The 56,854-nt window shown below is 70.5% G+C and carries 49 protein-coding genes, 1 tRNA gene and 3 pseudogenes (1 of these 53 cut by a window edge); 43 read left to right on the plus strand and 10 right to left on the minus strand.

Translation table 11 applies throughout. The annotated features are described in order from the left end of the window. The 5 genes and pseudogenes from ACWEBX_RS15835 to ACWEBX_RS15855 form a co-directional block, all read left to right on the plus strand. Window positions 1–531 (plus strand): annotated as a pseudogene (locus ACWEBX_RS15835) (IS481 family transposase); the annotation flags it as partial. A 184-nt stretch (window positions 532–715) separates the two neighbouring features. Continuing rightward, window positions 716–1,516 (plus strand): helix-turn-helix domain-containing protein, encoded by an 801-nt coding sequence (locus ACWEBX_RS15840; protein ID WP_451885426.1) that lies wholly within the window; start codon window positions 716–718, stop codon window positions 1,514–1,516. Window positions 1,517–1,608: 92 nt separating this feature from the next. Continuing rightward, window positions 1,609–2,007: an ATP-binding protein gene (locus tag ACWEBX_RS15845; RefSeq protein WP_451885427.1), complete on the plus strand. Its 399-nt coding sequence runs from the start codon at window positions 1,609–1,611 to the stop codon at window positions 2,005–2,007. Window positions 2,008–2,182: 175 nt separating this feature from the next. Beyond that, entirely contained in the window at window positions 2,183–3,034 is an 852-nt protein-coding gene (locus tag ACWEBX_RS15850) for a sigma factor-like helix-turn-helix DNA-binding protein (protein WP_451885428.1), read from the plus strand. After that, window positions 3,031–3,852, plus strand: a complete 822-nt coding sequence (locus ACWEBX_RS15855; protein ID WP_451885429.1) for an integrase — start codon at window positions 3,031–3,033, stop codon at window positions 3,850–3,852. The genes ACWEBX_RS15850 and ACWEBX_RS15855 overlap by 4 nt, the downstream gene beginning before the upstream one ends. Window positions 3,853–3,890: 38 nt before the next feature. Here ACWEBX_RS15855 and ACWEBX_RS15860 read toward each other — a convergent pair whose 3' ends face one another. Then, a complete protein-coding gene (locus tag ACWEBX_RS15860; protein ID WP_451885430.1) occupies window positions 3,891–4,385 on the minus strand; it encodes a hypothetical protein in 495 nt (164 codons plus the stop codon). A 476-nt stretch (window positions 4,386–4,861) separates the two neighbouring features. Here ACWEBX_RS15860 and ACWEBX_RS15865 point away from each other — a divergent pair, with 476 nt between their 5' ends. From ACWEBX_RS15865 to ACWEBX_RS15915, 11 genes and pseudogenes are all read left to right on the plus strand, one after another. Then, entirely contained in the window at window positions 4,862–5,437 is a 576-nt protein-coding gene (locus ACWEBX_RS15865) for a TetR/AcrR family transcriptional regulator (RefSeq protein ID WP_451885431.1), read from the plus strand. Between the two features lie 34 nt (window positions 5,438–5,471). Continuing rightward, window positions 5,472–6,440 carry an alpha/beta hydrolase gene (locus ACWEBX_RS15870; RefSeq protein WP_451885432.1) on the plus strand — a complete coding sequence of 323 codons (969 nt, stop codon included), beginning with the start codon at window positions 5,472–5,474 and terminating at the stop codon, window positions 6,438–6,440. Window positions 6,441–7,029: 589 nt separating this feature from the next. Then, window positions 7,030–7,377 (plus strand): SCO3933 family regulatory protein, encoded by a 348-nt coding sequence (locus ACWEBX_RS15875; protein ID WP_451885433.1) that lies wholly within the window; start codon window positions 7,030–7,032, stop codon window positions 7,375–7,377. 5 nt (window positions 7,378–7,382) lie between these two features. Beyond that, window positions 7,383–8,756, plus strand: coding sequence for an FtsK/SpoIIIE domain-containing protein (locus ACWEBX_RS15880; RefSeq protein WP_451885434.1), 1,374 nt, complete (start codon window positions 7,383–7,385; stop codon window positions 8,754–8,756). 85 nt (window positions 8,757–8,841) lie between these two features. After that, window positions 8,842–9,536, plus strand: a pseudogene (locus ACWEBX_RS15885) (DUF2637 domain-containing protein). Between the two features lie 17 nt (window positions 9,537–9,553). Continuing rightward, window positions 9,554–9,733 (plus strand): mobile element transfer protein, encoded by a 180-nt coding sequence (locus ACWEBX_RS15890; RefSeq protein ID WP_451885435.1) that lies wholly within the window; start codon window positions 9,554–9,556, stop codon window positions 9,731–9,733. A 15-nt stretch (window positions 9,734–9,748) separates the two neighbouring features. Next, window positions 9,749–9,904 carry a hypothetical protein gene (locus tag ACWEBX_RS15895; protein WP_451885436.1) on the plus strand — a complete coding sequence of 52 codons (156 nt, stop codon included), beginning with the start codon at window positions 9,749–9,751 and terminating at the stop codon, window positions 9,902–9,904. Window positions 9,905–9,932: 28 nt separating this feature from the next. Beyond that, a complete protein-coding gene (locus ACWEBX_RS15900) occupies window positions 9,933–10,229 on the plus strand; it encodes a SpdD protein (RefSeq protein ID WP_451885437.1) in 297 nt (98 codons plus the stop codon). A 97-nt stretch (window positions 10,230–10,326) separates the two neighbouring features. After that, window positions 10,327–11,666: pseudogene (locus ACWEBX_RS15905) on the plus strand (replication initiator). Then, entirely contained in the window at window positions 11,663–11,875 is a 213-nt protein-coding gene (locus tag ACWEBX_RS15910) for an excisionase family DNA-binding protein (protein ID WP_451885438.1), read from the plus strand. Before ACWEBX_RS15905 ends, ACWEBX_RS15910 begins: the two are co-directional and overlap by 4 nt. Then, entirely contained in the window at window positions 11,875–13,074 is a 1,200-nt protein-coding gene (locus ACWEBX_RS15915; RefSeq protein WP_451885439.1) for a tyrosine-type recombinase/integrase, read from the plus strand. Before ACWEBX_RS15910 ends, ACWEBX_RS15915 begins: the two co-directional genes overlap by 1 nt. A gap of 49 nt (window positions 13,075–13,123) precedes the next feature. Here the strand turns inward: ACWEBX_RS15915 and ACWEBX_RS15920 are convergent. Next, a tRNA-Gly gene (locus ACWEBX_RS15920) sits at window positions 13,124–13,197 on the minus strand. Window positions 13,198–13,709: 512 nt separating this feature from the next. Here ACWEBX_RS15920 and dcd point away from each other — a divergent pair. After that, the gene (dcd, locus tag ACWEBX_RS15925) at window positions 13,710–14,285 is read left to right on the plus strand and encodes a dCTP deaminase (protein ID WP_451885440.1); all 576 of its coding nucleotides are present in this window, start codon (window positions 13,710–13,712) and stop codon (window positions 14,283–14,285) included. A 10-nt stretch (window positions 14,286–14,295) separates the two neighbouring features. After that, complete coding sequence (locus tag ACWEBX_RS15930; protein WP_451885477.1) at window positions 14,296–14,793, plus strand: phosphoribosyltransferase; 498 nt, start codon at window positions 14,296–14,298, stop codon at window positions 14,791–14,793. Between the two features lie 96 nt (window positions 14,794–14,889). Here ACWEBX_RS15930 and ACWEBX_RS15935 read toward each other — a convergent pair whose 3' ends face one another. From ACWEBX_RS15935 to ACWEBX_RS15945, 3 genes are all read right to left on the minus strand, one after another. Next, entirely contained in the window at window positions 14,890–15,954 is a 1,065-nt protein-coding gene (locus ACWEBX_RS15935) for a Yip1 family protein (RefSeq protein WP_451885441.1), read from the minus strand. A 96-nt stretch (window positions 15,955–16,050) separates the two neighbouring features. Beyond that, window positions 16,051–17,553 carry an FG-GAP and VCBS repeat-containing protein gene (locus tag ACWEBX_RS15940; protein WP_451885442.1) on the minus strand — a complete coding sequence of 501 codons (1,503 nt, stop codon included), beginning with the start codon at window positions 17,551–17,553 and terminating at the stop codon, window positions 16,051–16,053. 339 nt (window positions 17,554–17,892) lie between these two features. Then, the gene (locus ACWEBX_RS15945; RefSeq protein WP_451885443.1) at window positions 17,893–20,169 is read right to left on the minus strand and encodes a heterodisulfide reductase-related iron-sulfur binding cluster; all 2,277 of its coding nucleotides are present in this window, start codon (window positions 20,167–20,169) and stop codon (window positions 17,893–17,895) included. A gap of 265 nt (window positions 20,170–20,434) precedes the next feature. Between ACWEBX_RS15945 and ACWEBX_RS15950 the strand changes: the two genes are divergently transcribed. From ACWEBX_RS15950 to ACWEBX_RS15970, 5 genes are all read left to right on the plus strand, one after another. After that, on the plus strand, window positions 20,435–21,550 hold the full coding sequence (locus tag ACWEBX_RS15950; RefSeq protein WP_451885444.1) for an MraY family glycosyltransferase: 1,116 nt from the start codon (window positions 20,435–20,437) through the stop codon (window positions 21,548–21,550). Window positions 21,551–21,697: 147 nt separating this feature from the next. Then, window positions 21,698–23,542 carry a molecular chaperone DnaK gene (dnaK, locus tag ACWEBX_RS15955; protein WP_451885445.1) on the plus strand — a complete coding sequence of 615 codons (1,845 nt, stop codon included), beginning with the start codon at window positions 21,698–21,700 and terminating at the stop codon, window positions 23,540–23,542. Beyond that, a complete protein-coding gene (gene grpE, locus ACWEBX_RS15960; RefSeq protein WP_451885446.1) occupies window positions 23,539–24,198 on the plus strand; it encodes a nucleotide exchange factor GrpE in 660 nt (219 codons plus the stop codon). The genes dnaK and grpE overlap by 4 nt, the downstream gene beginning before the upstream one ends. 33 nt (window positions 24,199–24,231) lie before the next feature. Further along, window positions 24,232–25,416 carry a molecular chaperone DnaJ gene (gene dnaJ, locus ACWEBX_RS15965; protein WP_451885447.1) on the plus strand — a complete coding sequence of 395 codons (1,185 nt, stop codon included), beginning with the start codon at window positions 24,232–24,234 and terminating at the stop codon, window positions 25,414–25,416. Between the two features lie 7 nt (window positions 25,417–25,423). Continuing rightward, entirely contained in the window at window positions 25,424–25,876 is a 453-nt protein-coding gene (locus tag ACWEBX_RS15970; protein WP_355762803.1) for a heat shock protein transcriptional repressor HspR, read from the plus strand. A 71-nt stretch (window positions 25,877–25,947) separates the two neighbouring features. Here the strand turns inward: ACWEBX_RS15970 and ACWEBX_RS15975 are convergent, their stop codons facing one another. Beyond that, the gene (locus ACWEBX_RS15975; RefSeq protein WP_451885448.1) at window positions 25,948–27,618 is read right to left on the minus strand and encodes a fibronectin type III domain-containing protein; all 1,671 of its coding nucleotides are present in this window, start codon (window positions 27,616–27,618) and stop codon (window positions 25,948–25,950) included. Window positions 27,619–27,940: 322 nt separating this feature from the next. Between ACWEBX_RS15975 and ACWEBX_RS15980 the strand changes: the two genes are divergently transcribed. Further along, entirely contained in the window at window positions 27,941–29,023 is a 1,083-nt protein-coding gene (locus ACWEBX_RS15980) for a sugar ABC transporter substrate-binding protein (RefSeq protein ID WP_451885449.1), read from the plus strand. 749 nt (window positions 29,024–29,772) lie between these two features. After that, window positions 29,773–30,837 carry a LuxR C-terminal-related transcriptional regulator gene (locus tag ACWEBX_RS15985; RefSeq protein WP_451885450.1) on the plus strand — a complete coding sequence of 355 codons (1,065 nt, stop codon included), beginning with the start codon at window positions 29,773–29,775 and terminating at the stop codon, window positions 30,835–30,837. Between the two features lie 68 nt (window positions 30,838–30,905). Here ACWEBX_RS15985 and ACWEBX_RS15990 read toward each other — a convergent pair whose 3' ends face one another. Further along, window positions 30,906–31,898 (minus strand): helix-turn-helix transcriptional regulator, encoded by a 993-nt coding sequence (locus tag ACWEBX_RS15990; RefSeq protein WP_451885451.1) that lies wholly within the window; start codon window positions 31,896–31,898, stop codon window positions 30,906–30,908. Window positions 31,899–32,164: 266 nt separating this feature from the next. Between ACWEBX_RS15990 and ACWEBX_RS15995 the strand changes: the two genes are divergently transcribed. Both ACWEBX_RS15995 and ACWEBX_RS16000 read left to right on the plus strand, forming a co-directional pair. Then, entirely contained in the window at window positions 32,165–32,377 is a 213-nt protein-coding gene (locus ACWEBX_RS15995) for a hypothetical protein (protein WP_451885452.1), read from the plus strand. After that, a complete protein-coding gene (locus ACWEBX_RS16000; RefSeq protein WP_451885453.1) occupies window positions 32,374–32,709 on the plus strand; it encodes a hypothetical protein in 336 nt (111 codons plus the stop codon). Before ACWEBX_RS15995 ends, ACWEBX_RS16000 begins: the two co-directional genes overlap by 4 nt. A gap of 206 nt (window positions 32,710–32,915) precedes the next feature. On the opposite strand, the gene ACWEBX_RS16005 is transcribed toward ACWEBX_RS16000, so the two are convergent. Beyond that, window positions 32,916–33,329 (minus strand): pyridoxamine 5'-phosphate oxidase family protein, encoded by a 414-nt coding sequence (locus ACWEBX_RS16005; RefSeq protein WP_451885454.1) that lies wholly within the window; start codon window positions 33,327–33,329, stop codon window positions 32,916–32,918. Window positions 33,330–33,458: 129 nt separating this feature from the next. Here ACWEBX_RS16005 and clpB point away from each other — a divergent pair, with 129 nt between their 5' ends. Beyond that, window positions 33,459–36,071, plus strand: coding sequence for an ATP-dependent chaperone ClpB (gene clpB / locus ACWEBX_RS16010; protein ID WP_451885455.1), 2,613 nt, complete (start codon window positions 33,459–33,461; stop codon window positions 36,069–36,071). Window positions 36,072–36,255: 184 nt separating this feature from the next. Then, the gene (locus ACWEBX_RS16015) at window positions 36,256–36,789 is read left to right on the plus strand and encodes a YbjN domain-containing protein (RefSeq protein WP_451885456.1); all 534 of its coding nucleotides are present in this window, start codon (window positions 36,256–36,258) and stop codon (window positions 36,787–36,789) included. A gap of 76 nt (window positions 36,790–36,865) precedes the next feature. On the opposite strand, the gene ACWEBX_RS16020 is transcribed toward ACWEBX_RS16015, so the two are convergent. After that, window positions 36,866–38,092, minus strand: a complete 1,227-nt coding sequence (locus ACWEBX_RS16020; protein WP_451885457.1) for a hypothetical protein — start codon at window positions 38,090–38,092, stop codon at window positions 36,866–36,868. Between the two features lie 410 nt (window positions 38,093–38,502). On the opposite strand from ACWEBX_RS16020, the gene ACWEBX_RS16025 reads away from it, so the two are divergent. Both ACWEBX_RS16025 and ACWEBX_RS16030 read left to right on the plus strand, forming a co-directional pair. Then, window positions 38,503–40,437 carry a hypothetical protein gene (locus ACWEBX_RS16025; protein WP_451885458.1) on the plus strand — a complete coding sequence of 645 codons (1,935 nt, stop codon included), beginning with the start codon at window positions 38,503–38,505 and terminating at the stop codon, window positions 40,435–40,437. A 339-nt stretch (window positions 40,438–40,776) separates the two neighbouring features. Beyond that, complete coding sequence (locus tag ACWEBX_RS16030) at window positions 40,777–41,676, plus strand: hypothetical protein (RefSeq protein ID WP_451885459.1); 900 nt, start codon at window positions 40,777–40,779, stop codon at window positions 41,674–41,676. Between the two features lie 130 nt (window positions 41,677–41,806). Here ACWEBX_RS16030 and ACWEBX_RS16035 read toward each other — a convergent pair whose 3' ends face one another. Continuing rightward, complete coding sequence (locus ACWEBX_RS16035; RefSeq protein ID WP_451885460.1) at window positions 41,807–43,027, minus strand: pyridoxal phosphate-dependent aminotransferase; 1,221 nt, start codon at window positions 43,025–43,027, stop codon at window positions 41,807–41,809. A 228-nt stretch (window positions 43,028–43,255) separates the two neighbouring features. Between ACWEBX_RS16035 and ACWEBX_RS16040 the strand changes: the two genes are divergently transcribed. From ACWEBX_RS16040 to ACWEBX_RS16095, 12 genes are all read left to right on the plus strand, one after another. Beyond that, window positions 43,256–43,765 carry a hypothetical protein gene (locus tag ACWEBX_RS16040; protein WP_451885461.1) on the plus strand — a complete coding sequence of 170 codons (510 nt, stop codon included), beginning with the start codon at window positions 43,256–43,258 and terminating at the stop codon, window positions 43,763–43,765. A gap of 989 nt (window positions 43,766–44,754) precedes the next feature. Continuing rightward, on the plus strand, window positions 44,755–45,285 hold the full coding sequence (locus tag ACWEBX_RS16045; protein WP_451885462.1) for a DUF2617 family protein: 531 nt from the start codon (window positions 44,755–44,757) through the stop codon (window positions 45,283–45,285). A 287-nt stretch (window positions 45,286–45,572) separates the two neighbouring features. Further along, window positions 45,573–47,177: a polyamine aminopropyltransferase gene (locus tag ACWEBX_RS16050; RefSeq protein WP_451885463.1), complete on the plus strand. Its 1,605-nt coding sequence runs from the start codon at window positions 45,573–45,575 to the stop codon at window positions 47,175–47,177. Between the two features lie 67 nt (window positions 47,178–47,244). Then, window positions 47,245–48,396, plus strand: a complete 1,152-nt coding sequence (locus ACWEBX_RS16055) for a carbon monoxide dehydrogenase (RefSeq protein ID WP_451885464.1) — start codon at window positions 47,245–47,247, stop codon at window positions 48,394–48,396. Between the two features lie 95 nt (window positions 48,397–48,491). Then, entirely contained in the window at window positions 48,492–49,286 is a 795-nt protein-coding gene (locus ACWEBX_RS16060) for an aldose epimerase family protein (RefSeq protein WP_451885465.1), read from the plus strand. 10 nt (window positions 49,287–49,296) lie between these two features. Further along, on the plus strand, window positions 49,297–49,845 hold the full coding sequence (pyrE, locus tag ACWEBX_RS16065) for an orotate phosphoribosyltransferase (protein WP_451885466.1): 549 nt from the start codon (window positions 49,297–49,299) through the stop codon (window positions 49,843–49,845). Between the two features lie 185 nt (window positions 49,846–50,030). Further along, entirely contained in the window at window positions 50,031–51,053 is a 1,023-nt protein-coding gene (fbaA, locus tag ACWEBX_RS16070; RefSeq protein WP_451885467.1) for a class II fructose-bisphosphate aldolase, read from the plus strand. A gap of 103 nt (window positions 51,054–51,156) precedes the next feature. Further along, a complete protein-coding gene (locus tag ACWEBX_RS16075; protein ID WP_451885468.1) occupies window positions 51,157–52,776 on the plus strand; it encodes an MFS transporter in 1,620 nt (539 codons plus the stop codon). Window positions 52,777–52,954: 178 nt separating this feature from the next. After that, on the plus strand, window positions 52,955–53,368 hold the full coding sequence (locus tag ACWEBX_RS16080) for a DUF3151 domain-containing protein (protein ID WP_451885469.1): 414 nt from the start codon (window positions 52,955–52,957) through the stop codon (window positions 53,366–53,368). Between the two features lie 178 nt (window positions 53,369–53,546). Continuing rightward, window positions 53,547–54,392: a tryptophan 2,3-dioxygenase family protein gene (locus ACWEBX_RS16085; RefSeq protein WP_451885470.1), complete on the plus strand. Its 846-nt coding sequence runs from the start codon at window positions 53,547–53,549 to the stop codon at window positions 54,390–54,392. Then, window positions 54,385–55,575: a kynureninase gene (gene kynU / locus ACWEBX_RS16090; RefSeq protein WP_451885471.1), complete on the plus strand. Its 1,191-nt coding sequence runs from the start codon at window positions 54,385–54,387 to the stop codon at window positions 55,573–55,575. Before ACWEBX_RS16085 ends, kynU begins: the two co-directional genes overlap by 8 nt. Window positions 55,576–55,883: 308 nt before the next feature. Continuing rightward, on the plus strand, window positions 55,884–56,854 hold the 5' portion of the coding sequence (locus ACWEBX_RS16095; protein WP_451885472.1) for an alpha/beta hydrolase family protein. It continues 19 nt past the right edge of the window; the window shows 971 of its 990 coding nt (coding positions 1–971); its start codon is at window positions 55,884–55,886; the stop codon falls past the right edge of the window.

Consider the following 56,854-nt stretch of genomic DNA (forward strand, 5'->3'; position numbering starts at 1 on the left):
GCCCGGCCCGCCGGACCCTGGGCGGGGGAACCCGGACCGGACAGGGACACGAACGGCGTGGTGGAGGTGGACCGCACCGTGAATGCGGTCGGCTATGTCGGCCTGGGCGGAGACAAGGTCCTGATCGGCTGGCCGTTCGCCGGACAACGGGTCACCCTCAGGCTCGACGGCCGGGTCCTGCAGGTCCTCGACGAGCAGCGTGTCCTGCAGGCCACCCTGCCCAGCCCGCTGCCGGCCTCGGCCTGCGGACACCTGCAAGGAAGCCGCCCGGCCGGACCGCCCCCGCAGCTGCCACCGCCCGCCGAACAGATTGCCGAGCGGACCGTCAGCAGCGTCGGCGGCTTCATGGTCGCCGGACAACGCATCCAGCTCGGCCGCGGCTATGCCCACCAGGTCATCACCGCCCACCTGGCCGAAGACGTCATCCGCGTCTTCCACGGCACCGAGCTGATCACCACCGTCCCGCGCGTGACCAGGAAGGAGGTCGTCGTCCGCAAGTCCGGCGAACACCATCGCCGGAAGATCGTCTAGGGCAGACGTCAAGCATCACCCGACGCCAACCCGTCAACCATCAACTGAGACTCGACACGTCCTCAGGGGGCCGCTGTGATCGTTGCGCTGGGTGCTCGCCAGGCGTTGGTGTAGAACGCTGGGTATGGGGAGTGAGCGGCAAGAACGAATGCGGGCGCTGGGGGCGCATCTTCGGGCTCTGCGCGTGGATGCCGGCCTGACGGGTGCCGTGTTGGCGCAGCGGGCTGGGGTGGGTCAGCCGACGGTTTCCAAGGTGGAGAACGGGCGGATGGTTCCCAGCCGTGACGTCCTCGATCGCCTGTCCGGAGCTCTCGGCCTGGACGCTTCTGCTGTAGCGGAGTTGCGGGTGGCTCTCGCCGAAGTTGAGTCGACTCCTTCCGCGGGCGCAGACGAGAACCTGTCGGGCTCGAGCAATTCCGCGGATGCCGTTGTCGACCTGGCGGTGCGCGGGGCCCGGCTGGTTCGGTCCTTCCAGTGCGTGGTTCTGCCGGCCACGCTTCAGAGTGCGGAGTACGCGCGGCACGTCTTTGGGAGCATGCCCGGTGCGGATGCGGCCGAGGTGGGCAAGGCTGTTGCGGCTCGGGTGGAGCGACAGAGTGTCTTGTACGAACCCGGACGGGAATCCGTCTTCGTGGTGACTGAGGGCGTGCTCCGGACGTGGCCCGGCAGTCCGGCCCTGATGCTTGCTCAGCTCGATCGGCTGCTCGCGGTGGAGAGCCTGACCACCGTGCGGTTCGGGGTCCTCCCCTGGGACCGGCCGGTGCCGGTCATGCCGCGACACGGCTTCACCTTGTGCGACCAGGAGACGGTTGTGGTGGAGACCTTCCGGGACGAGCGGGCGGAGAAGGACCCGGACGTGTTCGCGTCGTACGAGGAGACATTCGCCCAGTTCGAGCGTGCGGCTGTCTTCGGTGATGAGGCGCGGGAACTGCTGATGCGGATCATGGGCGATCTGCGAGTCCTGCCTGAGGACGTCACTCCATAGAGGAATAATTCCTCTGAATGCCTAGAAGCTTGGCGCGTCTAGGAATACTCTGCCTGCGTGTTGTCTAGCCCTCTAGACGAGGAGTGTTCCTCTTGCTTGCGAAGTGGTGCCGTCCGTTCCCTGGCCTGCCGCAACAGGTCGCTGAAGCCCGATACTTCGTCGCCGCCCTGATGGAGGCCGAGGGTCCCCGCATGGTGGAGAACGCCGTCCTCATCGTCAGTGAACTGGCGTCCAATGCCGTCCGGCACTCCCGGAGCGGCCGTAAGGGCGGCTGGTTCCTCGTGATCGTCGTCTTCGACGACGATCGGGTGCGCATCGAGGTGATCGACGAGGGAGGCGACGGTAGACCGCAACTGCTCGCCGCCAATGACTGGGAGGAGGAGGGTGGGCGCGGGCTGCTGCTGATGGCGACCTGCGCCAAGGGCTGGGGTGTGAAAGAGCGGGTGCACGGCCGGTCCCTCTGGGCCGAGCTCGCGCGAGCCGGCGCATGATCCCCGTCGGCTTGGCCGACCGCGCGGCGTTCTCTGTGGGTGGCGGGGCGTGAGCCCTCGTGGCGTCCCTGGCTATCGGTCCGGCTTCTATGTGGTTGATTTTCGTACGGGACGGCGTCTCCCGCCCGATCCGTCTAGGGCCCTAGACTCCTGGGGGCGTCTAGGAGGTGTGGGCATGTCGAACGAGTTGCAGCGGATCGCGGCCATCGATGATCCGTATTTGCTGTTGCGCGAGGTCACGACCAGGTTGGCCGACGCGCAGCAGGAAGTTACGGAACTCGCCCGGCTGCGCCGGCGTGTGGTTCAGGACCTGCATGCGCAGGGGCTGTCGTACGCGCAGATTGCCGAAAAGGCCGGCCTGAGCCGCGGGCGGATTCACCAGATCCGGCACACCGGGCCTGCACCGGAGGGTGCCTTCCTTGGTGCGGGCGCCGTCACCGTCATCACCCCGCTGCGGTGGGACGGCGAGAAGAAGCGGCCTGTCGTCGCCATGGCTGACATGAATTCCGGGAAGCGGCTCGAAGAGCTGGCCAAGTCGTACGGGCTCGACGTCAGTTCCGGGCACGTGCAGGTGGGCGGTGAGGTCGACCTCAACCGTGACGGTCTGGTCGTCGTCTGCGGGCCGGGCATGTCTCAGGCAATGAGCGCCCTGTACGCCCAGGATCCCGTTCTTGCCTGGGAGCACCCTGACGGTGAGCCATGGGCTCTGGTGGACCGACGTACCGGTACGTCGTACGGCGCGGGAGCGGACACCGAGCCGTACCGCCCGCATGACGTCGGATATCTCGGCCGACTGCCACGCCCGGACGGGAACGGCTCAGTGCTTGCCATCGCTGGCATTCACACCGCAGGTTCCCTCGGCGTCGTTCATCTGCTTGCCTCCGACCTGAATGGGCTCTGGGGGCAGGTGGGCGAGCGTCACTTCTCGACGCTGGTGGGTGTCGAATATGACCCCGAGACCGACGAACCTAGGTCCGTCGAGCTGCTCTGTCCCCTCTACCTGCACGACGAGGTGACGGAGGCGTGAATGTCGCCCTCGGCTCGAAACCGGCCGAACCGTCGCGGGAGAACGAGGACTTCGCCGCCGCCGCTCCCGGTGCGGCCGTCCTCCTCGACGGGGCTGGCGTGGCCGGGGCGGAGACCGGATGTGTGCACGGCATCGCATGGTTCTCCGCGACCCTGGGCGGCCTGCTGCTGAGCGCTATCACCACGCAACCCGCCCGGCCCCTCGTCGAGTGCCTGGCCGACTCGATTCGGACTGTCCGCTTCCTGCATGAGGACACCTGCGACCTGACCCATCGAGCCAGCCCGACCAGTACGGTCGTCGCCGTCAGGGTAGGCGCGGGATTTCTGGAGTACCTCGTACTCGGTGACTCGACGCTCCTCCTTGCCGACCTGGACGGGAAGACGACCGCCGTCACAGACCAACGCTTGGACGAGGTGGGTAAGCGGCTTCGCGCACCGGTCGACGTGCTGCCCACCGGTTCACCTGAACACGTGGTCGCCTTGGCGGACTACCGCGATGCCCTGACGGGACTGCGGAATCAGCCAGGCGGTTTCTGGATCGTCGGGCCTGACCCGCTGGCGGCCGAGCATGCCTTCACCGGGTCCGTGCCGGTGGAGTCGCTCACCTCGGTGACGCTGTTGAGCGACGGCGCGACGCGACTCGTTGACCTCTTCGAACTCGCCACCTGGCAAGAGACGTTGGCCGCTATCAGGTCGCCCGGTCCCGACGAACTGATCCGCCGTGTGCGGGAAGCGGAGGCAAGCGACCCTGACGGCCGGCGTTGGCCGCGAGGCAAAGTGCAGGATGACGCGACGATTCTGCACTGGGTTCTGTCGTAACGCTGTCCTGTGGATGATGGCGCGGTCAGCGGTGAGGCTCATCGTGGGAACGAGGACTCCTCGCCGACAGCGGCGAGCAGTTCGAACGGGAACTCTCTGTCGGCCTGCCCGATCGTGAGCCCGAGCCAACGGCCGGTGGACGGTATTCGCCACGCCAGCATGTTGACGGCGAGGCCGCACAAGGAAGACAAAGGCTCAGGGGCGGGCTCGGTGTTGGGATAGTCCGGGTCGTCGAGTCCGAGGTACGGCCACAGGTCGACCGCGTTCGGATCGCCCCAACGCTCAGTCAGAGCGTCGGCTACTGCGGTCAGGTCGGCCTCCAGTTCCTGTACTGCTGGATCGACGACTTCGGGGCTTCGGTCCTCCCAGAAATCCTGGGTCGCCCGCAGGATGGCTATGTGGAAGCCGGCCCCGCCCCAGCCGTGTTCCGTCTTCGTGTCCCCCTTCCTCTCGGGGAACTGCTGGGTGATCAGAGTGTCGATGATCGACAACTGGTCAGCAGTGGAGTTTGCGGGCTGGTTCCGGGGCGGCATGGGGATGGAGTGTAGGGCTGGCGGCACATGGGGTGCCGGTAAGAACGCTGTCACCAGCCGCAAACGGCGGTGATCACTCGATGAGGGCGCTGACACGGTTCGCGTACTCGCAGTGGGCCTTGCGCTGGGCCGGGACCGATGCGGTGCCGTCGAGTTACCTCAGGAGTAGAGGTGACGGCACTTTCAAGACAGTCGCAGCCCGGTGAAACGGGGCACCGGGTGCATCGCCCGGGGATGCGGCAAGAACGCTCCGGCATCGGCCGCCGAGAGTTCACGTGCACAAGCAACGGCGCGAAGAAGTGACCCCCGAAACCGGCAGGCGTCTCGACCTCAGGCACTCGGGCCATGGCCCGGCGCGGCGCCTGACAGGCGTGCCCCTCCACGCCGACGGCCGGGCGGATATCCCGGTACGCCTTCCGGTACGCATGACACGAGCCGAGTTTACGAATCTACCGCCCAGTGTTAAATTTGTAGCTATGTCAAAGGTTCCGTCCGCCCAGGTCGTACTCGACAGCGCTTACCGCTGCTTCTGCCGCAACGGCTTCCGCCGCACGACGATGTCCGACATCGTCGAAGAGGCACAGCTGTCGCGTCCGACCGTCTACAAGTACGCCGGGACCAAGGACGCGGCATTCGCCAAGGTCATCCAGGCGAAGCTGGAGCGGGCCTCGGCGGCGGCCGAGGAGGCGGCGCACGCTGCGGTCACACCGGAGGAGAAGGTGCTCGGCGTGCTCGCGGTGAAACTGGACGTCGCCATCCGACTGTGGAGCGACAGCCCCCTGCACGCCTACGAACTGCTGTCCGCCGCCACCGTCCACGCCCCCGAGCTGATCACCGCCTATACGGACCACCTGGCCGAGCTGGTCACCGCGGCCCTGGCCGCGGTCGTTCCCCAGACCGCCCCACAGGCGGCCGGCGTGCTGCTCACGTTCACCCGGGGCCTGGAGGACGACCTGCGCGACGCCGAAACGGCCCGCCGCGACCTCAGGACCGGCGTGCAGATGATCACCCACGGGGCACTGGGCCGCCCCTCCCCCTCAGTCCCCGCCTGACCCGCCAGCAGACCGCAGCCGGAAGGTACCCGTCATGAGCACCACCCCCACCCCCGTCCACTACCGCGACCAGCAGGCATGGCGCGACCTCCAGCAGTTCCTGCCCGCCCGCCTGCGCCTGAGCGACGACACCGCACCCGAGGAGGAGTTCTGGGACTGGCGCGGACACCGCGTCCACCTCGATCGCTACCCGAACCCCGCCGCCAAGGCCAAGATCGTCCTGCACCACGGAGTCGGCACCAACGGACGCCAGATGTCCCTCATTCTCGGCGCCCCGCTCGCACGGCGCGGCTTCGAGACCGTCGCCCTGGACAACCTCGGCTACGGCCTCACCCAGGTCAAGCCGGGCATCACACCCTCCTACGACGACTGGATCGACCTCGTCGTCGACTTCCTCGCCTTTGAGCAGTCCCGCGACGACCGCCCGATCGTGCTCTACGGGCTCAGCGCAGGCGGCATGCTCACCTACCACGTCGCCGCCAAGGCCCCCCGTAAAACCCTCGCCGGTATCGTGGGCATGACCTTCCTAGATCAGCGCAGCCAGCAGGTCCGCGACGAGACCTCCCACGACAAGCTCACCGCACGCGCGGGCGTCCCCTTTATGAGCTTGGCGGCCAGGACCCCGGCCGCCAAGATGAAGTACCCGATGAGCCTGGCCGGCAAGATGTCCGCCCTCGCCAACGACCCGGGCGCCATGAAGGTCTTCATGAAGGACCGCACCTCCGCCGCGAACTGGGTCAGCATCCGCTTCCTGGACCGCTACATGAACTACGTCCCGGCCGTCGAACCAGAGAACTTCGACGCTTGCCCGGTCCTGCTGACCCAGCCCGCCGAAGACCACTGGAGCCCCCACCACCTGAGCCTGCCCGTGCTCTCCCGCATCACCAAGGTCCCCGTCACCACCGTCATGCTGGACAACGCCGGCCACTATCCCCTCGAGGAACCGGGTCTTCAGCAGATGCAGGACGCCATCGCAGACTTCGCCACCAAACACACCACCTGACACGCGCCCGCCCGCGTACGGACCGTCCTGGCCGACGAGGGTGACGTTGCGGCACCGGCCGCCGTCGCAGAAACAGGATGCCGGGGCCCCGGGGAAACCGGCCGTACTGCGTGTAGAACTTCAGCAACACGGCGAAGCCCAGTCGCGTCGCACCGCGCTTGCCGGACACGAGCCCCTACTCGTCCTTCAACAGCGTCCAGTGCTCGACCAGGTCGTCCAGGTCCAAAGGGGTGCGGGCCACGGTTGTCGATCGTCCTCTCGGGGCTCACCCCACGCAGCTGTGCGACCCCGGACTCACCCACGCGAGTGACACCCGCGCAAGATCACCGTCGTTTGCGGCTGGTGACAGCGTTCCTACCGGCACCCCCACATGGGGTGTCGTTCCTCCTCCACTGGCTGATCCGGTTGGCACCTCGGTGATGTGTCCCGACATCTCGTATACCCCCCTAGACAATTGACGGGCCGTCGGCTTACTGTTGTCGTCAACCCCCCTAGACAGTGGGGGGGGGGGCCTCCCTGTGCTGTCTAGGGGGGTATCCAAACAGGCTGGCGTCGGAAGCGGCGTCACAGACTCAGTGAGGTCAACAGAATGCGTGTCATCCCCGTGGACACTTCGGCCGCGACGCTGCTCGTCACCAAGTTGCCCGAGGTGAAGATCAAGGACCGGCAGACGGGCGAGATCGCCGTCGACCCGGTGACCAACGACCGGTTGATGGTCCTGGAGGTGGTGTTCATCGCCCAGGGCGGCTCGGACATGGTCAAGGTGACCGTGCCCACCAAGGGCATCGGCGAGGGCCTGGTCATGGGTACGCCGGTGATCCTTTCCGGCCTGGTCGCAAGGCCGTGGGAGAGCGAGTTCGGTGGTCGCGCCCGGCACGGGATCGCCTACCGGGCCGATGCGGTCATGGCCAACGCCCCCGTCCCGGTGCAGGGCTGAACGCCATGACCGACTCCGTGTGGACTCTGCTCCTGGGGCTGGTGGCCGTGGTCGTGATCCTGCAAGTACTGCGTCACCGGTTACCCGTCGTCTTCTGGTGGCTCATCGGCTATCCGGTCGTCGCGCTGCGCGTGCTCACCACCTACCGCGCCACCATGGACGCGTGCGGCCTGACCGTCCCGGCCTCGGCTGTGCGGCGGGCAACGGCCCGGATGATGGGGCGGGAGGCGTCCCCCGTACCACCGCGCCGGTCGCTTCCTCTGCCCACCGGATCGGGGCTCGTGATGCGACTGCGCATGGCGACCGGGCAGGCTCCGGAAGACTTCACTGCCTCCGCCGATCGGTTGCGCCACGCCTGGGCGGCGCACGCCGTCCATATCCGCCCCACCAAGCCCGGACGCCTCGAATTGCGACTCATCGGCTGGGACGTACTCGCCAACGTGCGTCCCGCCCGGCGCCGGCTCACCGGCGGACCGCTGACTCTGCCTCTCTCCCTGCGGGACGACGGGAGTTGGCACGTACGAGACTTCCGCACCGTGCCGCACGAACTGATCCTCGGCGCCACTCAGTCCGGCAAGTCCGTCTACCTGCGCAACCTGTTGTGCGGTCTGGCCCGGCAACGGGTCGTCCTCGTCGGCATCGACTGCAAGTGGGGCGTCGAACTGGCTCCATTCGCACCCCGGTTGTCCGCGCTTGCCGACACCTCGGACCGTGCGAACGAACTCCTGGACGTGCTCCTGGAGGAGATGGAGGAGCGGTTCAGGCTGATCGGCGTCACCTCCGGATCGGGCCCGGACGCCGTGCTCACCTCCGACGTGTGGGGCCTGCCCGACGCGGTGCGGCCCGTGCCGATCGTGGTCGTCGTCGACGAGGTGGCGGAACTCTTCCTCGCCGCGAGCCGCGATGACGAGAAGCGCCGGGACGCCATGGTTACCAAGCTGATCCGCATCGCCCAGCTCGGCCGCGCCGCCGGCATGTATCTGGAGGTGTGTGGGCAGCGCTTCGGCTCCGAACTCGGCAAGGGCGCCACCATGCTGCGGGCCCAGCTCACCGGCCGCGTCTGCCACCGGGTCAACGACGAGTCCTCCGCGAACATGGCTCTTGCCGACATCTCCCCGGAGGCCGCGCTCGCCGCGACCGGCATTCCCGCGGACCGTCTTGGCGTGGCCGTCGTCGGAGACTCCTCGGGCGGCTGGTCTCGTGCCCGCTCGCCGCACCTCACCCTGGACGACGCCGCAGCCGTCTGCCGCGCCACTGCGGGCCTGGTCCCGGACCTGCCTCGACTCGCCTCCTTCCGGCTGGCCGTCGCTCCGGAGGCCGTGGAGAAGCCCACGCCCTCAACCGCCGCCGCGACTGCCCCGCACCCGGTGACCGAGTAGCGGCACCTCTTCCCCCGGTCGGCGTGACCGCCTCGCGCCGTCTCCCTACCCCTCCCATGCCTCGAACCGGAAGGAGTCCGTGCCGATGCGTGCCTTCCTGGCCCGTGTGGACGCCGTGATCATCCAAGCCGTCATCGCGGGCGCCCTGTCCTTCTCCCACCTGCACGACCTGGCCGAAGCGGCGGGCCAGGGCGGCTGGAAGGCGTGGGCCTATCCCGTCTCCGTCGACCTGCTTCTTGTCGCTGCCTGGCGGCGCATGCGTGAACAGCAACGTGCTGGGCTCCCGGCCGGTGGGTCTCGGCTGTGGTTCCTGGTCGCCCTTGCGGCGTCCCTCGGCGCGAACATCGCCACCGCCGGACTCCTCGACTTGGCCCACGTTCCCGCCCTGCTCCGCGTAGTCGTCGCGGGCTGGCCGGCCGTGGCCTTCTTCGGCGGCACGCTGCTGGCCCACACAGCCCGCACCTCGGATGCCGCTGACCGTAGTGCGTCGACTGGGTCCGAGGTGGGGGGTCGATGCCGCTCGTCCCCACTCCCGCGATCGTCGAACCGACAGTCAGTGACACGGCAGAGCCCATCTCGGCCCTGGAGCCCGCGGCCGATCCGAGCCCGCCGCCCGCGCCCGCCTCGGCCGTCCACCTCCCGCCCGCCCTCGTCGACCGCGCCCAAGCGCTCGCCCGAGAGCTCCGCTCCAGTACCGGCGAACCCGCCGACCCCGACACCGTCCGTGCCCGGCTCGGCCTGCCCGCGTCCATGACGCCGGCCGTCGCCGCGCACCTCTGACCAGGGAGACGCCCGCCATGAACCCGCGCTTCCGCGACGTCCGCCGAATCGGCCCCGTACAAGTCGCCTCATACATCTCCCGGGGCCGAAACCGCCACGTCGCAGCCTGCACCGCCCCGCACTGCGACTTCTCCACCGAGTACGACAGTCGCGCCGCCGCCGAACTTGCCGCCCGCACTCACCGCTGCCGCGCCTGACAGGAGACGACAGACATGCACGTTCCGCTCTGGCTCGCCGTCCTCGCCGTCGGGGTCCTCGGAGTCCGGCTGGCCCACCCGCCGTGGTGGCTCGTCGCCGTGCTCCTTCTCGGCGGCTACCTCGCCGCCGGAAGCTTCCTCGCCCCCGCCATCGGCCCTGTCCTCAAGTAGCCCAACCGCGCAGAAAGGAACCCCGTCCATGTTCAAGCCCAAGTACCCGGCCCTGGATACCGCCCCGGTGCCGTCCGCGGCAGTCCACAGCCCGGCTCCCTTCCAGCGTGTTGCGCAGCCTGCCCCCACAACTGCGGCTTCGAACCGGCCCACGGTGCAGCTCACCCCGGGGAGCGTGCTGGCCCTCGTAGCGGGCGGCTCCGCCGTCGTCCTGGTCGTGGGGGCCGTCCTGGTCTCCATGCTGCTCGCCACCGCGATCACTGCTGCCTCCGTGGCCGTCTGCGCGGTCACCATCCGCTCGATCCTCAAGAGCGACCGCCGCTGATCTCGCTTCGTCCGCGCACTGGTTTGCCCACGATGTCTAGCCCCCTGGACAAGCCAGGCGCTGTCTCGAACTCGTTCCCTCAAGGAGGAACCCGCACATGCGCCCCGAGGCTCCGACCGGAGCCGTCCGCCAACTGGCGACCCTCGCCCAGCACAACGACCTGAGCACCTACGCGCACCAGATCCAACGACTCGGCGGCTGCGAGCAGCCCGTACGGATGGAGGGGCACCGCCTGGACGTCCTCGCCGCCACCGGCGAAATCGTCCGGGAGATCGTCGACCGCGACCTTCCCGCCGGGCAGCTCCTCATCCGTTGCAACAACCGCCGCGCAACCCGTTGTGGAGCCTGCGCCGAGGTCTACCGCGAGGACACCTTCCACCTCGTCACCGCCGGCCTGAGCGGCGGCAAGGGCATCGGTCCCGCGGTCGCCGAACACCCCCGCGTCTTCGCCACCTTCACCGCACCGTCCTTCGGCCTTGTCCACAACCGGCCCGGTGGCGGCCGCTGCCGCTGCGGGCGTCTGCACGTGAACGGAGACGTCGAACTCGGCACCCCGCTGAACGCGGACCGCTACGACTACCGCGCCGCAGTCCTCTGGAACGCCCACGCCGGAGCCTTATGGGCCCGCTTCGTCACGTACCTGCGCCAGCAGCTCGCATCTCGCGCGGGCATCGGCCGCTCGGAGCTGCGCGACTGCCTCAAGGTGTCGTACGCCAAGGTCGCCGAGTACCAGCGACGGGGTGCCGTCCACTTCCATGCAGTGATCCGCCTCGACGGGCCGGACGGAGCCGAGGACACTCCGCCAGCCTGGGCCACCACCCAACTCCTCACCGACGCCATCCGCTCGGCCGCCGCCCTCTCCGAGACGCCCGGCCCGGCCCTGGACGGCCGCGCCCACACCTTCCGCTTCGGCCGCTCGACGTCCGCCCCATCCAGTCTGCCGACTTCACAGGCCCCACCAACCTGAGCAGCCGTGCCGTCGCCGCGTACATCGCCAAGTACGCGACCAAGGGCGCCGAAAGCGCGGGCACCCTGGACCGCCCCATCCGCAACCCCGTCACCGACCTGATCGGCGCCGAAGTCACCGACCACGCCCGGCAGATGATCCTCACCTGCTGGCGCCTCGGGGCCCTGCCCGAACTCGAAGAACTGCGCCTGCGTAAATGGGCCCACATGCTCGGCTTCCGCGGCCACTTCTCCACCAAGTCCCGCGCTTACTCCGTCACCCTCGGCTCCCTCCGCCAGGAGCGCGCCGACCACAACGAAGCCCTCACCCGCGAACGTGCCGCCGAGGCGGGCTACCCGCTTCCCGAGCCGGACACCGTCCTCGTGCTCTCGCACTGGCGCTTCGCCGGCACCGGCCTGACCGCCGCCGAGTCCTGGTTTGCCACTGTCCGACCCAAGACGTCAGGTCCGGACGAGGGAGTACCCGCATGAGCGAGCGTCATCTCTCCGTCGACCAGGTAGCCGAGCTGCTCGGTACCTCGGTCCGCTTCCCACGGCGGTTGATCGAGGAGCGCCGCATCCGGTACGTGAAGGTCGGCCGACATGTGCGCATCCCGGAGAGCGCGGTCGAAGAGTTCATCCGGTCCCGCACCGTGCAGCCGCTGAGGCGGTCTCGTCCCCGCTATGGGAGGGCCGCCTGATGGCCAACAGCAAGGGCAGGCGGCGCCGGTTCGGTGCAATTCGGCGGCTCAAGTCCGGTCGCTATCAGGCCCGTTATCCAGGGCCTGATGGGGTGATGCGTCCGGCGCCGTTCACCTTCGAGACGACGGCGGACGCGGACGACTGGCTTGCCGAGAAGCAGACCGAGATCCGTCGGGGGGAGTGGCGTGACCCCGAGGTGGGAGCCGTGAGTTTCCGCGCCTACGCGGACAAGTGGGTCGAGGAGCGGGAACTCGCCCCGCTGACCCAAGATCTCTACCGGTACCTCCTCGACAAGCACCTCTTCGCCTTCGCCGAGTCGGACTTGGACGAGATCACCGCACCTCGCGTCCGCGAGTGGCGCACCGAGCGGCTGCGGGCCACCGGTGCCAAGACGATCACCGCCAAGGCATACCGGCTCCTCAAAGCAATCATGGAAACGGCCGTTGACGACGAGCTGATCCAGCGCAACCCGTGTCGGATCAAGGGCGGCGGCAAGGAGAAGGCCGTCGAGCGGCCCATCGCGACCGTCCCCCAGGTCGACGCCCTCGCCAACGCCGTCGGGATGCGCTGGCGCCTCATGGTCTACCTCGGCGCCTACGGCCCGATGCGGCCGGAAGAGCTGGCCGGCCTCCGGCGCCGAGACGTCGACCTCGACGCCCTGCGCATTCGCGTCCGTCTCGCCGAGCCGGAGCGGATGAACGGGCGCCGCGTGCAGGGGGAGACCAAATCCGAGGCCGGTACTCGGACCGTCGTCCTTCCCGCGTTCCTCCGGCGTGAGCTGCGCTGGCACCTGGAGTCGTACGCCGAGGAGGGGCCAGACGGTCTGATCTTCGTCGGGGAGAAGGGAGCTCCCTTCCGGCGCAGTACCTTCGGCACGAAGTGGAGAAAGGCACGGGCGTTGGTCGGCATGCCGGAGGGCTTTCGCTTCTACGACCTGCGCCACACTGGGCACACCCTGTCCACGCGCTCCGGCGCGACGCTCAAGGACACGATGGTGCGGGCCGGTCAGTCCTCGGAGCGGGCAGCGCTGATCTATCAGCACTCCGACGATGATCGACAGCAGGAAGTTGCTGCCGGGCTCGACGCGACCGTCCGCAGGGCGCGCCAGGGAGTGCAGGAAGCTGCTGCCGTGCCAGTAGAGGACACCGATGATCCAGACGAACACCGTTCTGGCACGGATCTGGCACGCGGCGAGTAGTCACAGCGGACAGCAAAAAGGCCCGGGTCGATGACCTGGGCCTCTGTCATGGAGCGGGTGACGAGAATCGAACTCGCACTCTCAGCTTGGGAAGCTGATGTTCTACCACTAAACTACACCCGCGTAAGACGCCGGTTGGGCCGGTGTCCGAATGCTCGCTCACTGTACCTCATGCCCGGATCCCGGCGTCGAAGCCGCGGGGCCGGTTCGCGTCACGGAGCGTGGATGCGGCTGCGGGGGGCCGGAGTTGGGGCGTACGGTGGGGGCGTTGAAGTGGGTCCGGGTGGGGGCGGAGTGCCGCCTGGAGAGCCGTCCCTTTCATCCCGTAATGTGGCGTTCGTGGTCAGGGCATCAGCCTGACGCGGCTCTTGGGAAAGGGACTCTGGGACTTGATGGAGCGCACCGTCGTCCGTTGTGCCGAGGGGCACGTGTTCAGTACCGCTTCGTTCCCGATGCAGCAGGCCGAGCGGCTCGGCCCCGGCCGGCTGCTCCGGTGTCCACGGTGTGCCCGGCTCCGCAGTGTGGTGCCGGTGACCCTGGAGAGGGCAGGGACGGAGCAGTAGTAGGGGAAGCAGTACGGGCGCGCGGTGCCGCACGATTGTGGTGGCTCCGCGCGCCGTGCGTATCCTCAGGACGTGCTTCTCTCAGACAAGGACATCCGGGCCGAGATCGACGCCGGGCGGGTCCGGATCGATCCCTACGACGAATCCATGGTGCAGCCGTCGAGCATCGACGTGCGGCTCGACCGCTACTTCCGGGTGTTCGAGAATCACCGCTACCCCCACATCGACCCTGCGGTCGAGCAGGCGGATCTGACGCGGCTCGTCGAGCCCGAGGGTGACGAGCCGTTCATCCTCCACCCCGGAGAGTTCGTTCTCGCCAGCACGTACGAGGTCATCTCGCTGCCCGGCGACCTCGCCTCGCGGCTCGAGGGCAAGAGCTCGCTGGGACGGCTGGGCCTGGTCACCCACTCCACCGCGGGGTTCATCGACCCCGGGTTCTCCGGGCACGTCACCCTCGAGCTGTCCAACCTCGCGACCCTGCCGATCAAGCTGTGGCCGGGGATGAAGATCGGGCAGCTCTGCATGTTCCGGCTCAGCTCGCCGGCCGAGTTCCCCTACGGCAGCGAACGGTACGGCTCCCGCTACCAGGGCCAGCGCGGGCCGACCCCCTCGCGGTCCTTCCTGAACTTCCACCGCACTCGGGTCTGAGGCGATGACCGTGTCTCCCGCCCGCGAGAACCTCACCTATGAGGGGTTCGGCGTCGCCGTGCGCGAACTCGCCCAGACCATCGCCGACGACGGGTACGAGCCCGACATCGTGCTGTCGATCGCCCGTGGCGGTGTCTTCGTCGCGGGCGGGCTCGCCTACGCCCTCGACTGCAAGAACATCCACCTGGTGAACGTCGAGTTCTACACGGGGGTGGGGACGACGCTGGAGATGCCGGTGATGCTCGCCCCCGTCCCCAACGCGATCGACTTCTCCGACAAGAAGGTCCTGATCACCGACGACGTCGCCGACACGGGCAAGACGCTCAAGCTCGTGCACGACTTCTGCGTCGGCGAGGTCGCCGAGGTCCGCAGCGCCGTGATCTACGAGAAGACCCAGTCGCTCGTGAAGTGCGAGTACGTCTGGAAGCGCACCGACGAGTGGATCAACTTCCCGTGGAGCGTCGAACCGCCCGTCGTCCGGCGGGCCGGGCAGGTCCTCGACTCGTAGGCCACGGTTCGCGGAACTGAGAAAGAGGGGCTCCCGGCGGTGTGCCGGGAGCCCCTCTTTCTCAGTTCCGGGCGGGTGTGTGGGCCGCCCGCGGCGTCAGAACGTGCCCAGCTTGATGATCGACAGGATCGCGATGAGCTGGATGGAGGACGCGGCGAGGGCCTTCGGCCAGGGGAGGTCGTGGGACTTGCCGACCATCAGGGTCAGCAGAGCGCCCGCGGCGACCCAGGTGATCCAGCCGAGGAGCTTCACGAAGGACGCGTCGCCGCCGAGGAACATGGCGAAGAGCAGGCGCGGGGTGTCCGTGATGGACATGATCAGCATGGAGAGGCCGACGGTGGGCTGCCAGGCCCCGTCGCCGCCGAGCTGGCGGGCCAGGGTGTGGGTGACCACGCCGAGGACGAACGTGCTGAGCACGAGGGCGACAGCGGTCGTCAGGACGATCGGGACGGCGTTGGAGAGGGTCGCGGTGATGGCGTCCTCGCGGGCGCCGTCGAAGCCGAAGACCGCGATCAGACCGTAGAGGAACGTCACGATCAGGGCCGGGGCCCACATCGTGTAGTCGCGCATCTGGAGGAAGGTCCGGTTGGGGGCCGTCACTATGCCCTTGAGCAGGTCCTTCCAGTGCAGCCGGGGGCCGACCGGCGGTGCGGCCGCCTGGCCCGCCCGGTAGACGTCCCCCTGGTTGTAGGGGTCCTCGCCGATCGAGAAGGCCTGCGTGTGGCCGGGGCTGTTCGCGGCGTACGGGTCCGGGTTTTGCTGCGGGTGCCCGTCGCCGAAGTACTCCGGCTCGCCGCGCCCGCCGTCGTACCCGCCGCCCTGTCCGCCGCCCTGGGGCCAGCCGCCCTGCTGTCCGCCGGGGTAGGGCTGACCGCCCTGCTGCTGCCCGCCGTACGGCTGCTGTCCGCCGTACTGCGGCTGCGACGGCGCGCCCGGGTAGCCGTACGGCTGCTGCCCGCCTCCCCGGGGGGACTGCTGTCCACGTCCCTGGGAGGACTGTCCGTACGACGGTTGTTGTTGCGGTCGCCCTTGCGGTGCACGGTTGTCCCGGCCGCCGCGTCCGATCCTGAATCCAGCCACGTTATCGAACGTACCTGGTCCCGAAGAGTGACGTGCGGGAGCCGGGGCACCAGGCCCGGCATTGGGGCCGAGCTGTGACATCCCCTAAGGGGCGCCACGGACGGGCCTCCAGGGGACGGATGTTCGACGAATGGGCGTGCGGAGGGGCCGCCCGGGCAGGGCGGCCCCTCACGGCGATCAGTCGGCGAAGACGGCGCCGAACTGCGGGGTGCCCGACGTCGAGACGCCCGAGGCGCTCGGCGAGACGGTGCGGGAGCCGGTCGTGGTGATCTTGCTGCCGTTCGAGGGGAGATACGTGACCGCGCCGTTGCCGGCGTTCTCGTACGAGCCGACGATCAGGTCGGCGTGGCCGTCGCCGGTGACGTCGTCGAGCTTGACGTCCGCGCCGAACAGGTCGCTCTTCTCGTCGTTGCCGGGAACGCCCGCCGTGCTCTGCGCGAACGCCTGGGTGCCGGTGGAGACGTTGATGCCGGCCGCGGAGCCGTACAGGACGGTGACCATGCCGGTGTTGGTGACGCCGTCGATGTCCTCGTTCGGGGCCGAGACGACCAGGTCCTGGTAGCCGTCGCCGTTGACGTCGCCCATGTCCAGGTCCCAGCCGAAGGCGTCGCCCTTCTCCGAGGTACCCGGGACGCTGCCGCTGTTCTGCGTGACCCCGGTCGTGCCGGCCGGGCCGGACGCCGAGCCGTAGGTGATGTTCACCTTGCCGCCGTTGGCGGAGTCCGGGACGGGGGTGCCGTCGTTCAGGGTGGAGTCCCAGCCCGCGCCGCTGACGATGTCGCCGAAGCCGTCGCCGTTGATGTCGCCGATGCCGGTGACGATGCCGGGCTTGAGGGCCTTGGCGGACGCCACGCTCAGACCGCTCGCCGTTCCGGGCACGTAGTAGTTCGTGTTCCAGCCGTCGTCGGTCTGTGTCTCGAAGCCGTCGACGATCAGGTCGGTCCTGTGGTCGCCGTTCACGTCGCCCGCGGTCAGGCTGAGCGGGCCGTAGGGGTTGTCGTTGGTGCCCGACTGGATCGGGGGCTTGATCGTCGTCCGGGCGCCGGGGGTGCCGGCCGTGGTGAAGCCGCCCTTGTAGACGTAGATCGTGCTCGCCGAGCTGCCGACGGCGAGGTCGGCCTTGCCGTCGCCGTCGAAGTCGCCGGCGGCCAGGTCCTTGCCCCAGTAGTCGTGCGAGGAGGGGGCCGGGTCCGGGACGTCGACGCCCTTGCCGGTGAGACCGCTCGCGGAGCCCCAGAGGATGGCGAGGCCGCCGCCGTTGGTGTCGGTGCCGACCTTCTCCGAGGGGGAGGCGACGGCGAGGTCGTCGTACCCGTCACCGTTGAAGTCCGCGTACGCCGACTCGGCGCCGAAGGCGTCGCCGGCCTCGGCGGTGCCGGGCACGCCGGTGGTGTTCTGGCTGATCGTGGAGCGCTTGGCGGACGACACACCGGTCGTCGTGCCGTAGAGGGCGACGATCTGGCCGGCGCCCGCGTGGCCGCCGACGTAGGCGCCGTGGGCCGAGAGGGCCACATCGCCCTTGCCGTCGCCGTTGAAGTCGGCCTGCGGGACGGTGGTGGAGTCCGCGGCGGTCGCGGTCGCGGCCGAGAAGGTCAGAAGACCGCCCGTCAGAGCGGCGGCCGTCGCCGTCGCGAGGGCGAGACGCACGTGACGCGGGCGAAGCGGGTGACGCATGAGCATGCGGGATTCTCCTGCGGCATGCGGGGACGCTGGGCGCGCGTCCCCTGTCAATGGGGAGCCGACCGTCTGCGTTTGCCTGGAGTTGTACGGCAGTTCACCGACCGATCGACGAACAGGAGACCGCCGATGGCGGGCAAGGGTTGTACGTGAGTTCGGTTGTTTCCGCGGCCGGGCGCGAGGCGGACGAGGGCCCGGACACGGCGACACCCCCGTGCTCCGCGGAGCACGGGGGTGTCGGTCGTACCGATCCGGATCGGGCCGGTCGGCTGTGCCTGACGGCCGGGTCAGGCGGCTGTTCAGACAGTCGTGCCGGACGGTCGTCCGGACGGGCCGGGACGGCTACTTCACCGGTTCCGGTTCCGGCGCGCTCTCCGACTCGGCCGCGCCCGCCGGCGGCTCTTCCTCGACCGGCGTCCTGACGGATTCGAGCAGGAGCTGGGCGACGTCGACGACCTGGACGGACTCCTTGGCCTTGCCCTCGTTCTTCTTGCCGTTGACCGAGTCGGTCAGCATGACGAGGCAGAACGGGCAGGCGGTGGAGACGATGTCGGGGTTCAGCGACAGAGCCTCGTCGACACGCTCGTTGTTGATGCGCTTGCCGATCCGCTCCTCCATCCACATCCGCGCACCGCCGGCGCCGCAGCAGAAGCCGCGCTCCTTGTGGCGGTGCATCTCCTGCTGACGCAGGCCGGGGACGGCGGACATGATCTCGCGCGGGGGCGTGTAGACCTTGTTGTGGCGGCCCAGGTAGCACGGGTCGTGGTACGTGATCAGACCCTCGACCGGGGTCACCGGCAGCAGCTTGCCCTCGTCGATGAGGTGCTGGAGCAGCTGGGTGTGGTGGATGACCTCGTAGTCGCCGCCGAGCTGCGGGTACTCGTTGCCGATGGTGTTGAGGCAGTGCGGGCAGGTGGCGACGATCTTCTTCGCCGACCGCGGCTTCTTGGTGGACTCGTCCTCGTCGTCCTCGCCGAAGGCCATGTTCAGCGCCGCGACGTTCTCCATGCCGAGCTCCTGGAACAGGGGCTCGTTGCCGAGGCGGCGGGCGGAGTCACCGGTGCACTTCTCGTCGCCGCCCATGATCGCGAACGTGACGCCCGCCATGTGCAGCAGCTCCGCGAAGGCCTTCGTGGTCTTCTTGGCCCGGTCCTCCAGGGCGCCGGCGCAGCCGACCCAGTAGAGGTACTCGATCTCGGAGAGGTCCTCGATGTCGCGGCCGACGACGGGGATCTCGAAGTCGACCTCCTTGGTCCACTCGAGGCGCTGCTTCTTGGCCAGACCCCAGGGGTTGCCCTTCTTCTCCAGGTTCTTGAGCATCGTGCCCGCCTCGGACGGGAACGCGCTCTCGATCATCACCTGGTAGCGGCGCATGTCGACGATGTGGTCGATGTGCTCGATGTCGACCGGGCACTGCTCGACGCAGGCGCCGCAGGTGGTGCAGGACCACAGGACGTCGGGGTCGATGACGCCGTTCTCTTCCGCGGTGCCGATCAGCGGGCGCTCGGCCTCGGCGAGGGCGGCCGCGGGAACGTCCTTGAGCTGCTCCTCGGACGCCTTCTCCTCGCCCTCCGCGGTCTTGCCGCCGCCGGCCAGCAGGTACGGGGCCTTGGCGTGCGCGTGGTCGCGCAGCGACATGATCAGGAGCTTGGGGGAGAGCGGCTTGCCCGTGTTCCAGGCGGGGCACTGCGACTGGCAGCGGCCGCACTCGGTGCAGGTGGAGAAGTCGAGCAGGCCCTTCCAGGAGAACTGCTCGACCTGGGAGACACCGAAGACGTCGTCCTCACCGGGGTCGGTGAAGTCGATGGCCTTGCCGCCGGAGGTCATCGGCTGGAGGCCGCCGAGGGCGGTCCCGCCGGTCGCCTCGCGCTTGAACCAGATGTTCGGGAACGCCAGGAAGCGGTGCCAGGCCACGCCCATGTTGGTGTTGAGCGAGACCACGATCATCCAGATGAACGAGGTGCTGATCTTCACCATGGCGGTGAGGTAGATCAGGTTCTGCAGGGTGGCGACGCCGAGCCCCTTGAAGGCCAGGACCAGCGGGTACGAGGCGAAGTACGCGGCCTCGTAGTGCTCCACGTGGTGGATGGCGCCCTCGAGACCGCGCAGCACGTAGATGGCGAGGCCGATGGTGAGGATGACGTACTCGACGAAGTACGCCTGGCCGGCCTTGGAACCCGCGAAGCGGGACTTGCGGCCCGGGCGGGACGGCAGGTTCAGCAGGCGGATCGCGATGAGCACGGCGATGCCGAGGATCGTCATCACGCCGATGAACTCGATGTACAGCTCGAACGGCAGGAAGCCGCCGATGACCGGCAGCGTCCAGTCGGCCTGGAAGAGCTGGCCGAAGGCCTGGGCGAGGGTCGGCGGCAGGGTAAGGAAGCCGATCGCCACGAACCAGTGGGCGAAGCCCACGATGCCCCAGCGGTTCATCCGTGTGTGGCCGAGGAACTCCTTGACCAGCGTCACGCTGCGCGCGTAGGGGTTGTCGTTCCGGGTACCGGCCGGGACCGGCTGGCCCAGTTTGAAGTACCGGACGAACTGACCGATGGCGCGTGCGAGCAGCGCAACGCCGACCACGGTCAGGACCAGCGACACAATGATCGCGGCGAGTTGCATTCGGGGGCTCCTCGGGCCTGCGAGGTGTTCTCCGAGGGTGACCTCGAAGGTGATTACTAAGCGGTAACTTATGCAGTCCGTCTGAGACTACCCACTTCCTTCGCCGCACTGTAGTCAGCACCGCGGTGATCTGCGTCGCTGAGGGAAGCCTGAGCGGGCGCCCGGGACGCGGGCACACGGTGCGGTTCGCCCGGGGTCGACAGGACACGTAAACCCGATCGTGTTATTCACCCAATACTGTGACAACTACCCCTAAATTGGCGAGGTGCTGTACGGAATCACGGCCGCCACCGCCGCTCTGCTCCTGACCGCCACGCTCGTCGCGCTGCTGCGGTCGCTCTCCCTGCGCCTCTGCCCGGCCGGCGGGAGGGGGCTTCCCGCACGCCGGGCGAAACCGCGGGCCCCCGGGAAGGCCCGGCCGGTCCCGCTCCTCGGCGGGGTCGCCGTGGCCGCCGCGACGGCGCTCGTCGGCTGGGCCGGGGACTGGACCGGTGCCGCCCCGCTGGGGCCGGACACCGGCCGGCTGCTGGTCGCCGCGATCGCGATCGCCCTGCTCGGCCTGGCCGCCGATCTGCTGCCCGTACCCCCGGTGGTGTGCGGGGCGGGGGTCGCCGTCGCCGCCGCGCTCACCGCCCCCTACGACGAACTGGGCCTGCCCGCCGGACTGCTGGCGGTGGCCTGGACCGTCCTCGTCACGCACGCCTTCCGCTCGCTGGACCACGCCGACGGGGTGGTGGGAACGGTCGGTGTCATCACCGCGTTCGCCCTCAGCGGGTGTGCGGCAGCCGAGCTCATGGACGGGCTAGCGGCGCTGCTCAGCGTGCTGGCCGCCGCCCTCACGGGCTTCCTGATGCACGGATGGCCCCCGGCCCGGATCGCCCCGGGGCGGTGCGGGTCGCTGTTCGCCGGCTTCCTGCTGGCCTCCGCGGTCGTCCGGGTGCACGCCGAGCGGCCCGCCGTGCCCGGCCTGGCGGCAGCCTTCGCGCTGACGGCCGTGGCCACCGCGGACGCCGTCCTGGTCCTGGTGTCGCGGCGGCGTGCGGGGCGGCCGCTGCTGCGTCCGGCACCGGACCATCTGGTGCACCGGCTGCGGCGGGCGGGGCTCACTCCGCAGGGGGTCCTGGTCGTGACGGGTCTCGCGGCGTTCGCGGCTGCGCTCGTGGGGCTGTGCATCGACCTCGGATGGCTGGGGGCGGGAGCCGCCTGGTGGGTGGCCGGTGCCGTGGCGGCGGTCGCCGTCGTGGGGGCCGTACGTCCCGGGGTGCGCCCGCGCCGTGCTCATCCGCATGCGATCCCCGCCCCCGGGGGACCCGTCCCGAGGGTGCTCGGGCGTCCTGGGCGTCCCCGTCCGGAGGCTCCCGGGGCCGTAAAGGTTCACTGACACAGCGAGAAAACCGCAGGTCAAAGGCTCCATGCGTGTAAGGAACGGATAAGAGTTGAGCCCCCACGACTCAGGTCTGTTGACCGGGAGGCGGACGTCGTGCACACTTGAGTCCGTTCCACTCAAGTCATTGCTGGAGGAATCGAAATGGCACGTGCGGTCGGCATCGACCTGGGCACGACTAACTCCGTCGTCAGCGTTCTCGAAGGCGGCGAGCCCACCGTCATCACCAACGCCGAAGGCGCCAGGACCACGCCGTCCGTCGTCGCCTTCGCGAAGAACGGCGAAGTGCTCGTCGGCGAGGTCGCCAAGCGCCAGGCGGTGACCAACGTTGACCGGACCATCCGTTCGGTGAAGCGTCACATGGGCACCGACTGGAAGATCGAGCTCGACGGCAAGAGCTTCAACCCGCAGCAGATGAGCGCCTTCATCCTGCAGAAGCTGAAGCGCGACGCCGAGGCGTACCTGGGCGAGAAGGTGGCCGACGCGGTCATCACCGTCCCGGCGTACTTCAACGACTCCGAGCGCCAGGCGACGAAGGAAGCCGGTGAGATCGCCGGTCTCAACGTCCTTCGTATCGTCAACGAGCCCACCGCGGCCGCGCTCGCGTACGGCCTCGACAAGGACGACCAGACGATCCTCGTCTTCGACCTCGGTGGCGGCACCTTCGACGTGTCGCTCCTGGAGATCGGCGACGGCGTCGTCGAGGTGAAGGCCACCAACGGTGACAACCACCTCGGTGGTGACGACTGGGACCAGCGCGTCGTCGACTACCTGGTGCAGCAGTTCCGCTCCGGCCACGGCGTGGACCTCGCCAAGGACAAGATGGCGCTCCAGCGTCTGCGCGAGGCCGCCGAGAAGGCCAAGATCGAGCTGTCCTCGTCCACCGAGACCTCGATCAACCTGCCCTACATCACGGCTTCCGCCGAGGGCCCGCTGCACCTGGACGAGAAGCTCACGCGCGCCCAGTTCCAGCAGCTGACGGCCGACCTTCTGGAGCGCTGCAAGACGCCGTTCCACAACGTCATCAAGGACGCCGGCATCCAGCTCTCCGAGATCGACCACGTCGTTCTCGTCGGTGGCTCCACCCGCATGCCCGCCGTCGCCGAGCTCGTCAAGGAGCTGACCGGCGGCAACGAGGCCAACAAGGGCGTGAACCCGGACGAGGTCGTCGCCATCGGCGCCGCCCTCCAGGCCGGTGTCCTCAAGGGTGAGGTCAAGGACGTCCTGCTCCTCGACGTGACCCCGCTGTCCCTCGGTATCGAGACCAAGGGAGGGATCATGACCAAGCTCATCGAGCGCAACACCACGATCCCGACCAAGCGGTCCGAGATCTTCACGACGGCCGAGGACAACCAGCCGTCCGTGCAGATCCAGGTCTACCAGGGCGAGCGCGAGATCGCGGCGTACAACAAGAAGCTCGGTATGTTCGAGCTGACCGGTCTGCCGCCGGCCCCGCGCGGTGTCCCGCAGATCGAGGTCGCCTTCGACATCGACGCCAACGGCATCATGCACGTGACCGCGAAGGACCTCGGCACGGGCAAGGAGCAGAAGATGACCGTCACCGGCGGCTCCTCGCTGCCGAAGGACGAGGTCGACCGCATGCGCCAGGAGGCCGAGAAGTACGCGGAGGAGGACCACGCCCGCCGCGAGGCCGCCGAGACCCGCAACCAGGGCGAGCAGCTCGTCTACCAGACCGAGAAGTTCCTCAAGGACAACGAGGACAAGGTCCCGGGCGACATCAAGACCGAGGTCGAGGCCTCCATCGAGGAGCTGAAGGCCGCGCTCAAGGGCGAGGACAGCGCCGAGATCCGCACCGCCACCGAGAAGGTCGCCGCGGTCTCGCAGAAGCTCGGCCAGGCCATGTACGCCGACGCCCAGGCCTCCCAGGCCACCGGCGGCGATGCCCACGGCACCGAGGCCCCGAAGGCCGACGACGACGTCGTCGACGCCGAGATCGTCGACGAGGACCGCCGGGACGGTGCCGCGTGACGGAGGAGACCCCGGGCTTCGAAGAGCAGCCCGACGTCCCTTCCGGCGCCACCTCTGACGACGCCGAGCCGCAGACCGCCACCCCCTCTGCGGAGGGGGCGGCGGCCCCGGACGGGGACGCAGCAGCACAGTTGACCGGCCTGACGGCCCAGCTGGACCAGGCACGCATGGCGCTCTCGGAGCGCACCGCGGACCTCCAGCGGCTCCAGGCCGAGTTCCAGAACTACCGCCGCCGTGTCGAGCGCGACCGGATCGCGGTCAAGGAGGTCGCCGTTTCGAGCCTCCTGACCGAACTCCTGCCCGTGCTCGACGACATCGGCCGCGCGCGGGACCACGGCGAGCTCGTCGGCGGATTCAAGTCCGTCGCCGAATCGCTGGAGACCGTCGCGGCGAAGATGGGGCTCCAGCAGTTCGGCAAGGAGGGCGAGCCCTTCGACCCGACGATCCACGAGGCTCTGATGCACTCGTACGCACCGGACGTCACAGAGACGACGTGCGTGGCGATTCTGCAGCCGGGGTATCGCTTCGGCGAACGCACCATCCGCCCCGCGCGGGTGGCCGTCGCCGAACCGCAGCCCGGGGCGCAGACGGTCAAGGCCGAGGATTCGGCCGAGGCGGCGGACGACAAGGAGAGCGGTGGCCCGGACGAGGGCTGAGCTTGAACGGACGAGGAAGGAGGGACGTCGGGGATGAGCACCAAGGACTTCATCGAGAAGGACTTCTACAAGGTCCTCGGCGTCCCCAAGGACGCCACCGAGGCCGAGATCAAGAAGGCGTACCGGAAGCTCGCCCGCGAGTTCCACCCGGACGCCAACAAGGGCAACGCCAAGGCCGAGGAGCGCTTCAAGGAGATCTCCGAGGCGAACGACGTGCTCGGCGACCCCAAGAAGCGCAAGGACTACGACGAGGCACGCGCCCTCTTCGGCAACGGTGGCTTCCGGCCGGGTCCCGGCGCGGGCGGCGGCAACTTCAACTTCGACCTGGGCGACCTCTTCGGAGGCGGCGCCCAGGGCCAGGGAGCGGGAGGGGCCGGCGGCTTCGGCGGCGGCATAGGTGACGTCTTCGGGGGCCTGTTCAACCGCGGCGCCACCACGGGCACGCGTACGCAGCCCAGGCGCGGCCAGGACATCGACACCGAGGTCACTCTCTCCTTCACGGAGGCGGTGGACGGCGCGACCGTTCCGCTGCGCATGACCTCACAGGCGGCCTGCAAGGCCTGTTCGGGCACCGGCGACAAGAACGGCACACCGCGCGTGTGCCCGACCTGTGTCGGCACCGGGCAGGTGGCGCGGGGCTCCGGGGGCGGTTTCTCGCTCACGGATCCCTGCCCGGACTGCAAGGGCCGGGGCCTGATCGCGGAGCACCCCTGCATGGAGTGCGCGGGCAGCGGGCGGGCCAAGTCGTCCCGCACGATGCAGGTCCGGATTCCCGCGGGCGTCAGCGACAACCAGCGGATCCGGCTGCGGGGCAAGGGCGCGCCTGGCGAGCGGGGCGGCCCGGGCGGCGACCTGTACGTCACCGTCCATGTGGACGCCCACCCGGTCTTCGGCCGCAAGGACGACAACCTCACCGTCACCGTGCCCGTCACTTTCGCGGAGGCGGCGCTGGGCGGCGAGGTGAAGGTGCCGACGCTGGGCGGCCCGCCGGTGACGCTGAAGCTGCCGCCGGGCACGCCCAACGGACGGACCATGCGCGCCCGGGGCAGGGGTGCGGTCCGCAAGGACGGTACGCGGGGCGACCTCCTGGTCACCGTCGAGGTGACGGTCCCCCAGGACCTGTCCGGCAAGGCTCGTGACGCGCTGGAGGCGTATCGCGAGGCGACCGCGGGTGAGGATCCGCGGGCGGAGCTGTTCCAGGCCGCGAAGGGAGCATGACGGAGCCATGGACACGACCGGTCGTCGACGCAACCCCTATGAACTGACCGAGGAGACCCCGGTCTACGTCATCTCGGTGGCGGCCCAGCTCTCCGGGCTGCACCCGCAGACCCTGCGTCAGTACGACCGGCTCGGTCTGGTCTCTCCCGACCGCACCGCCGGCCGGGGCCGGCGCTACTCGGCCCGCGACATCGAACTGCTGCGCACCGTGCAGCAGTTGTCGCAGGACGAGGGCATCAACCTCGCCGGCATCAAGCGCATCATCGAGCTGGAGAACCAGGTGGCCGCGCTCCAGTCCCGCGTCGCGGAGCTGGAGTCGGCCCTGGACGGCGCGGCGGTCGCCATGCAGCAGCGCGAGGCCGCCGTGCACGCCTCCTACCGGCGTGACCTGGTCCCGTACCAGGAGGTCCAGCAGACGAGCGCCCTGGTGGTATGGCGTCCCAAGCGGACGTCCGAGTAGTTTCCGCGCTCACCCGAAGGGGCCCGCCGGTTCACCCGAACCGGCGGGCCCCTTCGCGTGCGGTCGGGCGTTCAGCGGTTGACCATCACCTCGACGGAGGCGGCCTGCTCGCCCGTCCGGCCGTAGGCGTCCACGGCGCGTGCGGAGACCGTGCAGGGGCCCGTGTACCGCGGGGTCCAGGAGAGGGTGTCCGACGCGGTGAACAGGGTGCCGCTGAAGCCGCACGCGCCGGAGACGTCCCACGCGTACCCCTTCAGCAGCCGTGCCTCGTCACCGGTCCCGGGCCGCACCCCGACGCTGATCGGGAAGCGGGTTCCGCCTTCGGAGACCACGGTCAGCCGCGGCGCGGCGGGACCGGTGGCGGTGGCCGGCGTCAGACGGTCGACGGTGGTCGGGGCCGAGGGGCTCGACTCGGCTCCTCCGCCGTCGACCGAGACGACGTAGTAGTACGCGGTGCCCTTCGGGGCGGAGGTGTCGTCGTAGGAGACGGCGGTCGCCCCGGCGCTGCCCACCGGGATCCAGGCGCCCTGCGCGGACGTACGGCGGTAGACGTGGAATCCGGTGACCATCGCGTCGGGATCCTGCGCCGGGGTCCAGGAGACGCGGGTGGACGCGTCGCCGGGCGTGCCCAGGACCGAAGCCGGCACGGGGGCCGTGGAGTCCTCCGGGCGCACGAGCGTCACGCCGTCGGAGACGGGGGAGAGGTTCCCGGCGCCGTCGACGGCCTGCACGGTGTACCGGTAGCCGGTCCCCGGCTCGGCGACCGGGTCCGTGTACGAGGTCCCGAACACGGGCTGGGGCCCGTCGGGGTCGCTCTGCCCGGGCGGCGCGGCCCACACCTCGTAGTGGTCGACGTCGGCGGAAGAGGCCTGCCAGGTCAGGGCGTTGCCCGCGGTGGTGCCCTGGCCCGACAGGCCGGTGACGCGTGCCGGCGCCGTCCGGTCGGCGGTGGTCACCGGGCGGTCCGTCGTGCCCGCGGACTCGTTGCCCGCCCTGTCGTGGGCGCGGACCTCGTAGTAATAGGTGGCGCCGGTCGCCGGGAGGGACGTGTCGGTGTACGAGGTGGCGGTCGTCTTGGTCCGCAGGGTCCACGCGCTGCTGCCCTTGAGGCGGCGGTAGACGCGGTAGTCGGCGAGGTCCATCTCCTGGTTCTTGGACCAGGAGACCTTCGCCCGGCCGGTCGCGGTGTCGTACGACGCCGAGGAACCCGTGGGGACGAGTGGCTTGATTTTGTCGGTACTGGCGGAAGTGACGGGTTTGTAGGCGAACGTGACGTTCGCCTTGCCTGTCCAGTTGACGAAATCGACGCGCAGTGTGTGTTTTCCGGACGGAATGCTCAGGTTGACCGTTTTTGACTGTGTGGCCGACACGTTCTTCCAGAGGTCGACTTTGCGTATGTCGTCCAGATAGACCCGTATTCCGTCCTGCGTGGTGACGGGCAGGGTGAAGGGGCCGCCCGAGCCGAAGTCGCGGGTCACCGTCCAGCGGACGCCGAAGTTGTCGGCGGGAAGTCCGGACGCGGGCGCGCCGGAACCCCAGTTCTGGTCGATCGCGGAGTCGCAGTCCGTCTTCTTCGGCGCGCCCGAGAAGGTGGTGTTCGCGTAGAACTGCCGCTTATAGGCGGGCGATGTGCAGTTGGTCACTGCGGAGGCGGTCGTGCCGGCTGCGGTGAGCAGCCCTCCCGCGGTGGCGAGCACGAGGGCCGAGGAGACGGCGCCCTTCGCGCCGGGGGCTCTGTGCATGTGTTCCTTCAGGTCCGCGGATCGTCAACAGCGGTTAAAAACCGTCGACGATCACGACTCCTGTGAACGGAAGTTGGTTGTACCTGTGAATGACAGAAGGTGAAGCTGAGGGGATCGGTCGATGGATGGGCGTAGTCTTTTCCCGTCGCGTTCACTTGTGGAACACGAAACGCCGTTGCCATCTCGTTAAGTGGTTACTCCTTGACGCTGAGGTGATCGCCGCGTTGGCTTTCAGCCACCTGGGTCGCAATGCTGCAACCTCGCCCGGAAGGCACCTGATGTGAAGACTCGTAACACCGGCCTCCGCCGTACCGTCATAGCCGTGGCCTCGTCCGCCACCGCCCTCACCCTTGCCGGATGCGGCGTGGCCGGCTTCGGCGGGGGCAGTAGCTCGGCCAGCGCCACGAAGGGCGACGACATCACGGTCGGCCTGCTCCTTCCGGAGAAGGCGAACACCCGTTACGAGAAGTTCGACTACCCGATCATCCGGGAGCAGGTGCAGAAGCTCACCGAGAAGAAGGGTGACGTCCTCTACCTGAACGCGGAGCAGGACGCCGCGAAGCAGCTCCGTCAGATGCAGCAGATGATCGACGACAAGGTCGACGTCATCCTCGTGGACGCGGTCGACTCGGTGACGATCGCCAAGGGCGTGCGCAAGGCCAAGGAGGCCGGGATCCCGGTCATCGCCTACGACCGCCTGGCGCAGGGCCCGATCGACGCGTACATCTCCTTCGACAACGAGCTGGTCGGCGAGACCCAGGGCAAGGCCCTCATCGCCGCGCTGGGCACCGAGTCGGCCTCGAAGAAGATCATCATGATGAACGGCTCGGTGACCGACCCGAACGCCGCGCAGTTCAAGGCGGGCGCCAAGTCCGAGCTCGAGGACAAGGTGATCATCGCCGCCCAGTACGACACCAAGGACTGGAACCCGGCCAACGCCAAGGCCAACATGGAGAAGTCCATCCAGGCCGTCGGGCTGAGCAACATCGCCGGTGTCTACGCCGCCAACGACGGCATCGCGGGCGCGGTCATCGACGCGTTCAAGACCGCGGGCGTCAGCAAGGTGCCGCCGGTCACCGGCCAGGACTCCGAGCTCATCGCCGTGCAGCGGATCATCAAGGGCGACCAGTACATGAGCGTGTACAAGTCGTACCCGCAGGAGGCCAACGCGGCCGCCGAGATGGCCGTCGCCCGGGTCCAGGGCCGCTCGATCGAGTTCGACGCGCTCACCCGCGACAAGGTCAGCAGCCCGACGAACAAGGACATCCCGTCCCAGCTCGTGCCCGTGGTGGCGCTCACCAAGGACAACATCCAGGACACGGTCGTCCAGGACGGCATCTACCCCGTCGGCAAGATCTGCACGGCGCCCTACAAGTCGCTCTGCGGTTCGCTCGGCATCAAGTAGTCGGCATCAAGTAGGACGCCCCGCCCGGCCGTCTCGGCACCGAGACGGCCGGGCGAGGACCAGCACGGTTCCGGCCCCGCCCGCGGGTGCGCGCCCCCAGCGCCCACCCCCGCCCGGGGCCGTTCCGCTGCCCCGGCCCGGGAGCCCCCTCGGCTGCCCCGGCCCCGGAAACCCCCTCGGCGGCCCTGCACGGCCCCTACGGCGGCGCTGTACGCCCGTCTCCCGCCCGCGCGCCCCGGCCCCTCACTCCGGCGTACCCGCTCCCTCCACGCCACCCCTCAGCGCCCGCACGCCCCTTCCGGGCATGATCGCCGGCCCGTGGCGGCCTACGGCGACCGCTACCGGGCGTTCGCGCAGGGGGTCGGTCGGTTGCGGGGGGTGTGAACTTTCCGGCGTCGCGGGTGGGGTGGCCTGGGTTCCGGTTCTGCGGGCGGGGCCGTGCCGGTGGGGCGGGCGGGGTGCGGGTGATCGTTCCAAGTGCCTGTTCGGTGAACCGAGTTGGGTCTTCGGGGCATGGGGCCGCGGAGAGGGCTCCGAGGGGTGTTCGGGGGACGGGGCAGGGGGTCTTCAGGTTGTTGCAAGGGGCGCGGAGGAGGTCAGGATGTATGGGGATGAGCCAGGGCGAACGGGCGCTCCTCGGCCGCGCAGCCTTGTTGCGATGCAGGACGCGTCCGCGCATAGTTGCGCTGCGGAGGACGCCCTGACGCGGGGCTCACGCCAGGGGTTGGAGCTGGAGCCAGGGGTGGGAGATGGCCGGGCACGGGACGGACAGGCATCCGCACGGCGCTGACCGGCTGTGCGATGCGGGCGACCGGGTGTACTCCCGGGCCGTGCGGCGGGGCCGGGTGCCCCGCGCGGACGCCGAGTCGGTGCCCTGCCTGCTGGAACTGGCGCTGTTGCACCCCGATCCGGACGACATGGGCTGGCTGGTGCCGACCTCGCCCCAGGAGGTCATGAACCGGCTCCTGCGCGGCGTCTACGAGGAAGTCAGCGCGAGCCAGGCGCGGGTGGGCGACGCGGTGTCGGCCTTCGAGTGGTACGCGGGCCTCGGCGGCCGGGTACGGGCACCGGCCGAAGGCGTGGCGATCAGGGTCCTCGACGGGCTGCCGCGCATCCACGCCGCCATGGACAAGGCCACCGAGGAGTGCACCCGTGAGGTCCTGACGGTGCAGCCGGGCGGCATCCGGCGCGAGGACGAACTCGTCGAGGGACTGCACCGGGCGCAGGAGATGCGCCGGCGCGGGGTACGGATGCGCGATCTGTACACGCACGTGGCCCGGCACGGCCAAGGCCTCCTGAACTACATGGAGTTGATGGGCGACGCCGCAGAGGCCCGTACCCTCGACGAGGTCGTGGAACGGCTCATCCTCTTCGACCGTACGGTCGCGTTCATCCCCGCCAACTCGGACCGCACGATCGCGCTGGAGCTGCGTCACCCGGCGCTGGTGGACTACCTGGTGACGGTCTTCGAGCGGCTGTGGCGCCTCGCGATCCCGCTGACCTCACCCATGCCGTCGACAGGCATCGAGGGCATCACCCACCGGGAGCGGTCCATCGCGGCGCTGCTGGCCGAGGGCCATCAGGACGCGGTCGTCGCGGAGCGCCTGGGCATCAGCGTGCGGACCTGCAGGGCGCACATCGCCAGGCTGTCGGAGACGCTGGGCGCGGCGAGCCGGACGCAGTTGGGCGTGCGGATCGCCCAGGCGGGTCTCGACGGGCCGCAGCGTTCTCCCGGACCCGAGCCGGTCGTCGTCGCCGAGGCCGCGTCGAAGGCCCCCGCCGTCCCCGACCGCGGTTCCCCGACCGGCCGTTGAGCGCGGCGGCCCGGGAGCGGCTTCCCGAGTCCGGCCGGGCCCGTCGGGCGGTTCGTCGCGGGCCGGCGTCACTCCCCTCCCTCGGGTTGGTCCAGAAGCCCCGACTGCGCGATCAGGAATCCGAGTTGGGCCCGGCTCCCGCTGCCGAGGGCGGAGGCCAGCTTGGCGATGTGGGCGCGGCAGGTGCGGACGTTCATGCCGAGGCGGCGGGCGATGGCCTCGTCCACATGCCCCTCGATGAGCAGTTTGGCGATCGAGCGCTGGACCCCGGTGATGCCGTTGGGGCCGACGTCGTTCGGGACGTCCTCGGTCAGCGGGACCGCCCGCTGCCAGAGCTGCTCGAAGACCTTGCTCAGGTACAGCACGAGTCCGGGGTGGCGGAGTTCGAGGGCGACCCGCCGGTCGTCGCTGGCCGGGATGAAGGCGACGGTCCGGTCGATGACGATCAGCCGCTCTATGAGCTCCTCGAGGGTACGGACCTGGATCCTGCCCCCGGATATGCGCTCCACGTACGCGAGCGTCCCCTGGCTGTGCCGCGCGGTGTGCTGGTACAGCGTGCGGATGCGCACCCCGCGGTCGGTGAGCGGCCGGTCGCGCTCCAGTGCCTGCATCAGGGCGTCGGCGGGCCGGCCGCCGCCCGGCTGGATCGTCAGCATCTCCGTCTGGCACTCGGCGGTGGCCGAATTGAGTGCCGCGTTGATGCGGTCGAATCCCTCGAGGACGGTGATGGCGTGGATACTCGCGGTGCTCTGTGTGCTGATCGCGATGAACGGGTCGAAGGAGTCGGTCAGTTCGATCGCGAGCCGGCGGCGTTCCTGGATCTCCCGTTCCAGGGGCTGCAGGCGCTGGGCGAGCGCGACCGACGGCGGGACGGGGCGCAGCCACTTCTCGTCGTCGGGGTCGGGATGAAGCAGTGCGAACTCCAAGAGGCAAGGGGCTGTTTCCACTTCGACCCGCGTGATGCGGCCGGAGTGCAACGCACTGGCGTAAAGGCGTGTTCCTTCGTCACACAACGTGGTGACAGCGTGGGGATGTGTCGGTTGTGAGTACTTTGTGGGCAAATCTCCACCCCCCAGGGTCCTGAACGTGCAGGAACATGATGCATCGCTGCTGTGGCATTGACGTGCCTGAATGAGCCATCGTCTTGTGACGACGGGGGAGAAGATTCCATCAAGTGAGGACGAAGCCGACTATGCGAGCGAGATTGCTTGGTTCAGTGCTTGCCGCAGTCTTCTCTGTCGCTGTGGCGTCCGGCTCCCTGGGGGCCTCGGGTCTTGATGCCGGGGGTGCCCGGAGTTGGGCCGGCCCGGACAGCGGTTGGACCAGCGTGAGGGCGACCGTGGCGGACAGCGGCTGGACCGCCGCCGAGGCCGTGCCGGGCGACAGCGGCTGGACCGACATCGAGGCCGCGGCGCTCCCGGGCGACAGCGGCTGGAACAGCGTGAAACTGACCCCGGCGGACAGTGGCTGGAACAGCGCCGAGGTCACGGCTCTGGGCGACAGCGGCTGGACGGTCATCTCCGCGAGCGCAGAAGCATGAGCATTCCTCCCGACGACCGTTCCTTCCGCCGAGAAATGGCCACGGCCTACCGGTCCGGCTGGCACTTCATCGACCTGGTCACCGCCATCCCCTACAGCGGTGACTCGCTGATGGTGACCGTCTTCGGAGAGCCCGTCGTCGTCACCCGCGACGACGACGAGGACGTACGGGCCTACCGGTGTCTGCGGCGGCCTCGGGGGGCGCCGCAGCCCGTCCGGTGCGCCATCCGGTATGGAATGATCTTCGTGAACCTCGATCAGCGCGACCACCAGCTCACCGGACCGGACATCCCGGACATCGAGACCATCGCAGCCACCCCCCGCAGTGCCTGACGCGATTCCCCCGTCGTAGTAGATCGCGCAGGTACTTCCCCCCGCAGCGGCGTCACCGTGACCTGAACACGGTGACGCCGCTGCAGTTTCCGGGGAAATCTCCGAGTTTCGGCCCGTACGCTCCGGGTTCGTGCGGCCCCGGCCCGTCCGCGCCCTGCCCGTCCGCTCCCGGGGCGCCGCCGGCCGCCGGATGCCCGTCGGCGGTCTCATCCGCGGCCCATCGCCGCCGTGAGTTCGATCTCGATCGCCACCCGGGACGGGTTCGGCGACGGCATGCGCTCGTAGCGCTCCGCGTAGCGCCGTACCGCCTCCGCGACGCGCTCCGGGTCCGTGGTGATCCGCGCCCGCCCCTCCAGCGTCGCCCAGCGCGCGCCGTCCACCTGGCAGACCGCCACCCGCGCCCCGTCCGGCCCGGCGGCCAGGACGTGGGCCACCTTCCTGCTCGACTTGTTCGTGATGACCCGAGCGAGACCGGCCTCGGGGTCGTATGTAACGCCGACGGGCACCACGTGCGGGCTTCCGTCGGGCCGCAGGGTGGTCAGCGTGCACAGTTGGCGCTCGCGCCAGAAGCTCAGATAGGCGGCGTCGGGCTGCCGGGGGTCCACCGGATGGGAAGCCATGGGGCCTGAATCTACGCCTGGTGGGCGTCCGATTTCCCGTCCTTGCAGCCTTGAGTGGAATAGACTCAACTTTGTGTACGCTGGACGAGTCAGGGATCTGTCGGACACCAGGAGGAGGAGAACGCGAACGTGGACGCCGAGCTGACCAACAGGAGCCGGGACGCGATCAACGCGGCCAGCAACCGCGCGGTGCGGGAGGGGCACCCGGACCTCACCCCCGCCCACCTGCTGCTCGCTCTGCTCGAGGGGCAGGACAACGAGAACCTCATCGATCTGCTGGCGGCCGTGGAGGCCGATCAGGCCTCGGTCCGCTCCGGCACCGAACGCGTGCTCGCCGGTCTGCCCAGCGTGACCGGCTCCACCGTCGCGCCCCCGCAGCCGAATCGCGAGACGCTCGCGGTCATCGCCGACGCCGCCGAGCGGGCCAAGGAGCTGGGCGACGAGTTCATCTCCACCGAGCACCTGCTCATCGGCATCGCCGCGAAGGGCGGGACGGTCGGCCACGTACTCTCCCAGCAGGGCGCCGGTGCGAAGAAGCTGCTGGACGCGTTCCAGAGGACACGGGGAGGGCGCCGGGTGACGACCGCGGATCCCGAGGGCCAGTACAAGGCGCTCGAAAAGTTCGGCACGGACTTCACCGCCGCGGCCCGCGAGGGCAGGCTCGACCCCGTCATCGGCCGGGACCACGAGATCCGCCGGGTGGTGCAGGTCCTGTCCCGCCGCACGAAGAACAACCCTGTCCTCATCGGCGAGCCCGGCGTCGGCAAGACCGCCGTCGTCGAGGGGCTCGCCCAGCGGATCGTGAAGGGCGACGTACCGGAGTCCCTGAAGAACAAGCGGCTGGTCTCGCTCGACCTGGGCGCGATGGTGGCCGGCGCGAAGTACCGGGGCGAGTTCGAGGAGCGCCTGAAGACCGTGCTCGCGGAGATCAAGGACTCCGACGGGCAGATCATCACCTTCATCGACGAGCTGCACACCGTCGTCGGCGCCGGAGCGGGCGGCGACTCCGCCATGGACGCCGGCAACATGCTCAAGCCCATGCTCGCCCGCGGTGAGCTGCGCATGGTCGGCGCGACCACGCTGGACGAGTACCGCGAGCGGATCGAGAAGGACCCCGCGCTGGAGCGGCGCTTCCAGCAGGTGCTGGTCGCCGAGCCGACCGTCGAGGACACCATCGCCATCCTGCGCGGACTCAAGGGACGCTACGAGGCGCACCACAAGGTCCAGATCGCCGACTCGGCGCTGGTGGCCGCCGCGAGCCTGTCCGACCGCTACATCACCTCCCGCTTCCTCCCCGACAAGGCCATCGACCTCGTCGACGAGGCGGCCTCACGGCTGCGGATGGAGATCGACTCCTCCCCGGTCGAGATCGACGAGCTCCAGCGCGTCGTCGACCGGCTGAAGATGGAGGAGCTGGCGATCGGCAAGGAGACGGACCCCGCCAGCAGGGAGCGCCTGGACAGGCTGCGCCGCGACCTCGCCGACAAGGAGGAGGAGCTGCGCGGTCTCAACGCCCGCTGGGAGAAGGAGAAGCAGTCCCTCAACCGCGTCGGTGAGCTGAAGGAGAAGCTCGACGAGCTGCGCGGTCAGGCCGAACGCGCTCAGCGCGACGGAGACTTCGACACCGCCTCCAAGCTGCTCTACGGCGAGATCCCCACCCTGGAAAGGGACTTGGAGGAAGCCTCGCAGGCCGAGGAGGAGGTCGCCAAGGACACCATGGTGAAGGAGGAGGTCGGACCGGACGACATCGCGGACGTCGTCGGCGCCTGGACCGGCATCCCCGCCGGCCGCCTCCTGGAGGGCGAGACACAGAAACTGCTGCGCATGGAGGAGGAGCTGGGCCGCCGTCTGATCGGCCAGAGCGAGGCCGTGGGGGCGGTGTCCGACGCCGTGCGGCGCACCCGCGCCGGGATCGCCGACCCGGACCGGCCCACCGGCTCCTTCCTCTTCCTCGGCCCGACGGGTGTCGGCAAGACCGAACTCGCCAAGGCGCTCGCCGACTTCCTCTTCGACGACGAGCGGGCGATGATCCGCATCGACATGTCGGAGTACGGCGAGAAGCACAGCGTGGCCCGGCTGGTCGGCGCGCCTCCCGGGTACGTCGGCTACGAGGAGGGCGGCCAGCTCACCGAGGCGGTGCGCCGCCGCCCGTACAGCGTGATCCTGCTCGACGAGGTGGAGAAGGCGCACCCGGAGGTCTTCGACATCCTGCTCCAGGTGCTGGACGACGGGCGGCTGACGGACGGTCAGGGCCGGACGGTCGACTTCCGCAACACCATCCTGATCCTCACCTCGAACCTGGGCAGCCAGTTCCTGAGCGGCCAGAGCCTGGCCGATCCGTCGGCCTCCGAGGAGGAGCGCAGACGGCAGGTCCTGGAGGTCGTCCGGGCGTCCTTCAAGCCGGAGTTCCTGAACCGGCTGGACGACCTCGTCGTCTTCTCCGCCCTCGACCAGCAGGAGCTGGAGCGCATCGCCCGCCTCCAGATCGACTCCCTGGCGCGGCGGCTCGCCGAGCGCCGGATCACCCTGGAGGTCACCGACGCGGCGCTGGCCTGGCTCGCCGAGGAGGGCAACGACCCGGCGTACGGAGCGCGCCCGCTGCGGCGCCTCGTCCAGACCGCCATCGGCGACCGGCTGGCCAAGGAGATCCTGGCGGGCGAGGTCAAGGACGGCGACACCGTCCGGGTGGACGCCTTCGGCGACGGCCTGATCGTGGGGCCGGCCACGGGCAAGACGTTGTAACCGGCATCTGAATCCGGCAGGGAGGGTCCGCGGCATGTCCGACGCGGGCCTTCCCCCTTTGCCGCGCCGATGCCCGGACGTGACCGGATCTTGTCAGCCACCGGAGGACAGGCCCCGCCAGAGGTTGCCACTCCCCTCCCCGCATGAGGGAGGATGGCAGCATCCGTACGAAGGGAAATACACGGTGAGCATCGACCCGTCCTCGATTCCGAATTTCGGGGGCCAGCCCGAGCCGCAGTCCGGCGGCCCCGCCGGCCCCGTGGTCCCGGATCAGGACCTCGTGAAGCAGCTCCTGGAGCAGATGGAGCTGAAGTACGTCGTCGACGACGAGGGTGACCTCGCGGCGCCGTGGGAGGAGTTCCGTACGTACTTCATGTTCCGCGGCGAGGGTGACCAGCAGGTCTTCTCGGTGCGGACGTTCTACGACCGGCCGCACCAGCTCGAGGAGAAGCCCACGCTCCTCGAGTCGATCGACGACTGGAACCGCCGCACGCTGTGGCCCAAGGTCTACAGCCACACTCACGACGACGGCACCGTCCGCCTGATCGGCGAGGCGCAGATGCTGATCGGCACCGGCGTCAGCCTGGAGCACTTCGTGTCCTCCACGGTGAGCTGGGTCCGCGCCGCCATCGAGTTCGACAAGTGGCTCGTCGAGCAGCTCGGCCTGGAGCAGGAGATCAACGAGACGGACAAGCCCGGGGACGACGAGGAAGAGTAGGCCCGTCCTACCGGCGGGGCCCGTCCTACCGGCGGCGCTCCGGGGCCGCCGCGCGCACCGACCCCTGGGACAGGTCCTAGAGCGGGGTGTGCGCGATCACGACCAGGTAGGCGCCGTAGGCGAACGAGAGCCCGGCCAGGGCACCGACCACGAGGGTCGCGTGCCAGGGCCGGGCTCTCGCCGTTCGCACCAGGGCGCGGGCCAGTGGCAGCAGCAGCGGGAACGCCGGGAGCAGGAAGCGTGGCTTCGACTCGAAGAACCCCGAGCCGCCCACCGCGATGAGCAGCAGGATGCCGCTGTGGACGAGCAGCGGCAGGGGCGCGCGGTCCGCGATCAGCAGCAGGTACAGGAGCACGGCCGCGGCGACGATCACCATGGTCATCGGGAACACGAACCGGTCGCCGTGCAGCAGCAGGTGCTTGACGAAGTGGAGCGACCCCTCGCCGAGGTCGAAGCGCGAGCCCCACAGCCGCTGCACCTGGAAGTAGCCGCGCAGCCAGTCCCCCTCGCGGTGGCCCACCCACAGCACGTAGCCGGTCCAGCCCACCGGCGCGAGCGCGGCGCCCGTCCACACCCTGTGGGAAACTTTTCCGCGGTTCCGCCAGATCTCGTGCGCCGCCGCCACGAGGACCGCCGCGGCCACCGCGAAGCCGTTCGGCCTGGCCAGCCCCGCGAGCGCGGCCAGCGAGCCGGCCCACAGCCAGCGCCCGTCGAGCAGCGCGTACAGCGACCAGGCGGCGAACGCGGTCAGCACGGGCTCGGTGTACGCCATCGACAGCACCACCGAGTGCGGCAGCAGACCCCACAGCAGCACCAGCGCCGTACCGACCGCACGGCCGTGCAGCCGGGCCCCGATCGCGTACACCCCGCACGCCGCGGCGGCCGCCGCGGTCCAGGAGACCAGCAGACCCGCCGAGCCCCCGGTCAGCGGTGTCACCGTGGTGACGGCTCGTACGAGGGCCGGGTAGAGCGGGAAGAACGCGAGGTCGCTGTGGATCACCGTGGGATGGAAGAACAGCGTTCTGCCGTAGCCGTGCGCGGCGATCCCCAGATACCAGTCCGAGTCCCAGGACCGGGCGAGCAGGGCGACCGGGTGTCTGCCGGTGGCCCAGGCGGTCCCGGCGAGCACGAGGAGTCCGGCCAGGCGCGCGGCCGCGAACACCCCGAGCGCCGTGATCGCGGCGGACGGCAGGCTGCGCGCGGCGCGGGAGGCGCGGGAGGCGCGGGAGGAGCGGGAGGGCCGGACGGCACGGTCGCCGGGCTCCGGGGGAGCGGGGCGAGCGAGGGTGGTCGGGTGGGTCACACCCCGAACTGTGTGTTCCGCACGGGGTATTCGCGAGCTTTGATCGTCCGTGCGGGTTCCGTTGCGGGGCCTCCGGCGCGCCGCCCGCGCGGGGGGTGCGGGCGGTGCTAGGCGGCCGGGCCGGGCCGCTCCCCGACGCTCCCCAACGGCTCCGGGCCGCTCCCCGACAGCTCCGGGACGCCTCCTCGGGAGTGGTTCCGAGCCCGCTGGAGACATTGCCTCGGGAAAGTCCCCCGGATTCCGGATACCGGATACCTGTCGATGTCCACCGCGGACCCTTCCGGACCCTTCCGGACCCTTCCGGACCTGTCCGGACCCTTCCGGGGCTGCTGTCCCCAGGCAGTTCCCGGGCCGGAACATTGCCGCCACCGGGCCATGGCGCGTGGGCGGCGGTGCCGCATAATCCTCGCGTGTCACAGACCCCGGCCCCGATACCGGCCCCGATCTCGTCCTGCTCCGCTCCCGCGGACACACCCGTCTGGTCCTCCGAGGAAGCGGCCCGGTGGTCGCACCTCCGCCATGCCCCCTGGGCCCGCCCCCTCTGGTCCGTCCTGGCGCTGCTGATCACCGTCGTGTGGGCGATCGCGGTGGCGCCGGAACCGCCGTGCACCGATGCCGCGCCCTGCGGTGCGGACTGGCCGGGCATGGTGGAGGTGGGCCTGGCCGCGGGTCTCCTGTACTGGCTCGCCCGGCTGCCGGAACTGGCGCTGGTCGCGGCCCCCGCGCTGGCGGTCGTCGTGGCCCGGCTGGAACTGCCGGACGCGGGCCCGGACTCCCTTGCCGCGAACCTCTGCGTCCTCGCCGCCCTGGCCTTCGGATGGGCCGCCGCCCGTGAACGTCTCGCCGCCCGTCGTCGGCAGCGCGACCTGGTGGAGGGCTCCGCGGGCGCCCGGCACCCGCTGCCCGGACCCCTCGCGCCCCTGCGCCGCGGAATGATCCCGATCGCGGCCGGGCTGGTCCTTGTCGCCCTCGCCGTCTTCTTCGTGGCGCAGGGACTCTCGGGCATCCGGGACGACGAACGGCACGCGGGCCGCGCGGTCCGTACCGTGGCGAAGGTGGCCGGCCGGAACGACGAGTCGGTCCGGGTCCGTACCGACGACGGGCGGCGGCTGACGCTCGACTCGCTCTACCCGGAGGACCATCACACCGGCTCCGCCGTGAACGTGCTGGAGGACGGCTCGTGGCGGCGCCTTGCCTCCGAGCCGTACGACGCGATGGGCCCGCAGTTCGGGGTACTGGCCGCCGGCCTCCCCGGGCTCTCCCTGCTCGTCACCGGTCTGCTCTCCCGCCGCCGGGCCGCCGCGCTGCGCCGGGGGCCGGTTCCGGTCCTGCGGGTCGTGGAACGCCTGGACGACGACGGCCTGGTCTGGATCCACGCGGGCGACGACACCGCCGCGCGTCACCCTGTTCTGGGCGCGAATTTCGTCGCCGACGCTCCCGGCACGAACGGGCGGGGCCCGTGGCGCTCAGTCACCGACGACCGGGACCAGTACCGCCACTCCTCGCACGCGGCCCCGGACTCGGACTCGTACGCGGTCCTGGACACGGCCCCGGATCCGGAAGCACTGTTCTCGTCCGCCGCGCGGCCGCGCGAGGCCCTCCTGTTCGGCTCTCCTTACGACGGTGGCGAGTTGCTGCTCGTCACCACGTTCCGGGACGGCGAGCCGGCGGTCCTCCGGACGAGCGGCTCCGTCCGGATGCCCTACCCCGGAAGGAATCCGGGACGCGCCCCGCGCCCGGAGGCGGACACCGTGGCCGCCGAGGCCCGCGCCGCCGCCACCCCGGTCCCCGCGACGCTGATCACGACAGGTCGCCCGCTGAGCTGGGGACCCGGCGCCCTGGCGCGCGCCGGTGGTGCGGCCCTGGCCCTGAGCATGATCGGGGGCGTGGCCTTCACCACCCGCTCCCTGGTGACGGACGGGATCGGCGTGCGGGAGGTCTTCTTCCTGCTCTGCCTGCTGACCTGGCTCGGGACCGCCGCGGAACTGATCAACTGGCGTGTCATCGCCGACAGTTCGGGGGTGTGGCTGACCGGGGTGTGGAAGGTACGGCATGTGCCGTGGGACCGTCTGCGGCCGGTCCGGTACACCAAGGAGGGGAGCGTGGAGACCAGGCTCCCGGACGGCACCGACTGGCGGCTGCCCGGCCTCGGAATGCCGAAACTGGAACGACGCCTCGGCCTCGAACCCTCCTGTGCCCGCATGGCCCAGGAGATCAACGCGCTCCGCCACCACCCCGAACTGCGCCCCACCGAAGCGACCGAACGCCGAGCCCGCGGCCTTCCCCTCGGCCCCGCCCTGCTCACCCTCACCACGGCCGTGGCCCTGGCCTGGGCTTTCCACTGACGCACGGAAGGCACCCTCGGCCGGGGCCGGTTGAAGGCCGCGTGCCACCGTCACCGAGGCGACCGAGCCCTGGCCGCCCTCCGTCTCTCGGGCTCACCGGGCCCTTGTCCGCGAGGGCCCGGCAGCCCGCGGACCTCCTCAAAGAACCGGGAGAAAGAACTCCCGCCCACCCGCCCTCCCCGGCCGGGAGGCCCTCGTCACCCGTCCGAGTGATCGGCTTGCGGTCGCCGGATCCGGGCGGCTACGTTCGCCGCGACAACCCCATACAGACGACGGCCCCCGGCCGGGACGGCAATCCCGATCGAGGGCCTGACCGATCAGGAAGAAAGACGCTTCCCGATGGCTGAACCGCAGTCTAACGCGCGCCTGCGCGCCGACGCCGTAGCTCCGACATCCGGAGTGATTCACGTACGGACCCGGCTGAACGCCGACTTCACGGTGATCTCCAACGCCCTCGCCCAGCGGCGCGGCAGCGCGGTCACCGTGGGCGTCGCGGTGTACATCCTGTCCCTGCCGACCGGCATGCCGGTGAGCATCAGAGCCCTGTGCGAGCACTTCAGCGAGGGCGAGATCCTCATCTCGCGAGCGCTCAGGGAGCTCGAAGCGGCCGGATACCTGGCGCGCCGACGCGAGCGGACGCCCGCCGGGCAGGTTCGTACCCGGACGTACTTCTACGACGTACCCGGCGGCGGTCCCGACCCCGATTCCGATCCGGACGGGCCTCCCGAGCCACCTCTCACGCCGCGTCGACCTCGGAAGACGCCTCCGGCTGCGGCGGTTGAACCCGCGCCCGTGGTCGTACAGGAGCCCGCGCAGGTGCCCGCCCCAGCGGGGGCGGAGAAGCCGGTACCGCTCGACGACGCCGATCCCCGAGCCGTCGCCGTACTCGCCGCTCTGCGCCAGGTCGACCCTCGCCTCGTCCTGTCCGAGCAGGAGGCCGCCCGCCTTGCCCCTGCCGTAACCCGCTGGCTCGCGGCGGGCCTTCTGCCCACACAGATCACGGACCACCTCACCGGAGGACTTCCAGCCCACCTCCTGGCCCGCCCGGCCGGCATCCTCGCCTACCGGCTCAAGGAGACTCCCCTGCCCACACCGGCGACAAGGGCAGAACCCTCGGCCGGTCAGGAGGTCGTGCCCATGCGGAACTGCGACGGCTGCGACCGCGGATTCCGCTCGGAACAACTCGGCCGCTGCCGCGACTGCAGGCGGCGCGAGCAGCACCTCTCCGACGCCGCCTGAGCCCGTGGCTGGGTGTGCGATCCACCTACGGATGGGAGGCTTGTTTGAGCGCACGTGGCCCTGACGGGCGGGTGCTGCCGGGGCAGCCCGCCCGTACACGTCACCGACTCGCGGCGGGCGTGAGCAGTCTTCAGTGCTGTTTCCGCAGGCCGGCGAGCCTTTCGCTGGCTTCGCGCAACTTGTCGGTCTGCTTGCAGAACGCGAACCGTACGAACGGTGCGCCCGCCTCGCGGTGGTCGTAGAAGACGGCGTTCGGGATGGCCACGACGCCCGCGCGCTCCGGCAGGGCGCGGCAGAACGCGAAGCCGTCCGTCTCGCCGAGCGGCCGGATGTCGGTGGTGATGAAGTAGGTCCCCCGCGGCCGGAAGACGGCGAAGCCCGCCTCGGTGAGACCCGCCGCCAGCACGTCCCGCTTGCGCAGCATGTCCGCGCGGAAGTCCTCGAAGTACGCGTCCGGCAGCGCGAGCGCCTCGGCGACGGCGTACTGGAAGGGTCCCGACGCCACGTACGTCAGGAACTGCTTCGCCGACCGTACGGCGCCGACCAGGGCCGGGGGCGCGGTCACCCAGCCCACCTTCCAGCCGGTGAACGAGAACGTCTTGCCCGCGCTGCCGATGGTGACCGTCCGCTCGCGCATCCCCGGCAGCGTCGCCAGGGGCACGTGCTCGGCGTCGTCGAAGACGAGGTGTTCGTAGACCTCGTCCGTCACCACGAGCAGATCCCGTTCGACGGCGATCCGCGCGATCTCCGTCAGCTCCGTGCGCGTGAGGACGGTGCCGGTCGGGTTGTGCGGGGTGTTGATCAGCAGCAGCCGGGTCCGCTCGGTGACGGCGTCGCGCAGCTCGTCGAGGTCGAGCCGGAATTGCCGCGGCCCGTCCCCGTCGTCGTCGGTCTCGTCGGGGCGCAGCGTCACGGGTACGCGCGTCCCGCCCGCCATGGCGATCGAGGCCGCGTACGAGTCGTAGTACGGCTCCAGGGCGATCACCTCGTCGCCGGGTTCCAGGAGCGCGAGCAGCGCGGCGGCGATCGCCTCGGTGGCGCCCGCCGTCACCAGAACCTCGGTGTCGGGGTCGTACGACAGGCCGTAGCGGCGTTTCTGGTGCGAGGCGATCGCGGTGCGCAGCTCGGGGACGCCCGGACCCGGCGGGTACTGGTTGCCGCGTCCGTCCCGCAGCGCGCGGACGGCCGCCTCCCGGATCTCCTCGGGACCGTCGGTGTCGGGGAAGCCCTGTCCGAGGTTGATCGAGCCGGTGCTCATCGCGAGGGCGGACATCTCGGCGAAGATCGTCGTCCCGAACTCGGCGAGCCGACGGTTCAGAAAGGGGCGCGCACTGGAGGTCATGCCGGCCATCCTCCGCCCATCCTCCGGAGTTCCTCAACTCACCTTCGCCGACCGGTACCTGCGCACGTGCGCTGCGCGTCACCTCTGAGCAGGGCGGCGCTGTGGCCGACTGTCGTCATCCGCCGACACCGGTCACCCTCGGACGGCCCCACGTTCGTCGCGCTGTGACCGTCTGGCATGCTGCGCGGGCGATCATGCGCAGACGGGCCGCATACGGCCGGGGGAGGCGGGACGGACATGACGGAACCCCAGGTGAGCGGGGCCCCGGCCTCGGAGGAGATCCGCTTCCGGCTCGGCGTCCGGCAGCGTCTGACGCCCGTGATCCCCGCAGTCCTGATCCTGGTGCTCGACACCCTCAATCCCGCCAGTAGAGCGCCGTTCGGGGTGTGGTTCTTTGTCACGTGGGTCGTGTTGGTGCTGCTGTTGACGGTGGCTTCGGCCACCTCCCCCTTCGGGATCACGTTGACCCCCTCGGCCGCTCTGGTCCGCAACCTCCGCCGCCGTACCGTCCCGTGGGCGTCCGTGCAGAGTGTCCGTGTCGAGCAGGTCATGGGCGGCCGGGTCGTCGTGCTGTACGAGGCCGGCGGCCGCCGCACCCGACTCCGGGCACCGGTCACCGGATTCCTCCAACGGGACCGCGACTTCGAGGAGAAGTTCCACGTCATCGGGCAGTGGTGGCTGGCACACCGCGGCAGCGACTGGGTTCCCGTTCCGCCTCCCGGCACCGGCGCACCGAACTGGCGTTGACGCTGCGGGGCTCCCTTCACTTCCACGCAGGTCAGGAGCCGTCTCCCTTCTGGATGCTCTGGACTTCCTCAACTCTGCTTTGGGGCGGGAAGCGTGCGGGCATCCCCCTGTCACGCAAGGCTGGAACCGAGAAACACGGCCCACGGGGGGCCGCTTCGGGGGAACGGAAGGAGGGTGACGCCATGGTCATCGGCATCATCCTGGCGGTCGTCCTGCTCGTTGTGATCATGGGGGTCGTCGGCGGGGGGAAGAAGGGCAAGGGGCGCTCGTCCACGGGCGTGGTCGGGGGCCGGAGGGGGCGGCGCTCCTCCCGGAGTGGCAGTGGCGGCGACAGCAGTTGGTGGGCCGGTGGTGCGGGTGGTGCCGCGTCGTCCTGTTCGTCCGGCGGCTCGTCCGGTGGCCACCACGGCGGCGGGCACTCCTGCGGGGGGCACTCGTCGTGCGGAGGCTCGTCCTGCGGAGGCGGGTCCTCGTGCGGCGGGGGCGGATGCGGCGGAGGCAGCTGACACGGGGCAGCCGAGCTCCGAGAGGGGACGTGTCCGAGCCCTGGGAACGGAACCCGTCCGAGATTTCGGAACGGAACCCGTCCGGATTCTGGAGGGGAGTGTGTCCGGACTCCGGAGGGGAGCGTGTCCCAGCGCGCGAAACGTGCCCGTCGGCCGACCACTGTCGGCGGGCACGTTCGTGCGCCGGGCGCACGTCGTCGTTGAACAGTTGAGCTGTGGAGCCCTCGGGGGGATGGAAACCCCACGAAGTTGGGTAAAAACGCTGTGGCGGCAGCACAGTTCATGATTCCCTCTAAACCACCAAAGCGGCCCTGGTACATCACCAAGCAGCCCTGGGCCGACAGGCCTCGGAAGTCCATCGGATGGTCCTATCGGACGCGTCCGCCGGAAGCCCTTCCGGCCGGGCCGGCCGGGCCGTTCCCCCGGTGTTGACCGGGTGCGCAGGAACCCCACCTCACCTTTGCGTGCTAGCGGAGCCGACCCATGCTCACGACCCTGAAAACCTCGTACACCGACACGCGCGCGGCCGATCTCGCCTGGGCGCTGGGCCGCGAACCGCTGCCGGCCCTCGCCACTCTCGATCTCGAACTGGACGGTGCGAAACTCCAGTTGAGACTTCTCGGCGCGTCCCACCAGGTTCTTCTGGAGGAGGAGCGGGGCAGTTGTTCGGAGACCGTCGCCTGTATCGCCGGCAGCAGCACGCCCCTGCCGCTCGGCGTCGCGAAGAGGTTCGACGACTGGGAGTACGAGTTCGCGGCCCGCGTCGAGATCCTGTCCCCCGGCTCCTTCGAGGGCCGCGCCCAGGAGTTGCTGGCCCTGGTCTCCGGCCACCCCCAGGGCCTCGCCGGTGTCTTCCCCGGCAGCCCGCACGCGTTCACGGCGATGCTCGCCCAGCGGCATGAGGGCCAGGTCCACTGGCGTACGTGGCACGCGTACCCGCAGGACGGCCAGTTGGTCGCGACACGCACGCGAGTCGGCGTACGGACGGAAGCCCTCAGCGCGTCCGGCGTCTGACGGTGAGGCGAAGCGACGAGAGCGTGGGGGCTTGCCCGGGGTGGGGCCGAGGGACACGTCCGGCATGGGTCGAGGGGACATCTCAGGGGCGGGTGTGAGGTTCGTGCTCGGGGCGGGCGTGAGGTTCGTGGCCGATGTGCCCGACCAGGGAGCCCGGTTCGCGCGCGAGGGTTCGGGATCTGTGGGCCGGGAAGATGCCCAGGTCAACCCAGTACACCAGGAAGAGCAAGGGTTTCCACACGTGTGGGTGACGAGACGTAGTGGCGGCGTGACGTAGCGTTCACGGAGTGATCGAACCGCACGCGCCAGCCCCGCCCGGCGTGCCGCCGCCCTGGGGCCTCCAGGGCCAGGCGCGGCTGCCCGTCCGCCCGGGCATCGGCAGGTTCCTCGTCCTCGCGTGCGTGTTCGTCTGCGCGGCCTGCGGACTCGTGTACGAGCTCGAACTCGTCGCCCTCGCCTCGTACTTGATCGGCGACTCGGTCACCCAGGCGTCCGTCGTGCTCTCCGTCATGGTGTTCGCCATGGGCGTCGGCTCTCTCGCGGCGAAGCGGCTGAGCCCGTGCGCCGCGGCCGGTTTCGGCGCCGTCGAGGCGGTGCTGGCCCTGGTCGGCGGATGCAGTGCGATGGCTTTGTACGCGGTGTTCGCCTGGACGGGCGGCTGGGGCGGTTTGTGGGCCGACGGACCCCGCTGTCTGCTGGTGGTCTTCTCGCTCACCATCGGCCTGCTCATCGGCGCCGAGGTCCCGCTGCTCATGGAGCTCATACAACGCATCCGCCGCCAGGACCCCGGCGGCGCGGTCGCGGACCTGTTCGCGGCGGACTACGTGGGCGCCCTCGTCGGCGGCCTCGCCTTCCCGTTCCTGCTGCTGCCCCTGCTCGGCCAGCTCTCCGGCGTGCTGCTGACCGGAACGGTCAACGTGATCGCCGGCGGCGCCCTCGTACTCGGGCTGTTCCGGGGCGACTTGACCCGCCGCGCGCGCTGGACCCTGGTCGTCGCCAACGTCGTCGTGCTCGGCCTCCTCGCCTCGGCCGCGATGCTGGTCGACGACTTCGAACGGGCCGCGCGGCACGCCCTGTACGGGGCGGACGCCCGCGTCGCGCTCCGCACCGGCGTCCAGGAGGCCGTCCTCGCCGGAGGCACCCACGGCCGTCCGCTCCGCTTCTTCCTCGACGGCCGCCTGCGCTTCAGCGGCCGCGACGAGCGCCGTTACCACGAGGCGCTCGTCCATCCCGCGATGAACGGACCGCACGCGCGCGTGCTCATCCTCGGCGGCGGTGACGGGCTCGCCGCCCGTGAGGTGCTGCGCCACCCCGGTGTGCGCCGCGTCGACATCGTCGAACCCGACGCGGACGTGGTCCGGCTCGCGCGCCACGACGTCGCGCTGTCCGCCCTCAACGATCACGTGTACGACGACCCCCGGGTCCACGAGGTGACGGTGGACGCCTTCAGCCGGCTGCGCTTCGACCGGTCGACGTACGACGTCGTCGTCTCGGACCTGCCCGACCCCTGCGTCACCGCCGCCACCAAGCTGTACTCCCAGGAGTTCTACGGCCTCGCGCGCCGCGTGCTCGCGCCCGGCGGGCGTCTCGTGGTCCACGCCGGGCCGCTGGCCGACCGGCACCGGGCGTTCTGGACGGTCGACGCGACGATCCGGGCGGCGGGCCTGTCCACCAAGGCCTACCGCGTCGGCGGGCCCCCGGGCGCCCCGGGCGACTGGGGTTTCATCCTCGCCTCCCGGACGCCCGCGCCCCTGCGGCTGGACTCCTCCTGCCCGCGGCTGCGCACCCTCACCCAGGCGGCCCTGACCGCGGACGCGCGCGCCGCCTCCCGCACCCGCGGTCACCGTCCGCTCCCGCCCTCCACGCTGGTGCATCCGCGGTACACCGACTGAGGGCGAGGCCCGGGAATCCCGGGATACGCGGGTGCGCTCCGGTTCGTGCTGGGTAGGCTCGGGTGACATGGAGCATGAGGTGTTCGTTCCGTTTCCGGCCGGGCGGTTGCGAGAGGTGCTGGCCGATCCCGTCCGGGTCGCCCGCGCGGTCCCGGGTCTCCAGCAGGACGCGTCGGCCGGCGTCGGCAATGCGGCCGAGGTGGACGGGGGTGGGGCCTCGGGTGCCGGGCACGGGCGGGGCGTGGGGGACGCGCGGGTCTCCGGGCGGCTGAAGGTCCGCGTCGCCGGTCACACGATCACCTATCGCGGCGCGTTCCGTGTCTCCGCCCGGGGCGACGGCTCGTACGCCGTCGAGGGCGACGCCACGGAGGTGCGCGGCGGCGGTGCGGTGAAGCTGGCGCTGACCCTGCGGCTTCTCCCCGCCGAAGGCGGCACCACCCTCGCGTTCGGCGGGACGGCCTCCGGCGACGGCCGGGTGGCGGAACTCCCGCACGACGCCGTGGCCTCGACGGGCACGCGCCTGCTGACACGTTTCGGCGAAGCCCTGGCAGCGGACCTCGCCTCACTACCCGGCGCAGGCGCAGGCGCAGGCTCCGACGCGGGTACCGGATCGGGATCCGAGGCCACGACCGAGCCCACACCGGCCCCCGAGACCGGACCGGCCCCCGAGCCCACACCGGCCCCCGAGCCCACACCGGCCCCCGAGACCGGACCGGCTCCCGAGACCGGACCAGCACCTGAAGCCGAAACCGGCCCCGAGTCGGAAGCGGGACCCGAGCCGGAAGCCGGACCGGCGCCCGCCGCCGAGCCCGAGGGCGGGCCCGCGCCCGATGCCGAATCCGTAGCCGAACCCGAACCCGAACCCGAACCCGATGCCGAACCCGACGCCGAAGTCGTCCCCGGGTTCGAGGCCGACGTGACCTCCTCCCCGCTCGGCCCCGCGAGCGAGGACGACGAGTTCGACCGGGAGGACTTCGTGGCGGAGACCGGGGAACCGGGGCGGGCGGACGCGATGGCCGAGGCGGCGCACGCGCGGCGGACGATGATCGGGCGCAGCGCGGAGGAGGTCGACCACGCCCCGCCGCGCGGTCGCTACGCCCCCGTCCCCCCGCCGGAGGCCACCGCCGCACGCGACACCCTCCGCTGGGCGGCCCCCGCGGCGGCCCTGGCGCTGGCCTCGGCGATCGCTCTCACCCGGGCCCTGCGCAAGCGCCGTTGAGCCGGTGACGAGGCCGAGGGAATCGCACGGTACTCCCGGGCGGTGACGAGGGCGGGGGAGCCACACGGTGCTCCCGCCCCAGTAGGGTCGGCTCCGTGAGTAACGAAGACATCACGCTGACCGCGGACGACGCGGAGGTGACCGTGACGCCGGGCAACGGCGGACGGGTCGGGAGTCTGCGGGTCGACGGCGTCGAACTGCTGCGGCAGGGCGCGAAGTTCGGGTGCTTCCCGATGGTCCCGTGGTGCGGACGGATCCGCGACGGCCGGTTCCTCGACGGCGCCGCCGTCCGGCAGATGCCGCTCAACTCCCCGCCGCACGCCATCCACGGCACCGCCCGCGACGGCGCCTGGAAGAGGGCCCGCGTCACCGCGGACGAGGCCGTGATCACGTACGACCTGGTCGAGCCCTGGCCGCACCCCGCCCGCGTCACCCAGGCGTTCACCCTCACCGGGGACAGCCTGGCGATCACCATGGCGGTGGAGACGTACGGCGAGTCGTTCCCGGCGCAGATCGGCTGGCATCCCTGGTTCAACAGGAACCTGGGAGACGGCGGCGAGGACGCCCGGGTGGACTTCCTGCCCGCCTGGCAGGAGGAGCGGGGCGACGACCACCTCCCCACCGGCCGCCGCGTCGATCCGGCACCCGGCCCCTGGGACGACTGCTTCGGCATGCCGGAGGGCGTCGACGTCACGCTCACCTGGCCGGGGCGGCTGGAACTGAAGGTCGCGAGCCGTGAGCAGTGGGTCGTCGTCTACGACGAGCAGGAGGCCGCCGTGTGCGTGGAGCCGCAGACGGGTCCGCCGAACGGACTCAACACCCACCCCCGGCTGGTCACACCCATCGAGCCCCTCGAAGCCACCACGACCTGGAGCTGGCGGCGCCTCTAAGCTGGCCTCCATGAGTGATGTACGCGGCACGCTGCTGCAGCAGATCAAGGACAAGGCCGTGGTGCACGGCAAGGTGACCCTCTCCTCGGGCCTTGAGGGCGACTACTACGTGGACCTGCGCCGGATCACGCTCGACGGCGAGGCCGCTCCGCTCGTCGGGCAGGTCCTCCTCGACCTCACCGCGGGCCTGGACTTCGACGCGGTCGGCGGGCTGACGATGGGCGCCGACCCGGTCGCCGGGGCGATGATGCACGCCGCCGCCGCCAAGGGCCGCAGGCTGGACGCGTTCGTCGTCCGCAAGGCCGCCAAGGCGCACGGCCTGCAGCGCCGTGTCGAGGGTCCCGAGATCAAGGGCCGGCGCGTCCTCGTGGTCGAGGACACCTCAACCACGGGCGGCTCCCCGCTGGAGGCCGTCCAGGCCGTCCGGGAGGCCGGGGCCGAGGTCGTCGGCGTCGCCACGATCGTCGACCGCGCCACCGGTGCCGCCGAGAAGATCGAGGCCGGCGCCGGTGTCCCGTACCTCTTCGCCTACTCCAAGGGCGAGTTGGGACTCGACTGACGGAGCTCCCGCGGGGCCCCGCCGAAGGCCGGGTCCCGCATGTCGGATGGGGGTCTGGAGCATCCGGCGATGTCTGGAAAGATGGGGCCGACGATGACGTCGCCCCCCTAGGTCAGGGCCAGAAGCACCAGTCCCGTCGTACCGCAGCAGCAGTACGCAGACCCGCACATACAAGGAGCGGACAGATGCCCATCGCAACCCCCGAGGTCTACAACGAGATGCTCGACCGGGCGAAGGCAGGCAAGTTCGCCTACCCGGCCATCAACGTGACCTCGTCCCAGACCCTGCACGCTGCGCTGCGCGGCTTCGCGGAGGCCGAGAGCGACGGCATCATCCAGATCTCCACCGGTGGTGCGGAGTTCCTGGGCGGCCAGCACAACAAGGACATGGTGACGGGCGCCGTCGCCCTCGCCGAGTTCGCGCACATCGTCGCCGCGAAGTACGACATCACGGTCGCGCTGCACACGGACCACTGTCCCAAGGACAAGCTGGACGGCTACGTACGTCCGCTGCTCGACATCTCCGCCGCGCGCGTCGCCAAGGGCGAGAACCCGCTGTTCCAGTCCCACATGTGGGACGGCTCCGCCGAGACCCTCGCCGACAACCTGGCCATCGGCCAGGAACTGCTCGCCAAGGCCGTCGCCGCGAAGATCATCCTGGAGGTCGAGATCACCCCGACCGGCGGCGAGGAGGACGGCGTCAGCCACGAGATCAACGACGAGCTGTACACGACCGTCGAGGACGCGCTGCGCACCGCCGAGGCCCTCGGCCTGGGCGACAAGGGCCGCTACCTGCTCGCCGCCTCGTTCGGCAACGTGCACGGTGTGTACAAGCCGGGCAACGTCGTCCTGCGCCCCGAGCTGCTCAAGGACCTCCAGGAGGGTGTCGCCGCCAAGTACGGCAAGGCGAGCCCGTTCGACTTCGTCTTCCACGGCGGCTCCGGCTCCACCGCCGAGGAGATCGCCACCGCGCTGGAGAACGGCGTCGTGAAGATGAACCTCGACACCGACACCCAGTACGCCTTCACCCGTCCGGTCGTGGACCACATGTTCCGCAACTACGACGCCGTCCTGAAGGTCGACGGCGAGGTCGGCACCAAGTCGAAGTACGACCCGCGCACCTGGGGCAAGCTCGCCGAGGCCGGTATGGCCCAGCGTGTGACCGAGGCCTGCGCCGCCCTGCGTTCCACGGGCACCCGCCTCAAGTAGTCGACCGGGGACCGTCCGGTGGTCGTACGGCCGCCCGCTGATCGTCCCCCGGGAAGGGCCCGGCACCTGCCATGGTGCCGGGCCCTTCCGTATGCTCCGAGGTATGGCTGTGCCTGCGCGCGACGCATCGGACGGCAGACCCGCGGGCGGCGGACCCGCGGTACGGATCGCCTCCCCGAAGGGGAAATGGATCCTGCTGACCACCGTCCTCGGCTCCGGCATGGCCCTGCTGGACTCGACCGTCGTCAACGTGGCCCTGCCGACCATCGGCCGTGACCTGGACGCGAGCCTCGCCGCCCTCCAGTGGACCGTGAACGGCTACATGCTCTCGCTGGCCGGGCTGATCCTGCTGGGCGGTTCGCTCGGGGACCGGTTCGGGCGCCGGAGGATCTTCGTCCTCGGTGTGGTGTGGTTCGCCGCCGCCTCACTGCTGTGCGGGCTCGCGCCGAACGTGGGCGTGCTCGTCGCGGCCCGGGTCCTCCAGGGCGTCGGCGGGGCGCTGCTCACCCCCGGTTCGCTGGCGATCATCCAGGCCTCCTTCCATCCGGACGACCGGTCCCGTGCCATCGGCCTGTGGTCGGGGTTCGGGGGCGTGGGGGCCGCCGTCGGGCCGTTCCTGGGCGGCTGGCTGGTGGACGGTCCTGGCTGGCGCTGGGTGTTCCTGCTGAACATCCCCGTCGCCCTGGTGTGCGTCCCGATCGCCCTGCGCCACGTGCCCGAGTCCACCGGGGACACCGCCCGCCCGGGCGGGGTCGGGAGCGGGGGAGGGCCCGCCCACCGCCGCTTCGATGTCCTCGGCGCCGTCCTCGGCGCGCTCTCGCTCGCCCTGGTGACGTACGCCCTGATCGAGGCTCCGAGCGGTTCCCCGCTGGTGCCGGTCACGGCGGTCGCGGGCGTGGCGGCGGGGGTGGCCTTCGTGTACGTCGAGCGGCGGCGGCCCGATCCGATGATGCCGCTCGACATCTTCGCCTCGCGCCAGTTCACGGCCGTCAACCTGGTGACCCTGTGCGTCTACGCGGCGTTCGGCGGCTTCTTCTTCCTGACCGCGCTCCAGCTCCAGGTGGTGGCGGGCTACTCGGCGCTCCAGGCCGGCACGGCACTCCTGCCGACCACGGCCTTGATGCTGTGCTTCTCCGCCCGCTCCGGCGAACTCTCCCAGCGCATCGGTCCGCGCATCCCGCTGACGGTCGGGCCGCTGCTGTGCGCGGCGGCGATGCTGCTGATGCTGCGCGTCGGCAAGGACGCGTCGTACGTGGCGGACGTACTGCCCGCGCTGCTGGTGATGGGCCTGGGCATGGTGACCCTGGTGGCGCCGCTGACCGCGACCGTGCTGGCCTCGGTGGAGACCGGCCGGGCGGGTCTGGCCAGCGGGATCAACAACGCGGCCGCCCGCGCGGCCGGGCTCGTCGCCGTGGCCGCGCTGCCGCTGCTCACCGGGATGGGAGCGGAGGCGTACCGCTCGGCGGACGCCTTCGACGCGGCGTTCCGCCGGGCGATGCCGCTGTGCGCGGGCGTGCTGGTGGTCGGCGCGGTGCTGGCCTTCACGACCGTGCGCCGCCCGGCGCCGGGCTGCCTGCGCCCCGAGTGCCGCAGGCACGGTTCCCTGACCGCGCCCCCGCTGGAGCCGGAGCGCTCCCGGGGCGTCCTCGGGGGCCGCGGCGGCTCCCCAGGCTCCCCCGGCTCCCCCGGGGCCGGGCCTTCCGGCGCCGGTCCGGCTGCGTGACCGTGCCGGAGCTGTCGATCCGGTCGGCGGTCGGCGGTCGGTGTACGCGGGACGATCGCCCTGATGGGCGTGAACACGTTCGACAGGTGCCGGTCGGCGGTCCGCTCCGGAACGGATCGTTCCCCGGCTGCCGCGGGCGAGCGGTACCGATCACGGACGATGCAGCAGACTGGAACCCATGACGATTCACGAGAACCTCCTCGGGGGACCGCCCCCGACCCGTCTGCCCGACGACCCGGAGCCGCGCGAGCTCCTCGCGAACGGCACGGCCCCCACCGACGTCGCCGCGAAGTACCCCACCTCCTCGCTCGCCTGGGCGCAGCTCGCCGACGACGCGTTCGAGCGGGGCAGCGTCGTCGAGTCGTACGCCTACGCCCGTACCGGCTACCACCGCGGCCTGGACGCGCTGCGCCGCAACGGCTGGAAGGGCCACGGCCCGGTGCCCTGGGAGCACGAGCCGAACCGCGGCTTCCTGCGCGCCCTGCACGGCCTCGCCCGCGCCGCGCAGGCGATCGGCGAGCAGGAGGAGTACGAGCGCTGCAGCCAGTTCCTGAAGGACTCCTCGCCGGCGGCGGCCCAGACCCTCGGCTAGGCCGGAACCTTGACGGGAGCCCCGTCCGCGGGGCCCCCGGCGCGGGTCCGCCTGGTGTGACCAGGCGGACCTTGCGGTTTCGGGGGACGATTGTGGAGGATGCCCGGTGGGGACCGGGGCCCCCGTGTCGGTAACGGCAGGGGCGGACCGCTACCCGGAGCACAATCAGGAGACAGCGATGTCCCACCAGGCTCAGCCCCCGCAGGCTCAGGAGCCCGAGACCCCGCATCTCGACTTCCAGGGCACGACCCCGTACGAGGACTACGTACAGGCGGACGTGCTCACCCACCTCCAGCACACCCTCTCCGACGACCCCGGAGAGATGGTCTTCCTGGTGACGACCCAGGTCATGGAGCTGTGGTTCACGGTCATCGTCCACGAGTGGGAGACGGCGGCCAAGGCACTGCGAGCGGATGACGTTCCCGTCGCGGTGGCCGCGCTGAAGCGGTCCGTACGAGAGCTCGACGCGCTCAACGCGTCCTGGCGTCCGCTCGGACAGCTCACGCCCGCCCAGTTCAACTCCTACCGTTCGGCCCTCGGCGAGGGTTCCGGCTTCCAGTCGGCGATGTACCGGCGCATGGAGTTCCTGCTCGGCGAGAAGTCCGCGTCGATGCTCGTCCCGCACCGGGGCGCGCCCCGTGTGTACGCGGAGCTGGAGAAGGCGCTGCACGAGCCGAGCCTGTACGACGAGGTGCTGCGGCTTCTCGCGCGGCGCGGCCACGCGATCCCGGCCTCGGTGCTGGAGCGTGACGTGTCGCTGCGCTACGAGCCCGTGCCCGAGGTGCAGGCCGCGTGGACGGCCCTGTACTCCGGCGACGACAGCGACGAACTCGCCCGCCTCGGCGAGGCGCTGACCGATGTCGCCGAGCTGGTGTGGCGCTGGCGCAACGACCACCTCGTCGCGACCCGGCGGGCGATGGGGTCGAAGACCGGCACCGGCGGCAGCGCCGGAGTGGCCTGGCTGGAGAAGCGCGCGCAGAAGAACGTGTTCCCCGAGCTGTGGACAGCGAGGTCCTATGTCTGAGCGAGCCCTGTCCGCGCGGGCGGCCGACCTGGACGCCGCCGACGAACTCGCCGGACTGCGCAAGCGGTTCGTGCTCGACGACGTGGTGTACCTGGACGGGAACTCGCTCGGCGCGCTGCCGGCCGAGGTACCCGGCCGGGTCGAGGACGTCGTCCGCAGGCAGTGGGGCGAACTGCGCATCCGCTCCTGGGAGGAGAGCGGCTGGTGGACCGCGCCCGAGCGGATCGGCGACCGCATCGCCCCGCTGGTCGGCGCCGCTCCCGGTCAGATCGTGGTCGGCGACTCGACCAGCGTGAACGTCTTCAAGGCCCTGGTGGGTGCCGTACGGCTGGCGGGCGAGGGGCGCGACGAGATCCTCGTCGACGCGACGACGTTCCCGACGGACGGGTACATCGCGGCGTCGGCGGCCCGGATGACGGGCTGTGAGCTGCGTCCGGTCGACCCGGACGAGGTGCCCTCGGCGCTCGGCCCCCGCACGGCGGCCGTGCTGCTCAACCACGTCGACTACCGCACCGGCCGGCGCTTCGACCTTCCGTCCCTCACCGCCGCGATCCACGCGGCGGGTGCGATCGCCGTCTGGGACCTGTGCCACAGCGCGGGCGCCCTGCCGGTCGGTCTCGACGAGCACGGGGTGGACCTGGCGGTCGGCTGCACCTACAAGTACCTGAACGGCGGCCCGGGTTCGCCCGCGTACCTCTACGTCCGCGCCGGTCTCCAGGACCGCTTCGACTCCCCGCTGCCGGGCTGGAACTCGCACGCCGAGCCCTTCGCGATGAGTTCGTCGTACGAGGCCGCGCCGGGCGCGCTGCGCGGTCGGGTCGGTACGCCGGACATCCTCTCGATGCTGGCCCTGGAAGCGGCGCTGGAGGTGTGGGACGGCGTCTCCATCGAGAGCGTCCGCGCCAAATCGCTCGCCCTGACGGACTTCTTCCTGGAGTGTGTCGCGGCGTACGTCCCCGAGGGCCGGGTCGAGTCCGTGACCCCCTCCGCCCACGCGGAACGGGGCAGCCAGGTGGCCCTGCGCTGCGCGGACGCGGGCGCGGTGATGAAGCGCCTGATCGACAACGGAGTCGTCGGCGACTTCCGCCACCCGGATATCCTCCGCTTCGGCTTCACCCCGCTGTACGTCGGCTTCGCGGACGCGGAACGGGCGGCGGGGATCCTGGCGGAGACGCTCGGCTGATTTCAGTTCCGGCCGGGGAGATTCCCCGGCCGGGGAAATTTCAGCCCCTCCGGCGTTCGAGGAGCGGGGTCCGGGGCGGAGCCCCGAATACGGGAAGGGTAGGGGCGGAGGGGACGAAATCCTCTCCGCCCCTACCCGTACGCCGGGTATCTGCTCGCCCGGGGGAGCCACGGAAAAGGAGAACCGGCCCCCTTGACCGAGAGTGACAGCCCGCTGCCGACCCACGCCACCGGCCTGATAGCGTCCCCGCAAACGGCCGAATTGTTCCCCCGCCCGCCAAATCCGTTTCACCGCTGAGAGGTTGGAGCATGCAGGACGACGCCGCACCCCGGGACCGCGACGACGACGCCATCGCGCGCGACGCCGCCGAAGAGGCGTCGGCCTTCTCGCACCCGCCCGTGGACCCGGACGTCACCCTGGCGTACGGCGACCACCCCGACCAGGTGATCGACTTCTATGCCCCGCGCGATCCCGACCCGGAGGTCCTCACCCCTCTCGTGGCCGTGCTGCACGGTGGCGCCTGGCGTGCCCCGTACGACCGCCGCCACATCACCCCGTTCGCGGACTTCCTGACGCGCCGCGGATTCGCCGTGGCGAACGTCGAGTACCGCCGGGGAGAGGCGACTTCACCCGCCGCCAAGGGGCTCGCGATCCCCGCGCAGGGCGGTCCCGCGGACCCCGGGCGGGACGACGCGGCCTCCTCCGGGGCGGGCGACACCCCGACCGGGGCCCCGGTCGCCGGCCGCTGGCCCGACACCTTCGACGACGTGGCGGCCGCACTCGACGCGCTGCCCGCCCTCGTACGCAAGGCACTTCCCCAGGCCGACCCCCGGCGCATCGTCATCACCGGCCACTCGGCGGGCGGTCATCTGGCCCTGTGGGCCGCGGCCCGCCACCTCCTGCCCGCCGACGCGCCCTGGCACACCGACCGCCCCGCACCGCTGCGCGGCGTCGTCGCCCTCGCTCCGATCGCCGACTTCGAGGTCGCGGAGAAACTCGACGTGTGCGGCGGGGCCTCCCGCCAACTCCTGGGAGGGGACGCCACGTTCGCGGAACGCCTGCCCTACGCCGACCCGGTGCGCCTGCTCCCCACCGGCATCGCCACCACGCTCGTCCAGGGCCGCACCGACATCGTCGTCCCGCAGGCGGTCGCCGAGTCGTACGCGGACGCGGCGGCCAAGGCCGGCGAGGTGGTGGGTCTGACGCTGCTGGAGGGCGTCGGCCACTTCCCCCTGATCGACCCGGCCGCCGACGCCTGCGCCGTGGTGGCGGAGGAGAT

Source organism: Streptomyces sp. NPDC005070, from assembly GCF_053600395.1.

Bases quoted from the DNA above. Each gene is read 5' to 3' on its own strand.
- ACWEBX_RS15850 (WP_451885428.1), top strand. From the start codon at position 2,183: ATGTCGAACGAGTTGCAGCGGATCGCGGCCATCGATGATCCGTATTTG.
- ACWEBX_RS15860 (WP_451885430.1), bottom strand. From the start codon at position 4,385: ATGCCGCCCCGGAACCAGCCCGCAAACTCCACTGCTGACCAGTTGTCG.
- ACWEBX_RS15865 (WP_451885431.1), top strand. From the start codon at position 4,862: ATGTCAAAGGTTCCGTCCGCCCAGGTCGTACTCGACAGCGCTTACCGC.
- ACWEBX_RS15870 (WP_451885432.1), top strand. From the start codon at position 5,472: ATGAGCACCACCCCCACCCCCGTCCACTACCGCGACCAGCAGGCATGG.
- ACWEBX_RS15875 (WP_451885433.1), top strand. From the start codon at position 7,030: ATGCGTGTCATCCCCGTGGACACTTCGGCCGCGACGCTGCTCGTCACC.
- ACWEBX_RS15880 (WP_451885434.1), top strand. From the start codon at position 7,383: ATGACCGACTCCGTGTGGACTCTGCTCCTGGGGCTGGTGGCCGTGGTC.
- ACWEBX_RS15890 (WP_451885435.1), top strand. From the start codon at position 9,554: ATGAACCCGCGCTTCCGCGACGTCCGCCGAATCGGCCCCGTACAAGTC.
- ACWEBX_RS15895 (WP_451885436.1), top strand. From the start codon at position 9,749: ATGCACGTTCCGCTCTGGCTCGCCGTCCTCGCCGTCGGGGTCCTCGGA.
- ACWEBX_RS15900 (WP_451885437.1), top strand. From the start codon at position 9,933: ATGTTCAAGCCCAAGTACCCGGCCCTGGATACCGCCCCGGTGCCGTCC.
- ACWEBX_RS15910 (WP_451885438.1), top strand. From the start codon at position 11,663: ATGAGCGAGCGTCATCTCTCCGTCGACCAGGTAGCCGAGCTGCTCGGT.
- ACWEBX_RS15915 (WP_451885439.1), top strand. From the start codon at position 11,875: ATGGCCAACAGCAAGGGCAGGCGGCGCCGGTTCGGTGCAATTCGGCGG.
- ACWEBX_RS15935 (WP_451885441.1), bottom strand. From the start codon at position 15,954: ATGTCACAGCTCGGCCCCAATGCCGGGCCTGGTGCCCCGGCTCCCGCA.
- ACWEBX_RS15940 (WP_451885442.1), bottom strand. From the start codon at position 17,553: ATGCTCATGCGTCACCCGCTTCGCCCGCGTCACGTGCGTCTCGCCCTC.
- ACWEBX_RS15945 (WP_451885443.1), bottom strand. From the start codon at position 20,169: ATGCAACTCGCCGCGATCATTGTGTCGCTGGTCCTGACCGTGGTCGGC.
- dnaK (WP_451885445.1), top strand. From the start codon at position 21,698: ATGGCACGTGCGGTCGGCATCGACCTGGGCACGACTAACTCCGTCGTC.
- dnaJ (WP_451885447.1), top strand. From the start codon at position 24,232: ATGAGCACCAAGGACTTCATCGAGAAGGACTTCTACAAGGTCCTCGGC.
- ACWEBX_RS15970 (WP_355762803.1), top strand. From the start codon at position 25,424: ATGGACACGACCGGTCGTCGACGCAACCCCTATGAACTGACCGAGGAG.
- ACWEBX_RS15975 (WP_451885448.1), bottom strand. From the start codon at position 27,618: ATGCACAGAGCCCCCGGCGCGAAGGGCGCCGTCTCCTCGGCCCTCGTG.
- ACWEBX_RS15985 (WP_451885450.1), top strand. From the start codon at position 29,773: ATGGCCGGGCACGGGACGGACAGGCATCCGCACGGCGCTGACCGGCTG.
- ACWEBX_RS16000 (WP_451885453.1), top strand. From the start codon at position 32,374: ATGAGCATTCCTCCCGACGACCGTTCCTTCCGCCGAGAAATGGCCACG.
- ACWEBX_RS16005 (WP_451885454.1), bottom strand. From the start codon at position 33,329: ATGGCTTCCCATCCGGTGGACCCCCGGCAGCCCGACGCCGCCTATCTG.
- ACWEBX_RS16030 (WP_451885459.1), top strand. From the start codon at position 40,777: ATGGCTGAACCGCAGTCTAACGCGCGCCTGCGCGCCGACGCCGTAGCT.
- ACWEBX_RS16035 (WP_451885460.1), bottom strand. From the start codon at position 43,027: ATGGCCGGCATGACCTCCAGTGCGCGCCCCTTTCTGAACCGTCGGCTC.
- ACWEBX_RS16040 (WP_451885461.1), top strand. From the start codon at position 43,256: ATGACGGAACCCCAGGTGAGCGGGGCCCCGGCCTCGGAGGAGATCCGC.
- ACWEBX_RS16045 (WP_451885462.1), top strand. From the start codon at position 44,755: ATGCTCACGACCCTGAAAACCTCGTACACCGACACGCGCGCGGCCGAT.
- ACWEBX_RS16055 (WP_451885464.1), top strand. From the start codon at position 47,245: ATGGAGCATGAGGTGTTCGTTCCGTTTCCGGCCGGGCGGTTGCGAGAG.
- pyrE (WP_451885466.1), top strand. From the start codon at position 49,297: ATGAGTGATGTACGCGGCACGCTGCTGCAGCAGATCAAGGACAAGGCC.
- fbaA (WP_451885467.1), top strand. From the start codon at position 50,031: ATGCCCATCGCAACCCCCGAGGTCTACAACGAGATGCTCGACCGGGCG.
- ACWEBX_RS16075 (WP_451885468.1), top strand. From the start codon at position 51,157: ATGGCTGTGCCTGCGCGCGACGCATCGGACGGCAGACCCGCGGGCGGC.
- ACWEBX_RS16080 (WP_451885469.1), top strand. From the start codon at position 52,955: ATGACGATTCACGAGAACCTCCTCGGGGGACCGCCCCCGACCCGTCTG.
- ACWEBX_RS16085 (WP_451885470.1), top strand. From the start codon at position 53,547: ATGTCCCACCAGGCTCAGCCCCCGCAGGCTCAGGAGCCCGAGACCCCG.
- kynU (WP_451885471.1), top strand. From the start codon at position 54,385: ATGTCTGAGCGAGCCCTGTCCGCGCGGGCGGCCGACCTGGACGCCGCC.